Origin of the sequence: Latilactobacillus sp. (assembly GCF_033176295.1) — a bacterium.
Classification (GTDB): Bacteria; Bacillota; Bacilli; order Lactobacillales; family Lactobacillaceae; genus Latilactobacillus; species Latilactobacillus sakei.
Genome location: NZ_JAMQEX010000010.1, coordinates 1 through 57,671 on the forward strand (window position 1 = coordinate 1; position 57,671 = coordinate 57,671).

At 40.7% G+C, this 57,671-nt stretch carries 54 protein-coding genes and 1 riboswitch (1 of these 55 running past the window's edge); of the genes, 17 read left to right on the forward strand and 37 right to left on the reverse strand.

Going from position 1 to position 57,671, the window contains the following annotated elements; genetic code table 11:
• Nucleotides 1–493 precede the first annotated feature (493 nt).
• The 12 genes from lysS to pth all read right to left on the reverse strand — a co-directional run bounded on the left by lysS (nucleotide 494) and on the right by pth (nucleotide 15,662).
• Nucleotides 494–1,984 carry a lysine--tRNA ligase gene (gene lysS, locus NDN60_RS06065; RefSeq protein ID WP_089535182.1) on the reverse strand — a complete coding sequence of 497 codons (1,491 nt, stop codon included), beginning with the start codon at nucleotides 1,982–1,984 and terminating at the stop codon, nucleotides 494–496.
• A gap of 102 nt (nucleotides 1,985–2,086) precedes the next feature.
• The gene (gene dusB / locus NDN60_RS06070; protein WP_056947582.1) at nucleotides 2,087–3,073 is read right to left on the reverse strand and encodes a tRNA dihydrouridine synthase DusB; all 987 of its coding nucleotides are present in this window, start codon (nucleotides 3,071–3,073) and stop codon (nucleotides 2,087–2,089) included.
• Nucleotides 3,074–3,156: 83 nt separating this feature from the next.
• Nucleotides 3,157–4,035 carry an Hsp33 family molecular chaperone HslO gene (gene hslO, locus NDN60_RS06075; RefSeq protein WP_099947744.1) on the reverse strand — a complete coding sequence of 293 codons (879 nt, stop codon included), beginning with the start codon at nucleotides 4,033–4,035 and terminating at the stop codon, nucleotides 3,157–3,159.
• Between the two features lie 72 nt (nucleotides 4,036–4,107).
• Complete coding sequence (gene ftsH / locus NDN60_RS06080; RefSeq protein ID WP_056947578.1) at nucleotides 4,108–6,204, reverse strand: ATP-dependent zinc metalloprotease FtsH; 2,097 nt, start codon at nucleotides 6,202–6,204, stop codon at nucleotides 4,108–4,110.
• 88 nt (nucleotides 6,205–6,292) lie between these two features.
• The gene (hpt, locus tag NDN60_RS06085; protein ID WP_016265611.1) at nucleotides 6,293–6,838 is read right to left on the reverse strand and encodes a hypoxanthine phosphoribosyltransferase; all 546 of its coding nucleotides are present in this window, start codon (nucleotides 6,836–6,838) and stop codon (nucleotides 6,293–6,295) included.
• Between the two features lie 39 nt (nucleotides 6,839–6,877).
• Complete coding sequence (tilS, locus tag NDN60_RS06090; RefSeq protein ID WP_056947576.1) at nucleotides 6,878–8,257, reverse strand: tRNA lysidine(34) synthetase TilS; 1,380 nt, start codon at nucleotides 8,255–8,257, stop codon at nucleotides 6,878–6,880.
• An 83-nt stretch (nucleotides 8,258–8,340) separates the two neighbouring features.
• On the reverse strand, nucleotides 8,341–8,784 hold the full coding sequence (locus NDN60_RS06095) for a S1 domain-containing RNA-binding protein (protein ID WP_011375293.1): 444 nt from the start codon (nucleotides 8,782–8,784) through the stop codon (nucleotides 8,341–8,343).
• A 120-nt stretch (nucleotides 8,785–8,904) separates the two neighbouring features.
• Entirely contained in the window at nucleotides 8,905–9,303 is a 399-nt protein-coding gene (locus NDN60_RS06100; RefSeq protein ID WP_016265613.1) for an FtsB family cell division protein, read from the reverse strand.
• 145 nt (nucleotides 9,304–9,448) lie between these two features.
• The gene (locus tag NDN60_RS06105; protein WP_011375295.1) at nucleotides 9,449–9,715 is read right to left on the reverse strand and encodes an RNA-binding S4 domain-containing protein; all 267 of its coding nucleotides are present in this window, start codon (nucleotides 9,713–9,715) and stop codon (nucleotides 9,449–9,451) included.
• A gap of 9 nt (nucleotides 9,716–9,724) precedes the next feature.
• Nucleotides 9,725–11,308: a putative polysaccharide biosynthesis protein gene (locus tag NDN60_RS06110; RefSeq protein WP_016265614.1), complete on the reverse strand. Its 1,584-nt coding sequence runs from the start codon at nucleotides 11,306–11,308 to the stop codon at nucleotides 9,725–9,727.
• Nucleotides 11,309–11,344: 36 nt separating this feature from the next.
• A complete protein-coding gene (mfd, locus tag NDN60_RS06115; RefSeq protein ID WP_112212661.1) occupies nucleotides 11,345–14,866 on the reverse strand; it encodes a transcription-repair coupling factor in 3,522 nt (1,173 codons plus the stop codon).
• A gap of 238 nt (nucleotides 14,867–15,104) precedes the next feature.
• Entirely contained in the window at nucleotides 15,105–15,662 is a 558-nt protein-coding gene (pth, locus tag NDN60_RS06120) for an aminoacyl-tRNA hydrolase (protein ID WP_011375298.1), read from the reverse strand.
• A gap of 230 nt (nucleotides 15,663–15,892) precedes the next feature.
• Between pth and NDN60_RS06125 the strand changes: the two genes are divergently transcribed.
• Nucleotides 15,893–16,870 (forward strand): L-lactate dehydrogenase, encoded by a 978-nt coding sequence (locus NDN60_RS06125; RefSeq protein WP_011375299.1) that lies wholly within the window; start codon nucleotides 15,893–15,895, stop codon nucleotides 16,868–16,870.
• Between the two features lie 74 nt (nucleotides 16,871–16,944).
• Here the strand turns inward: NDN60_RS06125 and NDN60_RS06130 are convergent, their stop codons facing one another.
• Nucleotides 16,945–17,364 (reverse strand): MarR family transcriptional regulator, encoded by a 420-nt coding sequence (locus tag NDN60_RS06130; protein WP_011375300.1) that lies wholly within the window; start codon nucleotides 17,362–17,364, stop codon nucleotides 16,945–16,947.
• Nucleotides 17,365–18,023: 659 nt separating this feature from the next.
• Between NDN60_RS06130 and NDN60_RS06135 the strand changes: the two genes are divergently transcribed.
• The gene (locus tag NDN60_RS06135) at nucleotides 18,024–19,403 is read left to right on the forward strand and encodes a L,D-transpeptidase family protein (RefSeq protein WP_056947570.1); all 1,380 of its coding nucleotides are present in this window, start codon (nucleotides 18,024–18,026) and stop codon (nucleotides 19,401–19,403) included.
• 181 nt (nucleotides 19,404–19,584) lie between these two features.
• A complete protein-coding gene (gene cbpA, locus NDN60_RS06140) occupies nucleotides 19,585–20,265 on the forward strand; it encodes a cyclic di-AMP binding protein CbpA (RefSeq protein WP_056947568.1) in 681 nt (226 codons plus the stop codon).
• A 200-nt stretch (nucleotides 20,266–20,465) separates the two neighbouring features.
• Here cbpA and NDN60_RS06145 read toward each other — a convergent pair whose 3' ends face one another.
• The 10 genes from NDN60_RS06145 to NDN60_RS06190 form a co-directional block, all read right to left on the reverse strand.
• Complete coding sequence (locus NDN60_RS06145) at nucleotides 20,466–20,987, reverse strand: QueT transporter family protein (RefSeq protein ID WP_056947566.1); 522 nt, start codon at nucleotides 20,985–20,987, stop codon at nucleotides 20,466–20,468.
• Between the two features lie 6 nt (nucleotides 20,988–20,993).
• A riboswitch (PreQ1 riboswitch) is annotated at nucleotides 20,994–21,039 on the reverse strand.
• 95 nt (nucleotides 21,040–21,134) lie between these two features.
• On the reverse strand, nucleotides 21,135–21,491 hold the full coding sequence (locus NDN60_RS06150; RefSeq protein ID WP_011375304.1) for a type II toxin-antitoxin system PemK/MazF family toxin: 357 nt from the start codon (nucleotides 21,489–21,491) through the stop codon (nucleotides 21,135–21,137).
• 23 nt (nucleotides 21,492–21,514) lie between these two features.
• Nucleotides 21,515–21,781 (reverse strand): hypothetical protein, encoded by a 267-nt coding sequence (locus NDN60_RS06155; protein ID WP_011375305.1) that lies wholly within the window; start codon nucleotides 21,779–21,781, stop codon nucleotides 21,515–21,517.
• Between the two features lie 81 nt (nucleotides 21,782–21,862).
• A complete protein-coding gene (gene alr, locus NDN60_RS06160; protein ID WP_056947564.1) occupies nucleotides 21,863–23,005 on the reverse strand; it encodes an alanine racemase in 1,143 nt (380 codons plus the stop codon).
• 3 nt (nucleotides 23,006–23,008) lie between these two features.
• The gene (gene acpS, locus NDN60_RS06165; protein ID WP_056947562.1) at nucleotides 23,009–23,362 is read right to left on the reverse strand and encodes a holo-ACP synthase; all 354 of its coding nucleotides are present in this window, start codon (nucleotides 23,360–23,362) and stop codon (nucleotides 23,009–23,011) included.
• Between the two features lie 133 nt (nucleotides 23,363–23,495).
• Nucleotides 23,496–25,076: a DEAD/DEAH box helicase gene (locus NDN60_RS06170; protein ID WP_099769166.1), complete on the reverse strand. Its 1,581-nt coding sequence runs from the start codon at nucleotides 25,074–25,076 to the stop codon at nucleotides 23,496–23,498.
• Nucleotides 25,077–25,349: 273 nt separating this feature from the next.
• A complete protein-coding gene (locus NDN60_RS06175) occupies nucleotides 25,350–26,726 on the reverse strand; it encodes a UDP-N-acetylmuramoyl-tripeptide--D-alanyl-D-alanine ligase (RefSeq protein ID WP_056947558.1) in 1,377 nt (458 codons plus the stop codon).
• A 163-nt stretch (nucleotides 26,727–26,889) separates the two neighbouring features.
• Complete coding sequence (locus NDN60_RS06180) at nucleotides 26,890–28,131, reverse strand: DUF3114 domain-containing protein (RefSeq protein WP_082268142.1); 1,242 nt, start codon at nucleotides 28,129–28,131, stop codon at nucleotides 26,890–26,892.
• Between the two features lie 116 nt (nucleotides 28,132–28,247).
• Complete coding sequence (htpX, locus tag NDN60_RS06185; RefSeq protein ID WP_099947745.1) at nucleotides 28,248–29,147, reverse strand: zinc metalloprotease HtpX; 900 nt, start codon at nucleotides 29,145–29,147, stop codon at nucleotides 28,248–28,250.
• A 13-nt stretch (nucleotides 29,148–29,160) separates the two neighbouring features.
• Nucleotides 29,161–29,727, reverse strand: coding sequence for a LemA family protein (locus NDN60_RS06190; protein ID WP_016265623.1), 567 nt, complete (start codon nucleotides 29,725–29,727; stop codon nucleotides 29,161–29,163).
• 151 nt (nucleotides 29,728–29,878) lie between these two features.
• Here NDN60_RS06190 and NDN60_RS06195 point away from each other — a divergent pair, with 151 nt between their 5' ends.
• Nucleotides 29,879–30,619 (forward strand): SMI1/KNR4 family protein, encoded by a 741-nt coding sequence (locus NDN60_RS06195; RefSeq protein ID WP_011375313.1) that lies wholly within the window; start codon nucleotides 29,879–29,881, stop codon nucleotides 30,617–30,619.
• A gap of 26 nt (nucleotides 30,620–30,645) precedes the next feature.
• A complete protein-coding gene (locus tag NDN60_RS06200) occupies nucleotides 30,646–31,899 on the forward strand; it encodes a multidrug efflux MFS transporter (RefSeq protein WP_011375314.1) in 1,254 nt (417 codons plus the stop codon).
• Nucleotides 31,900–32,214: 315 nt separating this feature from the next.
• On the opposite strand, the gene NDN60_RS06205 is transcribed toward NDN60_RS06200, so the two are convergent.
• Nucleotides 32,215–32,892, reverse strand: a complete 678-nt coding sequence (locus NDN60_RS06205) for a hypothetical protein (RefSeq protein WP_011375316.1) — start codon at nucleotides 32,890–32,892, stop codon at nucleotides 32,215–32,217.
• Nucleotides 32,893–32,904: 12 nt separating this feature from the next.
• Nucleotides 32,905–33,534, reverse strand: a complete 630-nt coding sequence (locus tag NDN60_RS06210) for a TMEM175 family protein (protein WP_056947551.1) — start codon at nucleotides 33,532–33,534, stop codon at nucleotides 32,905–32,907.
• A 98-nt stretch (nucleotides 33,535–33,632) separates the two neighbouring features.
• On the opposite strand from NDN60_RS06210, the gene NDN60_RS06215 reads away from it, so the two are divergent.
• Nucleotides 33,633–34,034, forward strand: coding sequence for a hypothetical protein (locus NDN60_RS06215; RefSeq protein WP_011375318.1), 402 nt, complete (start codon nucleotides 33,633–33,635; stop codon nucleotides 34,032–34,034).
• The gene (locus tag NDN60_RS06220) at nucleotides 34,015–34,851 is read left to right on the forward strand and encodes a chloride channel protein (RefSeq protein WP_231953171.1); all 837 of its coding nucleotides are present in this window, start codon (nucleotides 34,015–34,017) and stop codon (nucleotides 34,849–34,851) included. The genes NDN60_RS06215 and NDN60_RS06220 overlap by 20 nt, the downstream gene beginning before the upstream one ends.
• A gap of 84 nt (nucleotides 34,852–34,935) precedes the next feature.
• Here NDN60_RS06220 and NDN60_RS06225 read toward each other — a convergent pair whose 3' ends face one another.
• The 3 genes from NDN60_RS06225 to NDN60_RS06235 form a co-directional block, all read right to left on the reverse strand.
• Complete coding sequence (locus NDN60_RS06225) at nucleotides 34,936–35,199, reverse strand: type B 50S ribosomal protein L31 (protein ID WP_004270647.1); 264 nt, start codon at nucleotides 35,197–35,199, stop codon at nucleotides 34,936–34,938.
• 154 nt (nucleotides 35,200–35,353) lie between these two features.
• Nucleotides 35,354–36,613, reverse strand: a complete 1,260-nt coding sequence (locus NDN60_RS06230; RefSeq protein ID WP_099947746.1) for a UDP-N-acetylglucosamine 1-carboxyvinyltransferase — start codon at nucleotides 36,611–36,613, stop codon at nucleotides 35,354–35,356.
• Between the two features lie 345 nt (nucleotides 36,614–36,958).
• Complete coding sequence (locus NDN60_RS06235) at nucleotides 36,959–38,551, reverse strand: CTP synthase (protein ID WP_011375321.1); 1,593 nt, start codon at nucleotides 38,549–38,551, stop codon at nucleotides 36,959–36,961.
• A 266-nt stretch (nucleotides 38,552–38,817) separates the two neighbouring features.
• Here NDN60_RS06235 and NDN60_RS06240 point away from each other — a divergent pair, with 266 nt between their 5' ends.
• Nucleotides 38,818–39,753: an ROK family protein gene (locus tag NDN60_RS06240; RefSeq protein WP_056947549.1), complete on the forward strand. Its 936-nt coding sequence runs from the start codon at nucleotides 38,818–38,820 to the stop codon at nucleotides 39,751–39,753.
• Nucleotides 39,754–39,827: 74 nt separating this feature from the next.
• Here NDN60_RS06240 and rpoE read toward each other — a convergent pair whose 3' ends face one another.
• Nucleotides 39,828–40,436 (reverse strand): DNA-directed RNA polymerase subunit delta, encoded by a 609-nt coding sequence (gene rpoE, locus NDN60_RS06245; RefSeq protein WP_099947747.1) that lies wholly within the window; start codon nucleotides 40,434–40,436, stop codon nucleotides 39,828–39,830.
• A gap of 43 nt (nucleotides 40,437–40,479) precedes the next feature.
• Nucleotides 40,480–40,920 carry a DUF1934 domain-containing protein gene (locus tag NDN60_RS06250; RefSeq protein ID WP_099947748.1) on the reverse strand — a complete coding sequence of 147 codons (441 nt, stop codon included), beginning with the start codon at nucleotides 40,918–40,920 and terminating at the stop codon, nucleotides 40,480–40,482.
• A gap of 153 nt (nucleotides 40,921–41,073) precedes the next feature.
• On the opposite strand from NDN60_RS06250, the gene NDN60_RS06255 reads away from it, so the two are divergent.
• The 4 genes from NDN60_RS06255 (at nucleotide 41,074) to NDN60_RS06270 (ending at nucleotide 45,201) form a co-directional block, all read left to right on the forward strand.
• Complete coding sequence (locus NDN60_RS06255) at nucleotides 41,074–41,916, forward strand: lipoyl protein ligase domain-containing protein (RefSeq protein WP_099947749.1); 843 nt, start codon at nucleotides 41,074–41,076, stop codon at nucleotides 41,914–41,916.
• 14 nt (nucleotides 41,917–41,930) lie between these two features.
• Nucleotides 41,931–43,289 carry an HD domain-containing protein gene (locus tag NDN60_RS06260; RefSeq protein ID WP_025015954.1) on the forward strand — a complete coding sequence of 453 codons (1,359 nt, stop codon included), beginning with the start codon at nucleotides 41,931–41,933 and terminating at the stop codon, nucleotides 43,287–43,289.
• A gap of 15 nt (nucleotides 43,290–43,304) precedes the next feature.
• Nucleotides 43,305–44,126 carry a sugar-phosphatase gene (yidA, locus tag NDN60_RS06265; RefSeq protein ID WP_250790775.1) on the forward strand — a complete coding sequence of 274 codons (822 nt, stop codon included), beginning with the start codon at nucleotides 43,305–43,307 and terminating at the stop codon, nucleotides 44,124–44,126.
• Between the two features lie 88 nt (nucleotides 44,127–44,214).
• Nucleotides 44,215–45,201: a YdcF family protein gene (locus tag NDN60_RS06270; protein WP_231953172.1), complete on the forward strand. Its 987-nt coding sequence runs from the start codon at nucleotides 44,215–44,217 to the stop codon at nucleotides 45,199–45,201.
• Between the two features lie 28 nt (nucleotides 45,202–45,229).
• Here NDN60_RS06270 and NDN60_RS06275 read toward each other — a convergent pair whose 3' ends face one another.
• Nucleotides 45,230–45,961 carry a TerC family protein gene (locus NDN60_RS06275; protein ID WP_011375329.1) on the reverse strand — a complete coding sequence of 244 codons (732 nt, stop codon included), beginning with the start codon at nucleotides 45,959–45,961 and terminating at the stop codon, nucleotides 45,230–45,232.
• 175 nt (nucleotides 45,962–46,136) lie between these two features.
• On the opposite strand from NDN60_RS06275, the gene mscL reads away from it, so the two are divergent.
• Nucleotides 46,137–46,535, forward strand: coding sequence for a large conductance mechanosensitive channel protein MscL (mscL, locus tag NDN60_RS06280; RefSeq protein WP_011375330.1), 399 nt, complete (start codon nucleotides 46,137–46,139; stop codon nucleotides 46,533–46,535).
• 138 nt (nucleotides 46,536–46,673) lie between these two features.
• On the opposite strand, the gene NDN60_RS06285 is transcribed toward mscL, so the two are convergent.
• From NDN60_RS06285 to NDN60_RS06300, 4 genes are all read right to left on the reverse strand, one after another.
• On the reverse strand, nucleotides 46,674–47,504 hold the full coding sequence (locus NDN60_RS06285) for a MurR/RpiR family transcriptional regulator (RefSeq protein ID WP_056947545.1): 831 nt from the start codon (nucleotides 47,502–47,504) through the stop codon (nucleotides 46,674–46,676).
• A gap of 195 nt (nucleotides 47,505–47,699) precedes the next feature.
• A complete protein-coding gene (locus tag NDN60_RS06290) occupies nucleotides 47,700–48,617 on the reverse strand; it encodes a dihydrodipicolinate synthase family protein (protein WP_011375332.1) in 918 nt (305 codons plus the stop codon).
• 19 nt (nucleotides 48,618–48,636) lie between these two features.
• The gene (locus NDN60_RS06295) at nucleotides 48,637–49,332 is read right to left on the reverse strand and encodes an N-acetylmannosamine-6-phosphate 2-epimerase (protein ID WP_099947751.1); all 696 of its coding nucleotides are present in this window, start codon (nucleotides 49,330–49,332) and stop codon (nucleotides 48,637–48,639) included.
• Between the two features lie 192 nt (nucleotides 49,333–49,524).
• Entirely contained in the window at nucleotides 49,525–51,027 is a 1,503-nt protein-coding gene (locus NDN60_RS06300) for a sodium:solute symporter (RefSeq protein WP_011375334.1), read from the reverse strand.
• Between the two features lie 184 nt (nucleotides 51,028–51,211).
• On the opposite strand from NDN60_RS06300, the gene NDN60_RS06305 reads away from it, so the two are divergent.
• The 3 genes from NDN60_RS06305 (at nucleotide 51,212) to NDN60_RS06315 (ending at nucleotide 54,114) form a co-directional block, all read left to right on the forward strand.
• On the forward strand, nucleotides 51,212–52,084 hold the full coding sequence (locus NDN60_RS06305) for an ROK family protein (RefSeq protein ID WP_076639096.1): 873 nt from the start codon (nucleotides 51,212–51,214) through the stop codon (nucleotides 52,082–52,084).
• Between the two features lie 130 nt (nucleotides 52,085–52,214).
• On the forward strand, nucleotides 52,215–52,946 hold the full coding sequence (locus NDN60_RS06310) for a TIM barrel protein (RefSeq protein WP_011375336.1): 732 nt from the start codon (nucleotides 52,215–52,217) through the stop codon (nucleotides 52,944–52,946).
• A gap of 1 nt (nucleotide 52,947) precedes the next feature.
• Complete coding sequence (locus NDN60_RS06315) at nucleotides 52,948–54,114, forward strand: cation:proton antiporter (RefSeq protein WP_076632148.1); 1,167 nt, start codon at nucleotides 52,948–52,950, stop codon at nucleotides 54,112–54,114.
• Nucleotides 54,115–54,158: 44 nt separating this feature from the next.
• Here NDN60_RS06315 and NDN60_RS06320 read toward each other — a convergent pair whose 3' ends face one another.
• Together NDN60_RS06320 and glmU are read right to left on the reverse strand one after the other, a co-directional pair.
• Nucleotides 54,159–55,130, reverse strand: a complete 972-nt coding sequence (locus NDN60_RS06320; RefSeq protein WP_011375338.1) for a ribose-phosphate diphosphokinase — start codon at nucleotides 55,128–55,130, stop codon at nucleotides 54,159–54,161.
• An 801-nt stretch (nucleotides 55,131–55,931) separates the two neighbouring features.
• A complete protein-coding gene (glmU, locus tag NDN60_RS06325) occupies nucleotides 55,932–57,320 on the reverse strand; it encodes a bifunctional UDP-N-acetylglucosamine diphosphorylase/glucosamine-1-phosphate N-acetyltransferase GlmU (protein WP_011375340.1) in 1,389 nt (462 codons plus the stop codon).
• A 132-nt stretch (nucleotides 57,321–57,452) separates the two neighbouring features.
• Between glmU and NDN60_RS06330 the strand changes: the two genes are divergently transcribed.
• Nucleotides 57,453–57,671, forward strand: partial view of a L,D-transpeptidase gene (locus NDN60_RS06330; RefSeq protein ID WP_011375341.1) — the beginning only. The gene runs 402 nt beyond the window's last position; only the first 219 of its 621 coding nucleotides appear in the window; the start codon lies at nucleotides 57,453–57,455; its stop codon lies beyond the right edge, outside the window.

Sequence of the window (57,671 nt, forward strand, 5' to 3'; positions counted from 1 at the left end):
CCTGAGCCAGGATCAAACTCTCGATTAAAAGTTTGTAGCTCTTGTTTTGTTACTTAATTTATTTGCTAGCGAAATTGACTTCGCAAATATGTTGTGCCCTAAAAGGGCGACCCTACACATTTGGTTTATCAAAACTTTGTTCAGTTTTCAAAGATCTACTGTGTTGAAACAGCTTAATTAATATATCATTTATAACAACTGATTGTCAAGAACTTTATTAATATTTTTTGAATAAATATTCAAAAGCAATCTTTAACGTTTCTCGTAATCGTTGTGGCTTTTATCTCGCTGACAACATAGACTACTATATCAGCTATCTAATCATTCGTCAACTTTATTTATTCATCTTTATTTCAGAACTTTCAACACCTAAATAATCCAATTTATCCGGTATTTTATGCAAAACATGAACAATTATCCAAAAGTAGTCTTTATATGGCGGTTATCCCGAAAATTGCACAAAAAAAACGCCTTTTCAGGCGTTTAAAAAGTTTTAAATTTCTTCATTTTCTTGCTTATCTGGACGCATTGTTGGGAATAAGAGGACATCACGGATCGAAGCAGCGTCAGTTAACAACATAACAAGACGATCAATCCCGATACCAAGTCCACCTGTAGGCGGCATTCCGTATTCTAATGCTTCGACATAATCTTCGTCGATACCTTCAGCTTCATCATTACCATTTTCACGTTCCTTAGCTTGTGCTTCAAAACGTTCACGTTGATCGATTGGATCATTCAATTCAGTAAAGGCATTTGCATATTCGTTACCATGCATGAAGAGTTCCCAACGGTCTGTAAAACGATCGTCTTCGGCATTCTTCTTAGCCAATGGTGAAATTTCCACTGGATGGCCGTAAATGAATGTTGGTTGTACTAACGTCTCTTCAACGAATTCTTCAAAGAAGGCGTTAATGATGTGACCCACTTGCCAGTATTCTTCATACTTAACGTGGTGTTGGTCTGCTAATTCACGAGCAGCTTCAACTGTCATTGGTTGCCAGAAATCGACACCCGTTTCAGCCTTAATAGCATCTACCATGTGAACACGGGCAAAATCACCATCTAAATCAATTGCTTGACCTTGATATGAAATTTGACCAGTTCCCAAGACTTTGTGAGCTGCAAAACGGATGATACCTTCTGTTTCATCCATGACATCTTTGTAATCAAAGTATGCAGCGTATGTTTCTAACATCGTGAATTCAGGGTTATGTTTGGTATCAATCCCTTCATTCCGGAATACACGGCCAATTTCATAGACACGTTCCATCCCACCAACGATTAGTCGCTTCAAATGCAATTCAAGCGCAATCCGTAAGTAGAGGTTAATGTCTAATGCATTGTGATGTGTAATAAATGGCCGTGCTGAGGCCCCACCAGCTTGACCATGCAAGACAGGTGTTTCAACTTCAGTAAAGTCATGTGTATCTAAATATTCACGAACGGCAGAAATAATCTTGCTCCGTTTTGTGAAACGATCCATACTTTCAGGATTAGCAATCAAATCTAAATAACGTTGACGATAAATTTGTTCGACATTCGTTAAACCGTGATACTTATCAGGTAATGGGCGTAATGCCTTTGACAAGAATGTTAGATGAGTTGCTTTAACCGTTAACTCACCCATATCAGTTTTCATGATTTGACCTGTAATACCTAAATGATCCCCTAAATCGGCTTTCTTGAAAATTTTGTAGTTATCTTCACCGACTTCGTCTTTACGAACATAAATTTGAATCTTACCTGAACGATCGCGGATATCGGCAAAACCAACTTTACCTTTACCCCGTTTAGACATCATTCGTCCTGCAATTGTCACTTCTTGGTTTTTAACATCCAAGTCGTCTTTTTCAATTGCTTCAAATTCTTCGTGTAACGCTGCTGCTAAATGCGTCCGTTCAAAACGGCTCCCAAAAGGATCAATGCCTTCATCCTTTAAAAATTGCATTTTTTCGCGACGGACCTTAAGTTGGTCATTCATTTCTTTTTGATTATCTTTTTGTGCCAACTGACAATTCCTCCATTACTTTCAATTATCTACTCTTGTTGATTTTAACATGAAACTAGGCAATTAAGTATCCCCTTATGCCATTCTTGCTTCAGTTTCTTCAACAAAACGGTCTAAAATGTCGCCAACCGCTTGTTCTGTTTCAACTTCATTAACTGCAGCCTTCGTCTTAGCAGCGCGAGGGATCCCCTTGAGATAGTAAGCAGCTTGTTGTCTGAATTCACGACAAGCAACGTTTTCGCCCTTTAGTTCTACTAAACGATGCAACTGGAGCTTAGCTGTTGCGATTTTTTCTCTTGGTGTTGGTTCTGCAATCAATTCACCGCTGCGCAAATAGGTTTCAACTTGACGTAAAATCCAAGGGTTCCCTAAAGCAGCGCGGCCAATCATGACAGCGTCAGCACCAACTTCATCCAACATGCGTTTGGCATCTTGTGGTGTGCGGACATCCCCGTTACCCATAAATGGAATCTTCAATTCAGCTTTGACCTGCTTTAAGATATCCCAGTCTGCTTTACCGGTATACATTTGTTTACGAGTCCGACCGTGCATGGCAAGTGCTGATGCACCAGCGCGTTCTGCAGCAAGGGCGTTTTGAACAGCAAAGATGTGGTCTTCATCCCAACCAGTCCGCATTTTAACCGTGACCGGTTTTTTAACAGCGTCCGTCACATATGAAACCATTTCGTAAACCTTATTTGGATCTAATAACCAACGCGCACCAGCGTCTGTCTTCACGACTTTATTCACAGGACAGCCCATGTTGATGTCGATAATATCAGCTTGTGTGTGTTGATCCACAAATTTAGCAGCTTCCACTAATGTATCTTTTGAGCCACCAAAAATTTGGATGCTCACTGGATGTTCGTTTGGATCAACAAACATCATGCCCATTGTCTTTTGATTATTGTGCATAATCCCGCGGTCACTAATCATTTCACAGACGACTAAGCCTGCGCCAAATTCCTTTGCAGTCACTCGAAATGCTGCGTTTGTAATACCAGCCATTGGTGCGACGACTACTTGATTTGGAATCGTCACGTCTCCTATTTGCCATGTCATAATGCCAACCCATTCCCTTCGTGTCTTTCGACAATATCCAAGCTATCATAGCAAAAAATTATCTTTCAGGCAAAAATTCCGTCCTATTGTTCTGCTAAGATGGCTTTCAAATCTGCTTCACTAAATTGATATTGTTTGCCACAGAACCGACATGTTGCTTCGGCACCGTGATCTTCTTCAATTAATTGTTTTAAATCTTGAGGTGCAATTGAGCTGAGCGCTTTAGCAAACCGTTCCTTAGAACAATCACATTCGTATTTAACAGGTAATTCTTCCAAAGTCTTCATTGGTAATTCGCCAACAATTTCAGTGATGATTTCTTCTGGTGTCATCCCCTGTTGCAATAGTTCTGACACAAGTGGCATTTCTTGAAGACGCGCTTCTAGAATATTAATCAAGCGATCATCTGCTCCGGGTAAGATTTGAATCATAAAACCACCGGCAACGCCGATTGTGCTATCTTCGTTCACAAATACTGACACGCCAACCGCTGATGGTGTTTGTTCTGATTTTGCTAAGTAGTACGTAAAGTCTTCACCTAATTCACCAGAAACCAATGGTACTTGCCCAGTAAAGGGTTCCTTAAGGCCAAGATCCTTAGTGACACTTAACGTCCCAGTTGTGCCGACACCGGCTTTAACATCAATCTTATTTTTCTCATTTGAGGGTAAGTTAACGTGTGGATTCGTAACGTAGCCCTTAACAGTCCCTTGTGCGTTACCGTCTACTACGATTTTTCCGACAGGACCATCACCTTCGACTTTAACAGTCATCTTAGTATCGCCTTTTAAACCAGCGGCACTTAATAGTAATGTCCCAACAATTGTCCGGCCAAAAGCGGCTGATGATGTGGGCCATGTATCGTGTTTTTCTTGTGCTTCTGTGATAACTTGTGTGGCGTTTACGGCATAGGCCCGTAATTGACCATCTTCTGATACTTGTTTGACTAAATAATCCTTCATTATGCTACCTCTTTTATTTATTGATACAAAAAGGTCGACCACTAATCGTGTCGACCTTTTCGTTATAACCGATTATGCATTATCGTTTGAGTCATCATTAGTTGGTTTTGAATCAGCAGTATCATCCGCAACTTCTGTTGTTTCTGAATCAGCTTGTTCAGCCTCTAATTCTGAGTCAGTTTTTTCAGCTTCTTTAGCTTCAAGTGCTTTTTTAGCTTCTTCAAAAGTAGCCGCTTTTTCACTTGGGAATTCTTCAGCATTCTTTTCAGGCATCTTACCATCATTGAATAAGCTTAAGATTTCTTTTTCGTTTAATGTTTCGTACTTCAATAACATTTCAGCAATCAACTTGTGTTGTTCACGATGTGCTTGAATAATTTCAGTTGCTTGTTGATGTGCTTCGTCGATTAAGCGACGAACTTCGCTATCAATTGCAGCAGCCGTTGCTTCAGAAAAGGCTGGGCCTTGACCGTAAGCAGCACCGACGAATGGTTGGCCTTCTTTTTCAAGCGCAACTGTTCCTAGTTTTTCAGTCATCCCGTAATGGGTAACCATGCCACGTGCAATATCTGTTGCTTGTTCGAAATCGTTTGAAGCACCGGTTGATTGAGAGTTGAAGATGATTTCTTCAGCTGTCCGACCACCCATTAAACCAGTCATTTGTTCCGTTAATTCTTTCTTACTCATCAAGAATTGATCCGTCTTAGGTAACATGATGGCATATCCGCCAGCACGACCACGAGGCACAATCGTGACCTTCCGAACGACACGTGAATCACTTAATACTAAGCCGATAATTGCATGACCAGCTTCATGATAAGCCACTGTTTCACGTTCTTTAGGATTGATGACACGATCCCGTTTAGCAGGACCGGCAATTACCCGATCTTCGGCTTCATCAACATCAGAAGCATCGATATCTTTCTTACTACGACGAGCTGCCACAAGGGCCGCTTCGTTTAATAAGTTTTCAAGATCAGCACCGACAAAACCTGGTGTTTGTTGGGCGATTTCTTTTAAATCGACGTCGTCTGCTAATGGTTTGTTCTTCGCATGGACTTTTAAGATGGCTTCACGACCCTTAACGTCTGGACGCCCCACAAGGATTTTCCGGTCAAAACGACCTGGACGTAAGAGGGCTGGATCTAAGACATCTGAACGGTTAGTAGCAGCGATGACGATGACGCCTTCGTTACCTGAGAAACCATCCATTTCAACTAACATTTGATTTAATGTTTGTTCACGTTCATCATTGCCGCCACCCATACCGGCACCACGTTGACGTCCAACAGCATCAATTTCATCAATAAAGATGATTGATGGTGCTGATTTCTTAGCTTGTTCGAATAAATCACGAACACGGCTAGCACCAACACCGACAAACATTTCAACGAAATCAGAACCGGAGATTGAGAAGAACGGTACGCCCGCTTCACCAGCAACTGCTTTCGCTAATAATGTTTTACCAGTACCTGGAGGTCCTTCGAGTAATACCCCGGCTGGAATCCGTGCGCCTAATGCCGCAAACTTACGAGGATCTTTCAAGAATTCGACAACTTCGACCAATTCTTGTTTTTCCTCTTCAGCGCCAGCAACGTCAGAGAAGCGTACTTTATTCGCACCCTTATCCGCTTTTTGCGCTTTGGACTTGCCAAAGTTCATCATTCGGCCACCTTGGCCACCGCCTTGACCTGCTTGACCCATCATCATGTAGAATAAACCGAACATAATAATTAGTGGCAAGATTAGGCTTAAGATGCTAACCCACCAACCAGATTGTGGTTCTTGCATTGTTTCAATCTTTGTTTTGTTTTGGTTAGCTAAATTCGTAATGGCACTAACTTGTGAATCACTTTGTAATAAAGTGGTTGTAAAGTGTGTCACTTTCTTATTTTTTGATTGTGAACCAAAAAATGTTGACTTAGGCTGTTCGTCTTTTTGTGCTTTACGATATTCCCCTGAAATTTTATAAATACCATTTGTCGGTTGGATTGAGAACGACTTAACTTTATCCGTCTTCAATTCACTTAAAAAAGTACTTGATTGAACTTCCTTAGACTCTGATCCGCTATTGCCATTCATGAAGAATGAAAATACACCGACTAAAGCCACTAGGATAATAATGTAAAACAGACTATTACTGAACAGTCTATTCTTCTTGTTGTTCATACGTGACCTCCTGAAGCTTCTCATCATTTGTGACACTGTGTCCTTTTGACACTGTTAAACTATAACATATCTGACTTTCATTGACCATTTATTTACCCGAATATATTTCCGGTTTCAAAACGCCAATTGTTCCCATATTACGGTAACGTTCGGCATAATCTAAACCGTATCCAACAACGAATTCATTTGGCACTTCCATGCCAACATAATCCGAATGAACTGGGACAACTCTACGACTTGGTTTGTCCATTAAAGTGCAAACTTTAATCGAATTAGCTTGGCGCGTCTTGAGGATTGACATCAAGTAATTCAACGTCCGACCAGTATCGACAATATCTTCAACGATAATAATATCGCGACCTTGTACGCTGGTATCAAGATCCTTGATGATTTTCACTTCGCCAGATGAAATCGTGCCTTCACCGTAACTTGAAACGTCCATAAAATCGATTTCGACATGCAAATCAATTTCCCGAATTAAATCAGTCATGAAAACAATGGCACCTTTTAAAATCCCAATCATCAACGGATTTTTGCCTTCATAATCCGCCGTAATTTGCTTGCCCAATTTTTCATTGACGCGTTGTATGTCTTCTCTTGTGTATAAAATACGTTCGATATCTTGTTCTAACATTGAGCTAGCCTCCATTTTTTAGTAAAACCTGAATGTTCTTTATTCACTTATATAACACAGTACGTACCGTATTTTACCAGTTTGTTCGTGATTAAACAATGCTGAAATTCGAAATTCTGGGTGGCCAACCAGGGTTTCTTGTGCCCAGATACCCCAGCTATTCTGCCGTTTTTCATGAGGTACCTTCAAATCGATAAAAAGACGTTTAAGTGTTTTATGGTGGGTTTTATCAATCATAATTGTATCAGTTAACTGGCATGGTTTGGCAACAATTGGCCATTGCTCATCTGCTAACCAAATTAATTGTTGGCCCGATAGTTTACGGGGCAAATGATTAATCTCAAAAATACCAATTTGTTCGTTATTTGGCAAGACACACCACTTATTCAGCATTAGCGTTCGACTTTTTTCGTCTTTCGCGGCTATCTCACCAATAGTTGTTTCACCAATTTGGAAGCGATCATAGATTTTGGTAAACAAAATCCTCTGACCAAGGGCCAACTGACCTTGTGGTTTAACCGTTGATTGAATCAATTGCTTGAGTTGTTGCAGTTGGGTTTCCTTTAGCGGACTAATTTGGGGGAAATGCTGTTTGATGATGAGTTGCCAGATGGCTGTTTGTTGCGCTGTAGGTAGTGTTTTAATCGCCTTGAGCTGTCCACTAATAACTTTGTCTGTAACCTTCAAATCTAGTAATGGTAATAATGTCGTCGTCAATTGCACTTGTTGCCCCAATAAGGCTGTCAATTGCTGACTGAAGCGATTCGCATTTTGCAAGATTTGTCCATTTTCTTGTTTTAAAAAAGGGACCAAAGTATGGCGCACCCGATTCCGCAAGACAGTCGTCTCATAGTTTGTCTGATCTTCAAAGGACGTAATGTTATTGGCTAACGCAAAGTCGCGTAAATCCTGCTTAGCAAATGGCAATAAGGGTCTAATCAACGTGCCGTCAGCAAATGGCCGTTGACTTTGAATCCCGCGCATTTCGTGCAGTTCACCACTGCGAATAAACTTCATCATCAGTGTTTCCAACTGATCATCCCCATGGTGCGCCGTCACGAGATAATCAACCTTTTCAGCGGTCATTAAGTGTTCAAAAAATTGATATCTAAACTCTCGAGCTGCCGCCTCAATACCCGTTTGCGGGTGTTGTTGTAGCGGCCAATGCGCCACTTGCAGTGATAAGTCATTTTCCAGACAGAATTGTCGTAGATACGCTTCTTCTGCTACACTTTCCGTCCGTAACTCATGGTTGACGTGGGCGACAATCAATTGAGGTTTAAGCGCTGTCGGTAGGCGTTGCAAAAGCGTCAATAAAACCATCGAGTCAACTCCCGTTGATGTCGCAACAATCACTTTTGCGCCAGTTGGCCAAAACTGGTGGCGCCGTATTTCGTTTTGAAAAGCTTGTTCAAGCATCTTAACCCTCCTTCAAATGAATAGAGGTTGGGCCAAAAGTCTATTCACTAAACTTTCAACCCAACCTCTATCATGATTTTTGATTAACTACGACGACCGCCACGGCCCCCACGTTTACCTTCTGTATTGCGTTTAATAGTAGACAAACGATCTTCACTATCTTTTAAGAAGCCTGATAGTAAATCGTCAAAGCCTTCCTTCTTAGGCGCACTTGTATGTTCAGGTTTACGATACCCACCGCGATTGTTATTTGGACGACTAGATTGTGGCCGAGTATGCTCTTGCACCTTAGGTTGATCAACCGCTTTTCGAATTGATAATCCGATTTTTCCGTTTTGATCTGACATCACCTTCACAGTCACTTCGTCCCCAACTGTTAAGACATCGTGAATGTCCTTGATATAACTATCAGAAACTTCACTGATGTGGACTAATCCGGTCTTGCCTTCTCCTAAATCAACGAAAGCGCCAAAATTCGTAATACCTGTTACCTTACCAGGAACTTTTGAACCAACTTCAACTGCCATATAAAACTACGTCCTCCTAAATGGTCGTTTGAACTCGTCAAACTTTTAATCACAAACTTGTGATATTTAATAAAATAAGTATAGCACGCTTTACCCTTGAAACAAGGCTGTAAAACGAAATTATTTTTGTTGTTCGTTTAAATTTGGTGCCTTATCTTGAGGCAAACTATAGATTGTTTCGCCCTTCTTTGAATAATAATATTTGTAGCGAATATACTTGGCTAAGTAGTCATCATTATGTAACTGAGAGACCTGTACTTTTAAATCCGCTTCTTTGGCTTTGGCCTTTTTTAAGGATTGTTTTTTAACAACTGTTTGCTTCTCAATTAATGCCAGAGAATGGTGGGTTTGCAGGATTTGAACACCACAGACACTAAAAAGAATTAACGCGATGACACCCAACGCTAATAAGCGACGCTTATGAACCGTCCGTGTCCGTTTCGATTTTTGTTCAACCTTTTGTTTAGCCGCCTGCTGTTTCGTATAGGCATTTTCAATTTGCGTTATCTTACGACTCACGTTAGCCCCTCCAATCACTGGTTGTAATCCCTTTATTATAGCAAGTTAATAAAAACAACGTCAACCAATATCACGAAAATAGGCGATATTAGTGATTATCCTTAACAAATTGGACTAAACCACTAATATCGCCTATTAAAAGACCTTATTCAAAATTTTCTGCAACCTTAGTTTCAAGGATTTCATACATTTCTGCCGCATCGCTCTTCTTGGTTGTTTCGATAATTTGCGTAATCTTGACAATCATGGTTTTGTTACCAAACCCAATTTCCAATTTATCGCCAACAACGACGTTACTTGAAGACTTTGCTTGACGATCATTAATTAAAATCCGACCTTTATCTGCAATTTCTTTTGCAACTGAACGTCTTTTAATAATCCGTGATACTTTTAAAAACTTATCTAATCTCATTAGTGTCGCCTACCTTTTTAATTTTTGTGCTAGTTTCAGCAACTGTTTACCACCCGGAATCGTTAACCATTCTCGAATTGAGAATAATTGCCACGCTAAAGCAAGGCTGATAAAGACGGGTACCCCGACTGCAATCCCAACGCCAGCACCTAAAACGGCTTGGCCCCTTGAGACCAGACTAGGTTGAATGACGGTTACCACAAAGCGGACCGCTACAGCCATGATGCCACAGATCAAAACCAATTTACCTGTAAAATGCTGGCCGTCCAAGGCATCTCGCACCAATTCTGGTGATTGCCGTAAGATTAAGGCTAACACAACCCCTAAACTAATAACAGTCCCAACACTCGCGCCCACAATTTGGAAGTGTTGTACCAACCATTGATTAATGACCACTTTGACCAAAAGGCCGATTAATAGCGCAATCGTCGTCTTATGGAACTGATCCAAACTCTGTAAAACACTATTGCAGGCATTGATTAGCGCAATAATGACAATACTTAGCATGTACCACACTAAGGCTTTATTCCCATCTGCATCCCCAAACAACAAGTAGTTCACTTGTGGCATGAGAATCATCAAACCAGTCGTTGCCGCCGCCGAGAGGCCTAAACTGATATGAATCAATGATTCAGCGACTTGTTGGAATTGATGGTCTTGCTGTTGTTGCCGTGCCCGCGAAAGACTTGGAATCAATGTCGATGAAAAAGCCATTGAGATAACTAAGCCTAATTGCACGAGCGGTTGGCCCCGGTCAAATATCCCTTTAAGGTTTTTAGCAAAATCCTCGGTTAAGCCACTGGCCACTAAGCCTTTTTTAACCGTGAATGAATCAACCAACTGTAATAACACTATTAATGAAGCAAACAGACAAATTGAGCCCCCTTCTATTAATAAGCGTTTAGCCAATGAACGGTACGCACCTAGGTTAATGCCCTTCGGTTTTGTCCCTCTGAGCACGAAGGCTTTTTCCGCCGGTTTCAATAAGGCAACTGTTGCTACCAAGCCTCCGAAAAAGGCGCCGGACATCGCCCAGGTTCCCATTTCATAAACGGACCAGTGTAGCTTCAGTGACAACCAGGCTGCTAGGATAATGACAACCACCCGGACAAGTTGTTCGGCCACTTGTGACGTAGCCGTTGGAATCATATTGAAGATGCCTTGGAAATAACCCCGCGTAACCGCCAAAAACGGCATCAATAAGAACATGTATGACACCATTCTGATTAACGGTGCTAATTCAGCATCCGCCATTGCCACCGCAATTGCCGGTGCTTGATATTGCAGGTATAAAAAGATCAGTGCGCCGAATAACCCTAATAGCGCAAAAGATCGCCGTAAAATCTGTGTTTGTTCAGCCGGGGCCGTTTCCTCAGCCACAATTTTAGAGATATAAACTGGGAAACCACTTAACGCAAACGTCATCCCAATCCCATAGATAGGGTAAACTTGCTGATAAACGTAAAACCCGGTGTTGCCAACCATATTTTGAAATGGGATCCGATAGACCGCACTCAATATTTTGGCAACAAAGGAGGCAATTGATAAGACAACTGCGCCCTTCATTAAATGTTGCATCTGTTTATTTTGCATCGAATCCCTCCGATAATCGCTACCAGTAACTAGCGGTTATTTTACCAACTGCTTCTTTTCGATTTCAACGAGTGTTTCCACAAAAATCGCCAACTCACGTAACCAATCGCCAGTCTTCATCTTAGGTTGGATAATTAACGTCACACTTAATTTTTCTTGTTCAAAACCGACCGTTGCCTTCAAGCGAGTTGCTGACAAGGCTTCAAAAATCTGTTCACCAGAAACTAAGCGACTCCCTTTTGGTGATAAGACGACTTGAATCTTGTCTTTGACTTGTTTAATCGTTTCGATTAACGCATCATCGGCATTCATTTTTAATTGGCCAATCGTTAAGAGATGCGCGACTTGAACGGGATAATCCCCGAAGCGATCGATTAAATCGCTCTGAATTTCCGTAAAGGCCGCTTCCGTATCCATTTGGCGAATTCGTTTGTAAATTTCAATTTTTTGCCGTTGATCATTAATATAATCATCCGGCAAGTAAGCTTCGAGCTTCAAATCAATCTCAGCGTTAGTCTTAGCCGCCACTTTCTTACCTTGTTTCTTGGCGACTGCTTCGCTGAGCATTTGTGAGTATAAATCAAACCCGACTGAATCGATAAAGCCGTGTTGTTGTTTACCTAATAAGTTACCTGCGCCTCGAATCGATAAATCACGCATCGCAATTTTGAAGCCGGAACCTAATTCAGTAAAGTCTTTAATGGCCTGCAGACGCTTCTCGCTGACTTCGGTCAATACCTTATCCGGTTTATACATAAAGTACCCGTAAGCGACCCGGCTACTCCGGCCAATCCGCCCCCGTAATTGATACAGTTGGGATAAGCCGTAGTGATCAGCATCTTCGACAATCATCGTATTCACATTGGGCATATCAACCCCGGTTTCAATAATCGTGGTTGTGACCAACACATCATACTTACCTTGAACAAAGTCGTAAATGACCCCTTCTAGTTGGGCCTCCGTCATTTGCCCATGCGCATAGCCGACGGTTGCCTCTGGCACAAGCGCTTGAATCTCATCGACGGTTTGTTCAATATCACTGACCCTATTGTGCAGGTAAAAGACTTGGCCATTGCGTTCCAATTCCCGTTCAATCGCTTCTCGCATCGCACCAGCATTTTGTTCCATCACATAGGTTTGGATGGGGTACCGGTTAGTTGGTGGGGTTTCAATAACAGAAAGATCCCGCACACCCAACATCGACATGTGTAACGTCCGTGGAATTGGCGTTGCCGTTAAGGTTAACACATCGACTTGCGCCTTTAATTGTTTGAGTCGTTCCTTATGTTTAACACCAAATCGTTGTTCTTCATCGACAATTAATAAGCCAAGGTCCTTGAAGACGACATCTTTTGATAATAGACGATGCGTCCCAATGACGATATCCACTTGCCCTTTTTCCAAGCCTTTAAGCGTAGCCGTCACTTCTTTACGCGTTTTAAATCGTGATAACAGTCCGAGTTCAACTGGAAAATCCGCAAATCGCGCTAGCATGTTTTCATAATGTTGTTGCGCCAAAATCGTGGTGGGCACCAAGAAAGCGACCTGCTTCCCGGCTGCGACTGCTTTAAACGCAGCGCGCAAGGCAACTTCGGTTTTCCCAAAACCAACATCCCCGACCAACAAACGGTCCATTGGGCGTACTTTTTCCATATCGTGCTTAATTTCGGCCGTACTCCGTAATTGATCATCCGTTTCTGGATACGCAAACTGATTTTCGAAGTCGGCTTGTAGTTGATCATCTTTAGGAAAGGCATAACCCTTTTCGGCTTCCCGTTGCGCGTACAATTCGATTAAATCATCCGCAATATCTTCAATCTTAGCGGAAACCTTGCTCTTAGTCTTTTGCCATTCCGCCCCACCTAATTTATTAATCTTAGGTGTTTTGGATTCAGCCGAGACGTATTTTTGAACCATGTCCAACTGTGTCACTGGAATAAACAGTTTCCCATTATCCCGGTACAAGATGGTGATGTAATCCTGATGGACGCCGTCGACTTCCAAGGTCTCCATCCCGACGTATTCACCAATCCCGTGATTGACGTGAACGACATAATCGCCTGGTTTTAATTCGCTATAACTCTTTAAGCGTTCCGCATTGGCTAACGTTTGCCGGCGCACCTTCTTTTTTGGTGCGGTATTAAATAATTCTTTTTCAGTCAGAACGACTAATTTTAAATCTGGTAGTTCAAAGCCATTTTGCAATGAGCCTTGAACAATTTGAATCTGCCCAGCCACCAACTTAGTTTTAGTCGTGACCGTCGCTTCAATCTCAAAATCGTGGAAGGTTTGGTCAATTTTCTTCACTCGTTTGGCATCTGATACTAAGACGACCACTGTTTGTTGTTGCTTTTGCCACCTGCTCATTTCCGTTTTTAACAATGGCATTTGGCTAAAGAACTGTTGTACATTGCGGGTTGGCATATTGCCGAGCGTATCTAGTTTTAGCTTGCCCATCCCTTTTTGGAATAAGGATAAGTATAAATGCGGATGTTGGTCTTGCTTCATTAAATGATGAACATCGACTAATAGCTTTTGTGCCGGTAGTAAGCGGCGACTGCCCAACATATCAGTCTGCCAATTAGCAGCTTCTTCCGCTAAGACGCGTTGTGTTTCTTGAATGCGGGGATAATCATCAAAAACCACTAACCCGCTGTTTTTAAAGTAATCAATTAGACTCGTATGATCGGGGTAAAGGTAATCGACGAAGAGTGCTAAGTTTTCCAAGCGCTCGCCTGCCAATAATCGACTAATCGGCGTTTCGAAGTTCACGGCTAACGCCTTTTGATCATCTTTTGCCGTTATCTTGGCTGCTGTTTGTTGATAATCGGCTTGCAATGCTTCTCCGGCCATTTCGAGTTGTGCCGCATTGGCTAATAGATCAGTCGCCGGCATGATAGCGACACTCTCGAGGTTTTCAATACTTCGTTGGGTATCCGCCTCAAACGAACGAATCGCATCGACTTCGGTATCAAACAGTTCAATCCGAACTGGATTTTCCGTATCAAGGGGGAAAATATCAATGATATCGCCCCGCATTGCAAACTCACCAGGTTTACCGACTAATTTATCGCGATGATAGCCCATTTCGGCTAACTGTGCGCCTAAAATTTTCGGATCGACTTCGCCGCCCATTTCAATCTGGGTCTGACTATCACGCCATTGCCGTACAGTTGGCAATAACCGTCGCATTCCTGCAACTGACGTCACGACAATCCCTTTTTTACCCGTCGCCAAAAAGCTCAACGTTCGTACACGTTCAGCTCTTGATTCCGGTGAACTAACTGCAATTTCGGCCGCCATCACTTCTTCAACAGGAAAGGTATAAATCTGGTCCCCATTTAACTGATTGGCTAAATCTTCAGCAACCTGATTGGCTTGAAACATATTACTTTCAATGATTAATAACGGCTGACGCTGTTGTTTATAAATCGTTGCCAAAAAAAGCGTCTTGGCTGAGCCCGAAAGGCCCGTAAGCAGTTGTCTGACGCCTGGCTTTTGATTTTCTAATACGGATTGCACTTGCTGGGTGTTACCCAACATTGAAATTAAATCCATTCAAAAGGTCCCTTACTTTCTTGAATTTTGTGACTGGTAGAAATGGGCGATACGGCCTTTAAACGTGCTATTAGTGCTAGTGCTCAAAATCTAAACAAGCACTAAAAGCACTCTAATTTTTAAACGTGCCATTAGTGCTAGACTTCTGCGCCTAGCTACGCATCGTAAACAATCGGTTGCACCGATTATTCACGATACTAGGCTAGTGCTCAAAATCTAAACAAGCACTAAAAGCACTCTAATTAAATTTATTCATTGTCTTCATAAAGTCGTCATTTTGACACCAGTCGTCGATTGCTTCGCAGGCTTGATCAATCGCTTGATTAATCACTGGTGCGCCATCTTTATCAAATGGTGTTAGAACCCAATTGACCACCGTACTTTTTTGAGGATGTTGAATCCCGATTTTAAGCCGCTTGAAGGTTTGGCTCTTCGTGTGCGCAATAATACTTTTAATCCCGTTATGGCCACCTGCTGAACCCTTTTGGCGGAGGCGTAATTTGCCCATCGTTAAATCCATATCATCTTGGATGACTAATAATTCATCAATCCCAACTTGGTAGTAACTCATCAATGGGCCAACTGAGCGACCAGAGTCATTCATGAATGTCAGTGGTTTAACTAATAAGACTGTTTCACCTTCGTATTTGAAGCTGCCATATTCTGCTTCAAAATCATGTTTATTGAGTGTTACGTTGTATTTTTCACATAATTGGTCAATTACCATAAAGCCAATATTGTGTTTTGTTTTTGCATATTTACTCCCAGGATTCCCCAAACCAACAATCATCTTCATTTGTCTTACCTCTTCTTCAAAATCGCCGTTATAACGCAAAAATACTGAGAAGTTGCTCTCCCCAGTCGACGTTTGTTATTGCTGTTTATTATACCATACCCGTTTTTCTTTCTATATTAGGAAATAAATAGTTTTCTGAAAATTTAAACAAAATTAGCGAACTTTCATGCAAATTATGCTATACTGGTTTTCGAAATGAAGAATTGTTTTACAGAAAGGACGTCATTATATTGGCAAACATTGAAAAAGATCACCAAAAAGTTATCCTCGTCGGCGACGGCGCTGTTGGTTCTAGCTACGCTTATGCTTTAACATTACAAGGTATTGCACAAGAAGTTGGTATCGTAGATATCTTTAAAGAAAAAACACAAGGTGATGCAATCGATTTATCTGATGCATTAGCTTTCACTTCTCCTAAGAAAATCTATGCTGCTGAATACTCAGATGCAAAAGATGCTGACGTTGTTGTTATCACTGCTGGTGCACCACAAAAGCCAGGTGAAACACGTTTAGACTTAGTAAGCAAAAACCTTAAAATCTTGAAGACAATCGTTGATCCTATTGTTGAATCAGGCTTTAACGGTATCTTCTTAGTTGCTGCTAACCCAGTTGATATCTTAACTTACGCTACATGGAAATTATCAGGTTTCCCTAAGGAACGCGTTATCGGTTCAGGTACATCACTTGACTCAGCTCGTTTCCGTAAAGATATCGCTGAAATGGTTAACGTTGACGCACGTTCGGTCCATGCTTACATCATGGGTGAACATGGTGATACAGAATTCCCTGTATGGTCACATGCTAACATCGGTGGCATCAAGATTTCTGAATGGGTTAAAGCTCATCCAGAAGTTAAAGAAGAAGAACTCGTTAAGATCTTCGAAAGTGTTCGCGACGCTGCTTACACAATCATTAACTTAAAAGGTGCTACATTCTACGGTATCGGTACTGCATTAGCTCGTATTACTAAGGCTATCTTAGATGACGAAAATGCTGTCTTACCATTATCAGTATTCATGGATGGCCAATACGGCTTGAACGATATCTTTATCGGTTCACCTGCTGTTATCAACCGTTCAGGTATTACTAACATCCTTGAAATTCCATTGACAGACCACGAAATGGAAAGCATGCACAAATCTGCAAAACAATTAAAAGATATCGTTACAAAAGCTTTTGAAGAATTAGATATCGAAACTCGCCAATAATCTCGATTATTGCTGATCAAAAAGGGATCAGGACAAATTAATTTTTGCCCTGACCCCTTTTTTAATGTCTCTTTTTAATTAGCGTGTTCCAACGTATGATTGACCATCGCCATCAAATTAATATCATGATCCTTAAGCTGTGCGTCCCAAGTGAGTAATTCCGCCTTAATTGATTCATAGGTTTCAATGCCCTCGGGAGTCGCATTAACGCGCATTAATCGTTGGTCATCTTGTTCGCCACGAATCTTATAAACCAATCGCTTAGACTGCAAGAGATTTAATTTTCTAGAAACTGCTGGTAAGGATGTTTTAAAGAAAACAGCGAGTTCACTTGGTGATTTTCTTTCTTCTTCAATAATTTGTTCAATCACCAAAAATTGTTCAAAACTAACATCGTATTTGCGACTAATTGCATTTAACTTTGTTGCGATTTGTTGTAGCTTTGAGTACCATTCTCCTAATAATTGCATTCTTGTATCTGCTTTACCGACCACTATCTTACCTCCTACGTAAAATAGCTGTTTTAATATGTTTGATATACGTATACGGCGTATACCATTATAATTTTAATTATTTGGTCAACCCCGGTAATTAGTTACCGAAATACCTATGTATAAAATATAAATTATGATTAAAACACTTGAAATTTATTTCTATATTTCATTCACAGCTACTTCCATTCAAAAATCCTTAAATATTAAACCTATCAAAATCATCAAACCACTTATCTAGAGCCCTTCTAATATTGTTAACATCACTTATCATATCGCAATCCCATATCGTTGACAATAGTTAATTGTTAAAATATTAACACAAGATATTAATACTATTAATATCTTTATTTAGTTTTTATCTTACCATTCGAAATTTCTTCACAAACTTTGTTGGCGCTTATCAAGTCATTAGTTTCATCTGAAATAACGACCAAGACCATTTTTTCTTGTAACAACCATTCATTTGATTTTAATAAGTGCGCCTGCCAACATTAGATTGTTAAGCCCTTTATTCGTTGTTCCTTAAAGTTATCTAATAATCAAGCTTTCGCATTTCTTTTTAGCTCACTTTCTAGTATGCTTACTATTAGTTAACGTCCTTTGTAATTAAAAACTATTTAGGGTATGATTAATCTATCAGAAAGATTGGAGTTGATGTTGTGAAGGTTTCAAAGAAAGCTTATACCGCTTTGGGCGTCGCAGCCGTTATTTTAATCGGCGGTTATTCTGCCATGAGTCTCCACTACAACAAAGTATTTTTACCCAATACAGTTGTTGCCGGCACTAACATTAGTGGTAAATCGCCTGCCGAAGCTAATGAAGCATTACTCAAGCAAGTTAACCACCAGAAATTCACGTTAAAAGAAGATCAAACGACCCGCTTATCGTTTACAGCAAAGGATGCTGGTTTTAGCCATAATTTCCAACCGCTTTTGAAGAAGATTCAGTCTTCTCAAAACGGCTGGTCTTGGCTTGGTCATCAATTAAGTAATCCTAAAAAATTGCAGTCTGAAAATTCCCTTATTTTAAACCAACAAACTTTTAAACAATTCGCAAATCAGACAGTTGCTAAATTAAATACTGGTCGAACAGCTTCTAAGAATGCAACGATTAAGTTAGTTAATGGAAACTTTGAGATCGTTAAAGAAGTCAATGGTAATCAAATCGACCAAGCACAATTTGGAAAAACAATTAACAAAGCAATCAATCAAGGTAAAACCTCCATTGATTTAAAACAAGACTATACCGTTCCAACTATTAAATCGACCGATTCAGCGCTTCAAAAAACGGCTAAGAAAATGACGACCATCAGTGATGAAAAAATTCATTATTCCGTTAATGGTAATGAATTCACAGTCCCTAAGGCCACCATTCAAGGTTGGTTAGTTAATAACAACGGTGCGGTATCACTTGATAAAACTGCCGTTTCTAATTACGTTTATCAACTCAAGACAAAATACGATACTTATGATAAACCATTAACCTTTAAATCAACGAAACAAGGAACAGTTACTGTGCCTGCCGGTATTTACGGTTGGAGCATCTCACCTGCAGATGAAATTAGCGCCCTCATGAAAGAAGTCCCTGAAGGTAAAGACTTCTCTAGAACTGCTGTTATTCGTGGTTCTGGGATGACGCAAAAAGATCGCAGCGTTGGTTCAACTTATATCGAGATCGATAAAAAAGCCCAACATATGTGGCTCTACCAAAATGGCAAGGTAACAATCCAAACAGACGTCGTCACAGCACGACCACCTCAAACAACCCCAAGTGGTGTTTGGAGTATTTGGAAGAAAGAACGAAACGCCACGCTCAAAGGCACTAACTTTGACGGTGTCAGTGAGTATGCAAGTCCTGTTAATTATTGGATGCCAATTGATGAAACAGGTGTCGGTATCCATGATTCACCATGGCAACCTAAATATGGTGGCACTTGGTATAAAGAACATGGCTCACATGGCTGTATCAATACCCCACCAACAATTATGGCCCAACTTTACAATACCGTTAGTGAAGGGATTCCAGTGGTCGTCATCTAAAACAACTTAAAAAAGGTCCTAAAAAGCAATTCATGCGGTTGTCTTTTTAGGGCCTTTTTAAATCTCATTAATATTTAATTGTTTTTTCGCCAAGTCGAAAAACTAGTTATTTTAATTACGTCAATGGTATGCTATGATTACATCAGTATATGAGAGAATTTTAATCTAAGGAGAAATGCTTATGTTAATCAAATCCCTAGTGTTACCCAAAGAACGTCTGACCACGATTGAAGAATCCGTGACACTTGAAGAAGCCCTAACGATTTTGGAAGATTCCGGTTACCGTTGTGTGCCTGTTTTAGATGCCAGCGGTAAAATTTTCCGTGGTAATATTTATAAAATGCACATCTACCGACATAAATCTCAAGGGGGCGACATGCAATTGCCCGTCACAAGCCTCTTGAAGAATATGACGAAATACATTCCAGTTGATGCGCCATTTTTCAAGGTCTTCTTCAATATCAAAGATTTACCTTACATCGCCGTATTAGATGAAGACAGTAACTTCTTTGGTATTTTAACGCATAGCACTCTACTTAATATGCTTTCAGAAGCTTGGAACTTAGAACTTAGTAGTTATGTGCTCACGGTCCTTTCTGCCGGTGAACAAGGGGATTTAGTTGCCATGTCGAAGATTATCGCCAAATACACGTCGATTGCCAGCTGCATGACCTTAGATGCCAAACAAGACGAATTCGTTCGACGCACACTCTTCACACTTCCTAGTGACTTAGACATCGAAATTCTCAAGAAGATCACTAACAAACTTGAGAAAAAAGGCTTTAAAGTGCCCGAAATTGATGACTTACAATCTGGTAAAGTTCTCCGTAATGATTCTGACGAAATTGAAAATGTTATTTAAACTAAAAAAAGTGCGTTTGAAACGCTTTGACTTTGAGCATTAGCACAGCTCGGTGAATAACTGCTGCAAGCAGTTGTTTGACGAGTGACGCTAAGCGCAGAAGTCAGTTTCAAAAAGCACGTTTACACCATCAATGTTCGGATAGTAAAAACGGCGCTAAAGACAAAATTACTTTTGTCCTAGCGCCGTTTTTTTTGCTATTAAATTTGTCGTTCAAAATGCAAGACTTGATCGACCGCGTACATAATTGGTGCGGTAATCGTCATGATAACAGCTTCAGAAATCGCCAATGTGGCATACGTTGGCCAGAATGGGATTTGCGTTTTAGCCGTTGAGCCAGTTAAAACAATCATCCAAGCAATCATGAACATCGATACCGTGAATAAAACGATATTAACTAACATTTTTTGCCACGTTTTTTTCAAATGAGGCATCACAAGCGTTAAAACAAGTAATGCTAACAGAGTTTGGCCACCGCCAAATAACGTATCCAAAATCTTATTTTCAGAGCTAAAGAAGAAATTGAAGACAAGCACGCCCCCAAAAACGCCCCATAAATATTTTTTATTGAAGACAACCAGATGGTTTAACCCTTCTGATACTCGGAACTGAATGGGACTAGAAGCAAGGCCCAGTACACCTGGAAATAGTGATAACACCACGTATAGCGCAGCAACTAAGCCATTTAAGATCACACTACGCAAGCGATTTTGATTAGTCATTTAATAATCCTCCTAGTTTTTTTAGCGTGGGATGGTTACGAACCACGTTTTTTCAATGCGATTACTATCATAGCACATCTGAACACTCGATATCAAAAAGAAAAAGTCTCAGACACCTTGTCTGAGACTCTCGCACTAACTTATGTATTAAGGATTCAAAACAGGTTGGAGCCCAACGCTAATTGTTAACGCGCGATCAACTTGACGCATCTTCTCAGCAACTAAATGCGTGACCTTGTCTTTGAGGCGTTGTTTATCAATCGTCCGGACTTGTTCCAACAAGATAACAGAATCACGCTCAACACCATTGGCCTTAGCTGTGATACCAACATGTGTTGGCAACTTAGGCTTTTGAATCTTCGCCGTAATAGCCGCCACGATTACCGTTGGACTATGATGATTGCCCACGTCATTTTGAATAATTAACACGGGACGCATGCCACCCTGTTCTGATCCTACTACTGGTGATAAGTCTGCATAATAAATATCACCGCGTTGTATCAATTCTCCCACTTCTATCCCTCCAATTAGGATAAATCAACTGTGCGAATGCGGGCGTAAGCCTCACTTTCACAAGCGTTGAATTCAGCGGCGATTTGACTATTAAGATTGGCCATTTCGACATAGCCGTTAATGACGTTATCAACCTTCGCTTGCCGGGTTGCCATAAATTCATGGATGGCATCTTGAATCAAATCATTCTCATCAAGGCCGTAAACCTCGCAATAGGTTTTAATCTCTTGTACTAATTTAACGTCTAAGTTAACGGATAATTGTTCGTGGTTAGCTTCCATCTTCATCAGCCTCCGAAATCAACACTTTTTAACCTGTATTTATCCTAACACAGAAATGAAGATAAGCAAAATTGTTAATCGTTAGTGTTCATTTAATCCGGTATACACACGGGGAATTCGATCTGATAAATCACAGATAATTTCATAGTGAATTGTATCAGCATAATCAGCCACTTCTTGTAGTGTGATTTCATCGTCGCCACTCTTACCAACAAAGACCACTTTCGTCCCTACTGGATAACGTTTGGGCAAGCGAATCATCATTTGATCCATACAAATGCGGCCTACAATTTCACAACGTTGCCCATCTACCAAGACTGTTGAACCTTGCATTCTTCTCAACCAGCCATCAGCATAGCCCATTGGAATCGTACCAATCCATTCACCTTTGGATGCTTCATAAGTCGCACCATAGCCAATTTTGGTGCCAGCTGCAACTTGTTTGACAAAGACCAATTCTGATTCAATCCCAAGTGCTGGTTTAAGCGGATAAGGTAAATCAGGAATCGCATTACCAGAAGGATTAAGACCATATAAACTAATGCCCATTCGAATAATATTACCATTACATGCCGCATGCCATAAACTCGTTGCTGAGTTAGAAACATGAACAAATCTAGGCCGTTCCGGTAAAGCCGTCATTAGCTGATTAAACCGTGCGCTTTGTTCCTTAAAATAAGTATCATCAGGATCATCGGCTGTTGCAAAATGCGTGAATACCCCTTCGAAATCGAAATAATCAGAATATGCTTTGATAAAGGTATAGGCTGCTAAGAGCTCAGCTTCATCGCGCATGCCAATTCGACCCATACCACTGTCTATACTCAAATGGATGGGTACTGGATGGAGATAAGGTACCTGTTGGGCAATTGCAGCTGCTTCTTGTAACCATTCGAGCGAACCGACCGTCAATGAAATTTGATTGGCAGCAGCTAATTCAATTTCACTAGGTTGTGTAATCCCAAGGACCAAGATTGGTTCCGTGAAATTAGCCCGACGTAACGCTAAAGCCTCGTCTAATAGCGCCACACAAAAACCAGCGGCACCAGCGGCTTGAGCGGCCTCCGCGACTGGTATGAGGCCATGACCGTAAGCATTGGCTTTCAATACCGGAAAGATCACGGTATCTGTCCCTTCAAGATGTTTTAATTCGTTTTGAATATTTTCATAAATTGCATTTTGATCAACTAAAATGCGCGTTGGTCGTAAGTAGCCGACTGTCATGTCTTAACCTCTTTCCAAAATAACTTCTGCGATCACAAGTGTTGCTGTATGTGAAAGCGAGACGTGAACCACACCATCAAATAAATCTTGGTTGATGTACGGTTTGCCCTGGGGATCATTCAGCGTTTCCACTGCTTGCAGTTTCACCTGGCCAATCCCTGTCCCATAAGCTTTACTAAAGGCTTCCTTGACTGCAAAACGGCCGGCCAAAAATTCTAGTGCCCGACGACCAGTATAATGACTAAAAAGTTCAAATTCAGTTGCCGTTAATACTTTTTCAGCAAAACGACTATTTTTCTCTTGTGCTTTTTCAAATCGGTCGATTTCAGCCAAATCAATTCCTAATCCAACTATCACAGTATTCGCCCCTAGTAGCCTATTTTCTATTAAGTTTACCACAAAGCCGATGCGGAAAAAACTTACAGCTCTGTCACATCATGATATGAAAATAGCGCCCCACCAAAATTGGTAGGACGCTATTAAACGTTAATTATTTATCATTTGTCCGAATTGTGAAGTTCCGTTTTGAACGGCCATCAGTCTTCTTACGGCTGTCGCCGCGATTGTCGTTACTACGACGTTTGCTGCTATCACCGTTACTGCTGCTACGACGGCCATCTTTGCTGCTGTCGTTGCCACGACGTTTGCCATCGCCACTACTACGACGGTTACCACCACGATAACCACCGCCGTTACCGCCACGACGATTGCCGCTATTACCACCACGACTGCCGCCGCGGTTGCCACCCTTTTTACGTGAAGGCAATGGACGTTCTGGTGTGATCTTAACTGGAACGGCTTCTTTACTGATTGTCTTCAAAAGAACTGAAGCTAATTCAACATCTGAGAATTGTTTTAATAATTCTTCAGCTTCTTCGTTGTATTTAGCTAATTGGCCTTTTTCAATCATTGAGTTGATATCAGCAACAGCTGCTGCTAATTGACCCTTGAAGGCTTCTTTTTCTGAAGGTGGTTGTAAAGGTAACATCCGTTTCTTCGTTAATTCTTCGATAATCCGTAAGTATTCCATTTCGTTTGGTGTCACGAAAGTAACTGAAACACCTGATTTACCGGCACGGCCAGTACGGCCAATACGATGAACATAACTGTCTGGATCTTGAGGAATATCGTAGTTATAAACATGCGTTACACCAGAGATATCAAGTCCACGAGCAGCAACATCTGTTGCAACTAAGACATCCAAACGGCCAGCCTTAAATGATTTCAAGACGCTCATCCGTTTTTGTTGTGATAAATCACCATGAATACCTTCAGCATTGTAGCCACGAGCCTTCAAACCACGTGTTAATTCATCAACACGACGTTTTGTACGGCCGAAAATCAATGTTAATTCTGGTGATTGAACATCGAACAAACGGGTCATAATGTCGAATTTTTCAAAGTCTTTAGCACGAACATAATATTGATCGATTAAGTCAGCAGTTAATTCTTTTGACTTCACTTTGATCATTTCTGGATTTGTCATGAAGCTCTTACCGATCTTCATGATTGGTGCAGGTAATGTTGCTGAGAATAATAATGTTTGACGTTTTTCAGGTACTTGTTTGATGATACTTTCGATATCATCCACAAAACCCATGTCTAACATTTCATCAGCTTCATCTAAAACTAATGTTTTAACGTGATCTAATTTAACAGTCCGACGATTGATATGATCCAATAGACGACCTGGTGTCCCAACAAGAATTTGTGGGTGATCTTTTAATGAACGAATTTGACGGCGAATATCAGCACCACCATAAACAACTTGAACCTTAGCTTTACGGTCGCGACCTAAACGGTAAAGTTCTTCTTGTGTTTGGATGGCCAATTCACGTGTTGGTGAAATGATTAATGCTTGGATATCCGGGTTATCTAAATCTAAGTTTTGTAAGATTGGTAAACCGAAAGCAGCTGTTTTACCAGTCCCTGTTTGAGCTTGGCCGATAACGTCCTTGCCAGCTAATGCCAAAGGAATTGTTTCCCCTTGGATTGGTGTTGCTTCTTCAAAGCCTGCGCGGCTAATTGCTTTCATGATTGGTTCTGATAGACCTAATTCTGAGAATTTCAAATAGTGTTCCTCCTTGTTTTGTAAAAAACATGCCATTACAAAACAGGTCCACTTCATCAGTTACACCATTTTCAAAAATCTGTCTTGTAATATAATTGTTTTCAAGAGCCTTTTTCATTAAAAAAGCTCCTTAATAGCTTATCACGCTCACCATTAATTAGCAAACGGAATTAACCCGATTATGGGTGATATTCATTGTTTTATGACATTAATTAGTCGTGCGAACCCGACTCTACCGCTGTAAATGAATCAGCTAAAATTCTTTTTGCCTTGTTAATCGTTCTCAGTCGTCAAAGCAGCCACTACTTTTTCTAAATGCAAGCCATGACTAGCCTTTAAGACGACTAAATCGGATGGTTGGATGGTTTCTGCTAAAGCGGTAATTAATTCAGGTTGCTGTGTTTTTTCAAAGTAGTGTAGTTGTTCTGCTGGATAAATTGTTGCGAGCTTATCGAATAGTGGTTTAATTTCCGTCCCAAATAGATAAACTTCTTGGATTTGAGCAGGATCTAAGACCGTTGCCAAACTCTCATGAAGTTTCTTGCTAGCTGTTCCGAGTTCCAACATGTCCCCTAAGACGGCGATTCGGCGCCCATCAGTTTCAAAATGGCTAAAATTGCGTAACACTTCGATAGCCGCTGTTGGATTTGAGTTATATACATCACTTAACATTCTTTGCCCTGCGGTCCCGACCAACCATTCTGTTCGGTTACGCGTTACTTCAAAATTAGCTAACGCCTTGCTCATCACTTCTGGTTTAATGTGATAATGTTGGCCAATTAAAATAGCGGCTAAGGCGTTATTGACGTTGTACGCACCCATCATTGGAATTTCAAAAGCGACGTCTGGCCAAGCATTCAACTTAAATTGCGTCTTCGTTTCACCAGCACGGACTTGAATTGGATAAAGTGTGTTGGTTGTCGCACTCCCAAAAGTTTCACGTTCCAAATCGCCAACGCGTTCATTTAAGAGTGGTTCGTCGCCATCATAAACCAATAAGCCGTCTTCTTTTAAAAAGTCGGTGATTTCCATCTTGGCATCGGCAATTTTATCCCGTGTTTTGAAAAATTCAATGTGTGCTTCACCAATCATGGTAATGGCGGCCACATCTGGCATTGCGATTTCGCTTAAAGCGTGCAATTGTCCAGGGCGGTCCATTCCCATTTCAATGACGAGAATTTCAGTATTGGCTTCCATTGACAAAATCGTCTGAGGAACACCAATTTCATTATTAAAGTTTGCTTGTGTTTTATGAATATTATATTGACTGCCCAATACAGCGGCTGTCATATCCTTAGTGGTTGTTTTACCGTTACTCCCAGTAATCGCCACAACTTTAGGATTAATCTTTAGTAAGTACCGTTTAGCCAATTGTTGATACGCTGCTAGCGGATCTTTCACAAGTAATACTGGAAAATCAGTTGGTTGATCATCACGTGCACTGGCCCATAATGTCGCTACCGCACCGTTTTCTCGTGCTTGATTGATAAAATTATGACCATCCCGATTACCGGCTAGTGGGACAAATAACGCCCCTGGCCGTAATTCACGCGCATCAAAAGCAACACTTGTCACTTCTACTGTCGCCCATTGTTCAGTCTCATTTTTCGCACCAGTCATCCGTGCAATTTCGCTCAATTGCATTTTCATATCTTAAATAGCTCCTATTGGTTAGTGATCAAAAGCCCACGCTTTCAATCTTATTTTTATGATTCTTATAAAAAGCCCACCCGACTATTTCGCGTGGTTAACTACGCAACATTGTACCATAAATTTTCAAAAGACCAACAGCAGATTCTAGCCGACCAATCCGTTAATAAGGTCGTGAATAGGCATCACTTTTTTCTGCTGATTGCCGATATTGTTGTTTATTAGGACTCTGCCAGCCGGCAAAGGCCCGGTCGCGTAATTGATGATCCAATTGGCGTGGCGGTCGACTATCCAGTTGGGCATGTTGTAAATTATTGCGGTTAGCATAGTTGAAAGATTCGCCATTTAATAACGCATTTTTTTCGGCGATATTCAATACATACTGTGCCGGATCACTTTCAATTTGATGAGGTGTCCGATACCGTAACACATCCCACTGCGTCACAAACTGCCCAGTTCGATCAATGATAAATTCGCTATGAAAATCAGGCGTCAACCGTTTACGATTCAAGTTAGCATCCGCATTAAAAGTGACACCGCGCATATATTTATTATGCAAGCGGGCCGGTTCCCTTTTCAACCAATACGCCCGCTGCTTCTTTTGCCGTTGCGCGACGAATTTTTGGAGTGCCATTTCATCAGAATCACCGGCAGTCTTAAAATGGGTTCGAATATACTGAATATTTTGCCGATCCAGATACATTCTAAATTGATGCAGCCGCTGATCCGTCAAATCCTGGTCTTTAAAAGCAAGTTGAACACTCTGCGCAAACGTCTTTAAAAATGGCGCGTCCGGTGGCATTTCTGAATAGATTTCAAAATCTTCTGCCCCTAATTGTAAAAAATGGTGCGCATCTAGCTGTGCACCCAACTGCATCAAAACTAAATTAGCTCGTTGCCAATTAACCAACCGATTCGTTGTCCGACCACCATAGGCTTGATATAACTGCTGATAAAGTGGTGAGCCCACGCGATGTAGCGCACGATTGGCAGCCGTTAGATTAAACAACGGTTCTTGCTGCCTGATAATGGCCGCATAAGCCCGCAAGCTGTTATCATCCCAGTTTTCCAACTCTAACTGGGCAAAATGAGCGACCAGTCCGTTTTTGGTGGGAAGATGGTACCGTAATTGGGTTTTCTCTAGCCAAAGCGCACTTAAGGCCGCACCATTACTAGGCTCAATCAAATTCTGAATTAACAACTGTTCCAGCTTTGTTTGGGTTGCAGTTGGCAATTGAAATAGCCGCTTGTCCTGTAACGCCAACAGCAATTGACCACGTACTTGTGGCAATAATTGTTGTTGTATCATTTGCCGCATGACTGCCGTTGTTTGGCGATCTTGCAATTGCGTGATCAGTACCGTCTGTAAATTCATTAATCGTCGTAATTTTTGATTAACCATCATCCCCACCACCTTACATTCATTATACCCGTTAATCAGTCAGACGCCGAAAGTTTCACACAAAAAAGACTGGTCAGCAAACAATTGCGATCAGTCTCTTTTAAGCTAATTAATAACTACTACATATTACGTAAACGTTCGACCCGTTGTTCAATTGGTGGGTGACTATCAAATAAATGCGCATCAAAGCTACCGCGACCCTTAAACGGATCTGAGATATACAACGCCGCGCTAGACGGATCCGCAGCTTGCATCGGTTCACTATTAGAAATCTTCAATAAGGCATTGATTAACCCTTCTGGATTCCGAGTCAACTCAACGCCGGAAGCATCCGCTAAGTATTCACGATTTCGCGACAAGGCCATCTGTGCAATGCTAGCCGCTAATGGTCCCAGAATCATTAAAAGAATTGAAAAGACTAAGGCAATCACATTGCCTGCGCCACCTTCGCGGTCATCATCGCGATCACGACCGCCGCCCCACCACATCATATTACTCCCGATATTAACAAGTAACGAGATGACCGCAGCTAACGCCAAAGCAATCGTCGATAAGCGAATATCGTAGTTCTTGATGTGTGAAACCTCGTGGGCAATCACACCTTCTAATTCTTCACGATTTAACCGGGCCATAATACCGGACGTTACAGCAACCGCGGCATTTTTAGGATCATTACCTGTCGCAAAAGCATTGGGACTATCATCGTCGACGATAAAAACCCGTGGCATTGGAATCTGACCGACCATTGCCATGTCTTCAACAATATGCCATAAATCTGGATACTGACTGACATCTTTAATTTCGTGCGCGTGATTCATCTGCATGACCACATTAGTGGAATTACTAATCATCATTACCATATAAACGGCCGCTAAGACCGCCGCAATGATCACACCCGTCAAGGTGTTTTGCATGAAGAGATAGCCTAATGCCGCACCAATTGCGAGTACAAGCATCAAGAATCCAATCATCACATAGACGGTCCGTCGTTTATTCTGTGCAATTTGTTCATATAACATTTCAGATCACACTCTAATCGAAAGAAACTTTTGGCACTTCTTTTTCAACTTCTGGCGTTGCTAAGTAAGCCGTCTTTTGGAAGTTATGTGCCCCAGCGATGATGTTGCCTGGGAAAGTTTCAATTTTATTGTTAAAACGAGTTGCACTTGAATTGAACAATTGACGTGCGTAAGCAATCTTGTTTTCAGTATTCGTTAATTCTTCCATCAACTTCATGTATTCCGCATTTGCTTTCAAATCTGGATAACTTTCTGTTAATGACAAGATGCTCTTCAATGATTCTGATAATTGATTAGAAACAGCCATCGTTGCTTGACGATCATCACTTGGCATTTCTAATAATTGATTACGCATTTCTACAACTTTGGTAAATGTTTCTTGTTCGTATTTAGCGTAACCTTTCACCGTTGATAATAAGTTGGGAATTAAATCATTCCGGCGCTTGAGTTGCACATCGATTTGGCTCCATGATTCATCCGCCCAGTTGCGGCTTTTGACCATGCCATTATACGTGCTGATGTAAAACGCAACGGTCCCAACGATTAATACTAATATAATAATCACAACTAACCATAGCATAAACTAATCCTCTTTTCTTTTGATATTGTCTTCATAGTAGCAGACTCTTATTCACAAATAAAGCAGAATTATTATTCTTAACAAAATTCAAAACTATCGCCGATTAGTGGTAAACTAGAGAGATATCCCTATTAGCAAAGGAAGGTCTCACATGTTTTCTGCACACCCAACAATTGCGGATAGCGGGCTGATTGATCCGCGATTTATCAAACCTAACGCAGCTTTACCAGCGGATTATTTAGCACTATGCCAAGAGACTAACGGTGGGTTTTTAAGCCGCTTTAGCCTTCCCACTAGCGAACCGACTAGTGATGGTTTAGACCACGTTGAGTGTCATTATCTCGCTGGTATTGCAACGGGTTCACAAGCAGTCATAGAAGTGGCGCAATGGCCTGATTATTTGATACCATTTAGTCAACACGGTACGCAATATTTTGCGTTCGATTATCAACAATCACCTGATAATCCCAGCATTCGCTACATTGATACCGAAGTTGACCAGTGGTTGACTGTTGCGTCCTCTTTTTCCCAGTTTCTCGCACAATTAGGTACCAAACCGATTGTTGTTCCTGAAACCGATGACTTGACGCTGACGCCGTTGCAACGTAATCACTACCTATTAATTGCACCTGCTGAACAATTAATGGCGCTACTAGCGCTTTATGAGGCTGATAGCCCTAAAGACTGGTATTTAGACTGGCTACTCTTTTTCGCGCAATCTGGTACCTTAGAACAGCAAAAATGCGCATTAGATGCCTACCATACACAACGTTTATATTTTAAACGCCAATTGCCTCAAGCTAAGAGTCAACAGTTGGCACAAATTTTTGCACAACAACCTGCACTACTAGCGACTTACCAAGCTTATCAAAAGCAATGGTCGCCGCTTTAACTCATTAGAATCGAGATGATTGTTTCATGTTGACTCATATCCGTCAACGTTTATTCAGACCCAGAGAACAATGGGAGCAAAACCTTGTTGTTTTATGGTTTGGGAATTTTATGGCCGGGGTTGCCTTTAGCCTCATTATGCCCTTTATGTCACTTTATATAGATACGTTAGGTGATTTTTCCGCCGCACAACTGAGTATGTGGAGTGGGTTAACCTACTCGATCACCTTCTTAGTAACGGCTATTATCTCGCCTTGGTGGGGCAAAATTGCCGATCGTCGCGGTCGTAAATTAATGTTACTCCGTGCTTCGCTTGGGATGGCTATTGTCCTAGGGGCAATGGGCTTAGTCCAAAACGTCTACGAGCTGATTGCACTGCGATTACTCCAAGGGGTATTTTCTGGCTATATCAGTAACTCAAACGCCCTCATCGCAACTTCCGCTCCTCAAGAAAAGAGTGGTCAAGCCTTAGGAACCCTGACAACTGGGACCGTTTCTGGGACTTTGTTAGGCCCACTACTTGGTGGCGTTGTTGCTGAAATGACTGGTTACCGAACGACCTTCTTCATTACCGGAACCATTTTATTCGTCGTCTTCTTACTCTGTTTAGCTTTCGTTCATGAAAACCTCACACCAATCGAAAAAGGCGACCAAGTTCCTGCTAAACAACTGCTTCAAAACCTTAAATATCCCCATTTAATTATCGGGATGTTCGTCACAACGATGATTATTCAAGCTTCCAACAACTCGATTAGTCCATTGTTAAGTTTGTACGTTCGCCAATTAATGGACCATGGTAAAAATGTCGCGTTAGTCAGCGGGATTGTCGCCGCGATTCCGGGGATTGCGACCCTGATTGCCGCACCGCGCTTTGGCGCCCTCGGTGATCGAATCGGGTCCGATAAAATCCTGATTGGTGGTTTGATTTTCGCGGTCTTCGTCTACATCCCCCAAGCGTTCGTTCAAAACGTTTGGCAATTAGGCGCCTTGCGTCTGCTTGTCGGGATTGCCGATGCAGCTTTATTACCACAAGTTCAAACCATTCTAGCCAAATACTCGCCGCATAATTCCGCCGGCCGTATTTTCAGTTATAACCAATCCTTCCAAGCAATGGGCAACGTTGCCGGACCACTAATTGGTTCAAGCGTTTCTGGCTTTTTCGGTTATGGTGGAGTCTTCATTTCCACCACCGTCTTAGTCGTGATTAACCTCTTTTGGGTCAATCAAAATACCCGTGTTCTTCGTAAAAATCGAGCGGACGCGGCTAAAAAAACATCTTAATAAAAAGAGTGTGCCATCAGTCGAAGATATTCTGAGGATTAACAGAGAGTGGCGAATGATTGCTGACAGCAATCGTTTGACATTCGGCGTTAACCGCAAGAATATGACTGATAGAACACGTTTAGCCGATAAAAATTTGACTAATAAAAAGGGCGCTAAGACAAAATCACTTTTGTCTTAGCGCCCTTTTACTTTTAGAAACGCGTTTACTCAACCTGACTCCTGTGCCTTGCTACGTCGCACAAACAATCGACTGACGTCGCTTATTTGCACAACTAGGCAACTGCTCGGAGTCAAAACGGTTGATTAATCGCTCTATTTTTTGGTAAACGTTAATTTATTTAGCCATTCCCGGTTATGTTTAATACAGAAATAACCGATGATTGCGATTAAAATTGAGCCGACCACATCTGCTAACAAATCGCCCATCGTATCAACTAAGGCCGCTTGTCCACGTAGTAAGTGGCCATTTGCCATAAAACGTTGCATGTTTAGACCTAATAAGCGATCACCTGTGAACTCGTAGAATTCCCAGAAAACACCAATTGTACTGCCGAATGTTGCAGCAAAGATACTCATCAATAATGGTGAAATAGTTTGGCGTAAATGACTCGAAATCAAGGCTGAAAAAATCGTATAACCTAAGCCTGCCAACAAACCAGCACTTAAAATATGCAGGAATTTATCCCAATAATAGATTTGACTGTAAAAATGTAACCCGGTCCCTAATAAAATCGAACAATAGATAAAAACTAAATAAACGGCATATAATATTTCTGGGAATCGATAACGCATAAACCGTTCCAAGATAATTGGTAAGGTCGCAATGACTAGCCCCCCAACAACTTGAACCATCGTAAAGGCTAAACCCGCATTTTGATCGGGATGATTTAACATTTCTTCTAAAGCAATTCCGATATATAGCAAATGACTCGCAATCGTGAAGACGTAGACCCAATCGACCCAGCGCCAATTTTGTGTTCGTTTTGCCACTTTTATCACTCCTTATTCAATTAAATGATGTTTTTCAATATTCCGACTCAAACGCAAATACGCGATAAAGTGGAAGATGTTCCCCAGGAGGATTAATAATGCCCCGACAACGACATTAAACTGAATCCCCACCAATGCAATTACGTAAATCAGCACACTCCGTAGTGGATCATTGCGAATGGCTCGGTAGAATTGTTCGTGTTGTTCTTGGTGGATCATCAAATCTTGATGCACCGCCATGAAACGATACAATACCCAAAATAGACCCGAGATCACCAACGCCACTAGTGCATAACTTGTGAATGCAAAGCGAATATCCGCTAAATTTCGTTGCGCAACTGCTTCGGATAACAGACTCGTCGGGTAATTAATCAGCGTGATGGCAAACAATAGAATCAAATTTAAGATATTGAGTTGCCAATTCGTCCGTTTAATTTTAGCAAAATAGTCATGATGAAATAACCATAACGTTCCTACATAAAAAAATGATAACATATACGCTGCTAAAATGGGCCATTGCGCGATTACAGCTTGCCCCAAATGCCCAATCTTGTAGTTGGGCAACTTAAAATCTAACACTAGCAGTGTCAGCAAAATCGCAAAAACCCCGTCACTAAATGCTTGTAGCCGATCAATTTTCATTATTATTCTCCTCCATGATTAATCACAATTCCACTATGGTCAAATACACGTGGTTAGTGCATAATAGTGCATAAATAATCCCATTTTTAGGAGGGCCTATGCCATCATCGACCACTAAAACCACGCAATTTAAACTTATCTTTGTACTATACAGCTTACTGTTAGGCTTATTAATTGGTGGCTTAGCCGCCGCCTTCTTAGCGCTTATCAACCTCAGCACACACCTTATTTGGCAAGTTGGTTATTCATATTTCAACCATCCTGCCTATCCCTTAGTCATCGGATTATTCGGTGGCATCCTCGTTGGTTTAATGCAGCGTTCTTGGGGGCCTTATCCGAAAACAATGCACGAAACACTTAGCGAATTCAAACAAACCGGCGCCGTTGCCTATCAGCATCAAGTTGGTAAAAATATCATTGCGGCCTTAGTCGTCCGCCAGTTTAGGGCCCGAAGCAGCATTATCAGCTATCGTCGGCGGCTTGATCACATGGTTGGGTGATCGTCTTAAATTAACAGCCCACCAACAAACACTATTTTTAAATATGGGAATTGGCGCAATGCTGGCTACTATTTTCCACGCCCCATTCGCTGGTGTGGGTGAGGCTATTGAAAAAACGCCGCTTCGCGAACACTTTAAATCCCATTTCAACCAAATGCTATTATATATTCTAACGACGGCCACGGGGTTACTTGGTTTTACTTTAGTCAATCAATTATTCCCCAAAGAAAGCCCGTTTGCCTTACACACGCCAACCATTCATTGGACATTGGCAGTCTGGCCATTACTTATTTTAGCATTAATTGTCGGATTCGTTTTTGGCAATCTATTTTTAAAAATCGAACAATGGTGTCAGTGGCTTGCCGACACCATTCACCGACCAGTTTTACTCGCCGTTATCGCTGGTATTTGCCTAGGCGCTTGCGGTCTATTGTCCCCCTATTTACTGTTTTCCGGAGAACACTATTTACTAACCTTTACCAAATCCGGCTTGGATCAATCGTTTGGCTACTTACTCTTAATCGGACTTGGCAAAACAGTTTTAACCAACCTCATCTTTGCTTTCGGGTGGCGCGGTGGTAAAATTTTTCCAGCCATCTTCGCCAGTGCAGCAATTGGCTTAAGTTTGGCGGTCCTCTTCCCCTACACCCCCGGATTGCTTGTTGCAACCGTAGTAGCCGTCAGTTGTACAATCATCGTAGCGCAACCGTACGTCACGGCGACATTATTACTCTTCTTATTACCGCTTCAATTTTTCCCAATCATTCTAATAGCTTGTATCGGTACGCATAAAATTCAGCAATTACACATTAAATAACCGCAAAAGGCCCGATTGAACGTCCAATCGGGCCTTTTTTTGTGCAAAAAAAAACCAGGGAAAAATTCCCCGGTTCCAAAATAATTATTTGGCAGCGTTCTTGTCTGCAAAACCATATTTTTTGTTGAAACGATCGACACGACCATCTGCTTGAGTAAATTTTTGTTTACCAGTGTAGAATGGATGTGAATCTGATGAAATTTCAACACGAATTAATGGATATGTGTTACCGTCTTCCCATTCAACAGTTTCAGCTGAGTTAGCAGTTGAACCTGAGATGAACTTGAAGCCAGTTGATGAATCCATAAATACAACCTTGTGATAATCTGGATGAATACCTTGTTTCATGTCTTTTCCGCTCCTTTTTACTAAAGTTAGTGTGCCACCGAAATGGCACTCAACTTAAGTTTCGCCCTGAGATATTTACTATGTCAGAGATATTTGTTTACATAACCATTAAATATTAGCACGAATGCCAACAAAAAACAATAGACGTTCGCGGTTATTCTTCAACCATTTTGACGACAGCCCCGAGGCCCGTTAGTTTATCAATAACGTGATCATATCCTCTTAAAATATTACTTGCGTTCGTAATGGTTGTCACACCGTTGGCCATCAAGCCCGCGATCATCAGACATGCGCCACCACGAATTTCATCGGCTGATACTTCTGCACCTTGCAATTTATCCGCATGGTGCAATAAGATAACATCATTTTCGATTGAGATATCCGCACCCATCCGAATTAATTCTGGGACATGACGCGTCCGTTTAGGATAAAGCGTATCAACAACTAGGCCTTCACCTTGTGCTTTCAATAAAAGTGGTGTTAAGGGTTGTTGTAAGTCAGTCGCAAAACCAGGATATGGCATTGTCTTGACTTGTACCATCTTCAAATCAGGTGATGGATAAACAAAAATACTGTCTTCTTTAACATCCATCTTAACGCCCATTTCTTCTAACTTAGCAAGATAAGCATCCATATGTTCGCTAATGATATTTTTAACGTTCACCCCGTCACCGATGGCAGCTGCCATACTGAGGTAAGTCCCTGCTTCGATTCGATCAGGAATAATCGTATGTGTGTTGTGACCGTATAAGTGGGCCACCCCTTCAATCCGAATAATATCAGTACCGGCTCCACGAACCTTTGCACCCATATTATTTAAGAAAGTCGCGATATCGACAATTTCAGGTTCACGCGCAGCATTTTCAATGACTGTTTGACCTTCAGCACGAACAGCAGCCAATAATAGGTTAATGGTTGCCCCAACTGATGCCATGTCTAGATAAATTTTAGCGCCGTGTAACCCTTCTGGTGCGTTAATTTCAATCGCCCCATGATTATTGGTAACCACCGCACCAAGAGCTTCGAAACCCTTGATGTGTTGATCGATTGGCCGTGGTCCGATATCATCGCCACCAGGCAAGCCCACGATTGCTTTACCAAAACGTCCTAACAAAGCCCCCATGAAATAATATGAAGCCCGTAAACTTTGAATTTTACCACTTGGTAAAGGTGTTGATACAATATTTGTCGGATCAATTTCAACCGTATCGCCCGTGAAGGTTGAAGTAACCGACATATCTTCTAAAATTGATAGTAAGCTGTTGACGTCCTTGATGTGCGGCACACTATCCAGAACAACTTTGGATTCTGCCAAAATCGCTGCTGGGATAATTGCTACCGTACTGTTTTTAGCGCCGCCAATTGTCACTTCCCCTGATAGAAGATTACCGCCTTGAATTAATATTTTTTTCATTTTTTAGATTTCTCCGTTCGATTCATAACAAAAGAGCAAACTTCCGTTGACTAATTAACTAAGTTATTGCAACTTAAAGTACGCTTTTGGCTTTCCAAGTTTATTATTTAATTGATTATCGATTTGTTAACATACCTAAAAACATGTTATATCGTTTCTAAATAAGTCATACACGTATAATAATAATTAATTAATTGCTAAATTACAAGCCATTCTCAGAATATCATTCGTTTTATAACAAATTATAGTTTATAGCAATAACTTTTTAATTAATTCAGACATTGAATCCCTTGTGAATCAGTGGACAAAAAAACTCGGCCCACAAATGAGCCGAGTTTTTATTAATTACATTGTTGCGCCGATGAATGCTTTGAATAAACCTTCTGGTTTGTTTGGACGTGATAAGAATTCTGGGTGATATTGTGCAGCCACGAAGAATTTGTTTTCTGGAATTTCGATGACTTCAACTAAACGGTTGTCAGGTGAAGTACCAGCAAATACTAAGCCCTTGTCTGTTAACAAGTCACGGTATTCGTTATTGAATTCATAACGGTGACGGTGACGTTGTTGGATAACACTTTGGTTATCATAAGCTTCGGCAGTCTTAGTACCTGGTTTTAACTTACATGGGTACAAACCAAGACGTTGTGTCCCACCCATATTTTCAAGATCTTTTTGATCTGACATGATGTCGATTAATTTGTGTTCTGCATCTGGGTGCACTTCACCAGTTGTGGCATCTGTGATACCAGCAACGTTGCGGGCAAATTCGATACTTGCCATTTGCATCCCTAAACAGATACCAAGATATGGCACATCATTTTCACGGGCATATTGGATTGAAAGAATCATTCCTTCCAAACCACGATCGCCGAAACCACCAGGCACGATGATGCCATCGAAACCAGCTAATGTTTCAGCAACATTTTCTTTAGTGATATCTTCTGATTGAATTGGTGTCACTTTAACGTCTGTGTTATAAACATAACCAGCATGACGTAATGCTTCATTCACTGAGATATAAGCATCTTGTAATTCGATATATTTACCAACCAAGGCAATCTTCTTTGTACCTTCAAGATTCTTGATTGTGTGTAACATGTCGATCCATTCTGTCATGTCAGCTTCTGGGGCTGTCATCTTGAAGTGGTTCAAGACAAAATCATCTAAACCTTGGTTCTTCAATAACAATGGAATATCGTAGATTGATTCTGCATCGCGTGATTCAACAACTGCTTCAGGTTCAACATCACAGAATTGCGCAATCTTGTTACGCATGTCATCTGGAATTGCTTTTTCAGTCCGACAAACCAAGACATTTGGTTGGATACCAATGCCACGTAATTCTTTAACACTGTGTTGTGTTGGTTTAGTCTTCATTTCACCAGCAGCCTTTAAGTAAGGCACCAATGTTGTGTGAATGTAGATACAGTTTTCAGCACCGACATCCGCCTTCATTTGACGAAGTGCTTCTAAGAATGGTAGTGATTCAATATCACCAACAGTCCCACCGATTTCAGTAATGACGATATCTGAATCAGTAGTTGTCGCAGCACGCATGATTTTTTCTTTAATCATGTTTGTGATATGTGGAATGACTTGAACAGTTGCGCCAAGGTATTCACCTTTACGTTCTTTACGTAAAACTTCTGAATAAATTTTACCTGTCGTCACGTTAGAATATTTATTTAAATTGTTGTCGATGAAACGTTCGTAATGGCCAAGATCTAAATCAGTTTCAGTACCATCATCTGTTACGAAAACTTCACCATGTTGGTAAGGGCTCATTGTACCAGGATCCACGTTGATGTATGGATCAAATTTTTGAATCGTTACTTTTAAGCCACGATTCTTTAATAAACGACCGAGTGAAGCCGCAACGATTCCTTTACCTAATGAGGAAACAACGCCACCTGTTACAAAAACATATTTGGTCATATAAATATTCTCCTTTTCTTCTTAGCCAATGCTAATCCTTCAGTTCTCTGGGAAACAACAAAAAACAAAAACAAGCTCCCTATTCAAAATGAACAGGGAGCTTGTTAACCGATTCTGGCTTCACAAATAATTGTAAAGCGCCCATAGAATATAATACAAGAAATCTATTTTAGCGTCAAGCAAAAATCACCTAACTTATTAACTGCTTTTAGACGCTTTTTTGTAGTACTATAGGGTGGTTGTTAAAATCAAGGAGGTTTGCGACTATGGTTCAATCCACAGAAACAATCTTAGTATTAGATATCGGTGGTTCGGCCGTTAAATACGGCTTTTGGACGGCCCAAAAACTCGAAGATCGAGAACAGTTTCCAACACCCCTCACCCGGAACAAGTTCTATCAAACAGTAGCTGATATTTGTGATGCACACGAACCGATTGCCGGCATTGCGGTGAGCTGTCCTGGTGAACCGGACGAAGATACAGGGATTGTTCACGGCATGAGCTATGTGCCCTTTCTTCATCTCGGTGAGTTCCAACACGATTTTGCAACCCAATTAAACCGCCCCGTCTCCTTACAAAACGATGCCGAAAGTGCCGCTTTGGCGGAAATGACCCTCGGTGTGGGCCAAAATCATCAAAACGCGTTATTCACAATTATCGGTTCCGGTATCGGTTTGGCCATCGTTCAAGACGGTCTCATCTTAAAAAATCTTGCCGAGAAGTTCGATAATCCTGAAAAGCGGTTCGCTGATACACTCAAAACACTCAACAATTCCAAAGTCTCACCCGTTCAAATTGGTAAGACTGTCTCACTGAAGAATTTCAAACTGCCTAACACGATCGATGGCAAAACTGTTTTTGAATTGGCCAAACAAGGCGATCCCATCGCTAGTCAAGAAGTTGATCAGATGTATGCGTCACTCGCTGAAATCCTGATTTTCTTAAATGCCGCCTATCAACCAGAAATTATCGGAATTGGTGGCGGAATCAGTAATAACCCTGACTTATTGCCAGAACTCAAAGCCCATATTGCTACGTTACTTGCTTCTCCTGATAGTAAAATTAGTTTTTATAAACGCTTCTATCCCAATCCTGACCAAGCCTTCACTAAACCCAATTTACGAACCTGCTATTTTAAAAATGATGCCAATCTAATTGGCGCTGCTTTACATTACGAACACCGCTTTAAGCGCCCTTACTAATCTAAAAAAAGAGGTACTAAGACAAGTCGTTTTGTCTTAGTACCTCTTTTTTACGTTGACTATTAAGTAAATGACTAAAGTTCATCATCCTCATCGTCGTCTTCGTCTTCATCATCTTCGCTAAATTCTGATAATTGACCTTCGATACCATCTTCCAGTGCATCATCTTCGTCATCATCATCGTCGCCGATGCTTTGTAAGTCTGCTTTATATGCAGTTAGATCATCACTAGAATCATCATCGGTTACGACAAGTTCTGCGTCATCTTCAACGTCTAAATCTTCGTCTTCGGGATCATCATCACTATAGTCAATAACATCGTCGTCATCAGCCACATCGGCTAAGAAAGCATTAACCTTCTTACGACGTTTCTTCTTAGTTGGTTGGTCTTCTTCATCTTCTGGATGGTTAACTTCTTCATCGACAGATTCATATGGGTACCAAGAACGCAAGCCCCAAACGTTTTCGCCTAAAGAAATAAAGCTACCATCTTCGTTTAAATCTGTATAAAATTGTGATAAGCGTGCACGCACTTCTTCATCACTTTTGCCTAAATAATTTTGGACTTCATTCGTTAAGTCAGCAAATGCAATTGTGTCGCCCTTACCTTCTAAAATTGCGTGAGCGACTTCTATCATTGATAGTTCTTCTTTATTTTGGCCTTTAAAAACGTCTAATTTCAACCAGTACACGTCCTTTCAACAGTCTATCCTTAATCATACTAGTTTAAGCGTTAAAAATCAATCGTAATTTGTAATCACCAACAACCTGCTGACTGATTTCTAATTGATAATGGACAACAACTTTACCGCTAAGTGGTTCATCTGATAATGTCATCAATAAATGATTGGTTGTCGTCAAAACCGGTAAATTGCCGTATTGCGTTTGGTAAAGTGAGCCTTGCGCATCATGCATTTTAAAATAGAGGCGTAATTGTGTCGCATCTTTTTCAGTCCCGCGCGTTAATTGGACTTGCCCATCTTCTGCTAACTTGAAACGCACGGCTGTTTCTTGGCCTTGCGCGTGTTCTAAGTAGCGCAGGTAAGTCGTCGTACCCATTTGAATTAATTCGCCTTCTTCATCGAAAATATGGCTTTCGGTTTGACCATCTTGTGTAATTTCTGTTTCAAGATGGATTTTAATCGGCGTACTCTTTTTGCTAGCCATGATAAACTCCCTCTAAATTCTAAATTAGTTATATTATAAGCCAAACAAATTGGCCATGCCACCTTTGATTAAGCAATCCTGCCTTAGTTACAGACAGCTATCTTAATTTAAGCTATAATTAATAGGTATATTAATGAATTGTGAGGTGTTATTTTGCAAGATTTAGCGACTCTTTATCCCCAACAAACATGGGCCATTGTTAACCAACATTTTACGGCCGACCAAGGTCAACTCGCTTTTGCCCATACAAATACCCTGTTGGCCCTCACCAAAGAACGCCAACAACCAATTATTCATTTTTGGACACTCGAAAAAACCGTGATTTTAGGCATGATGGATACTAAATTGCCCGCTTTAACCGCCGCCACTGATCAATTGACCGCCGCAGGCTATCACTATTTCGTCCGAAATGCTGGCGGCCTCGGCATTGTTGCTGATCCCGGTATTCTCAATCTGGGTTTTTACCTGCCAGAAGTCGCCGATCAACTCTCCATTAATGCGGCTTATGAATTAATGGAGACTCTTTTCAGCGAGACCTTCAATACGGGCAACATCACTATCGAGCATTTTGAAGTTCAGCATTCTTACTGTCCGGGCGAATACGACCTCAGTATCAACGGACAAAAGTTCGCCGGCATTGCCCAACGACGTTCCAAAAATGGCATTGCGATTTTACTATACGCTAGCATTGAAGGCGATCAACACGCACGCGGGACTCTAATGCAGCATTTCTACCACGCTGGCAAAGCCTTGGAACAAACCCGCTGGACCTTTCCAGATGTGCATCCCGAAACAATGGCTAATCTCGCTGATTTACTGCATCAACCACTCACAGTGGCCAGTGTCAGCCAACAACTAATCGCTAGCTTACAAACAAACGCAGGATTAACCCTGCAATCAGATTTACAACCCCTGATGCAAGCATCTGACTATCAAACACAACTCACCAAGAACCGACAATTATTACGCCGGTATCAACCTGGATATCAGCCTTAGAAGGAGATTTTTTTGTGACCTATGCCCTGCAGAAACTAACCCGCGAAAAAGTATTTCGCGATCCTGTTCATAATTATATCCGTGTCGACTATCAAGTAATTCTCGATTTAATCGATACGCCAGAATTTCAACGACTCCGCCGAATTAAGCAGTTGGGCACGACCTCCTATGTCTTCCAAGGGGCAGAACATTCACGATTTACCCATTCTTTAGGCGTTTATGAGATCACGCGTCAAATCTGTGACCAATTCCAAATCAATTACCCCACCAAACAGCCAGGCGATGGTCTTTGGGATGACAGCCAACGACTTGTCGCACTCTGCGCGGCCTTGTTACACGATATCGGCCATGGTGCTTATTCACATACTTTTGAACATATTTTTAATACGGATCATGAATCGATTACGCGCCAAATTATTATGACGCCTGAAACCAAGGTCAATCAAATTCTCAGCCAAGTGGCACCTGATTTCCCGGCAAAAGTGGCGAGCGTCATTGACCACACTTATCCTAATCCCCAGGTGGTCCAGATGATTTCAAGTCAAATTGATGCCGATCGCATGGATTATCTATTGCGGGATGCCTATAATACCGGTACCAAATATGGTGAATTCGATTTAACCCGTGTTTTGCGAGTCATGCGCCCCTACGCTAATGGGATTGCCTTTTTAGCCAACGGCATGCATGCCGTTGAGGATTATATCGTCAGCCGTTTCCAAATGTATCAACAAGTTTATTTCCATCCCGTCTCACGCGGCATGGAAGTCGTCTTACAAAAATTGCTCCAACGCGCTAAATTTCTCTACGAACAACCGGATCATCATCAAAGCTTGGCCCCTCAATTATTGATTCCCTTTTTCGAACAGGATTTCACCTTGCGGGATTATCTTAAACTCGATGATGGCGTCTTAAATACCTATTTTATTTACTGGTTAGACTGCCCCGATACCGTTTTGAAGGATTTAGCGGGCCGTTTTCTCAGCCGTCGTCCTTTAAAATCGGTGAAATTTAATCCATCAACGGCAGATTGCTTACCAGAGATGCGGGCCCTCACCGAACAAGCCGGTTACAACGCGACTTACTACACCGCCGTTAACAATAGCTTTGACCTCCCCTATGATGCCTATGACCCGTCGGCTAAATCGCCCAAAACCCAGATTGAGATTATTCAATCTGATGGGCAACTGAATGAGCTTTCTTCAATCAGTAACTTGGTCGCAGCCATTTCAGGTAAGTTCTCGGGAGACGAACGGTTCTATTTCCCTAAAGAAATGCGCAATACCGCTAATCTCGAAGTTTTCGCACCAATTTATCAACAATTTAACAGCTACATTAATAATGGTGCGATTCAAGCGCACCCCCACAACCAATAAGGAGTGTTTCTCATTATGTCAATTAAACTCGTCGCAGTCGATATGGATGGTACTTTGTTAAACGAAAATAACGTCCTCAGCCCCAAAACCATTGAAGTGGTCAAAGCCGCTAAAGCCCAAGGCATCAAAGTGGTCCTTTGTACCGGTCGCCCACTCACTGGTGTCACACCTTTCTTACATGAATTAGGCCTCACAGATAGTTCTGATTATGTGATTACCTTTAATGGCGCCTTAGTTCAAAATACCGCTACTGGTGAAATCTTAGTGCGTCACACCCTGACACACGCACAATACTTAGAACTCGAGACACTTTCACGGACAATTGGCGTTCACCTTCATGCCGAAGATGATCAATTCATCTACACGGCCAACCGCGACATCAGTCCTTATACCATTGGTGAAAGTGCCTTGGTTAATATGCCAATTAAATTCCGCCACGTTGATGAAATTGCCCCTGACAAGGCCTTTTCAAAAGTGATGCTGATTGACGATCCTGAAGTTCTAGCTGAAGGTAAAGCCAAGATTCCAACGGAGTTCTTCGATCGTTATCAATTTGTCCAAAGTGAACCTTATTTCCTAGAAGTCCTCAACACCAAAGCTGGTAAAGGCAATGGCTTACGTGACTTAGCCAATGCGTTGGCCATCGACCAATCAGAAGTGATGGCGGTCGGTGATCAAGGCAATGACCTGTCAATGTTAGCTTACGCTGGTTTACCAGTTGCCATGGATAACGCTATTCCTGAACTTAAAAAAATTGCCAAAGTCATTACGAAGAGTAATCACCTCGGTCAAGACGGCGTTGCTTATGCCATCGAAAAATATGCACTCAATAAATAAAATCCTTTAGGAGTCACTTAGGAACACCTTTATCGATTATTTTTACCTTTTGCCGCTGATTTTCTTAGCGTTGTTCGTTGTACTACAGTTGACTGAAAAGCGTCGTTTTATCAACGGGATTGTCTTTAATGGCTTTCTTGCCACGGCGGTTGGTGAATTAGCCATTCTCGTTTTTCAATCGGATAGTCGTAACGTTTATTACATCGCCCTTGCGGCAGCCATTGTCGCCGTTTTAATTATCATGTTTTTCTACCTGTTTGGCTTCTTACTCTTTTTATGGAACGCCTATATTGTTTGGAAAAAGGAAAGCCACACACTTTCGAACATGCTGACCCTATTTATCGGGTTAGGATTAATTGCCCTCTTCTTCGTGCCTATGTTGGCCAACTTACTCCATGTACCCGAAGATTTACGGATTTTCATCGGAACAATTAGCACCGTTTTTCTACTTTACATTCCATTATTTTTCTATCTTTATCTTTCTTCACTAATTATCTATCTATTCAACCGACCACGGTATAATCAAGACTACATCATCGTTTTAGGTAGTGGCTTAATTGACGGACAGTACGTGCCACCACTGTTAGCCAGTCGGATTGAACGGGCAATGACCTTCTACCACCGTCAAGTCAAAAAAGGCCGTCCGGCACCGAAGCTCGTCTTCTCCGGCGGACAAGGTGGGGATGAAAAGTTACCTGAATCAGTCGCCATGCAACGCTACGCAATCGACCATGGCATCCCTGTTGAACAGACGTTAACGGAAGAAAAATCCGTCAACACACTTCAAAACATGCAGTTTTCAAAGCAAATTATCGAAGCCGATACGGATAAAGATAAACCCCGAATTATCTTCTCAACGAATAACTACCACACTTTCCGTGCTGGACTATTCGCTAAACAAGCCCATCTCAAAGCTGATGGTATTGGCGCTAAGACGTCGAAATACTTCTTACCCAACGCAACCATCCGTGAATTCATCGCGATTCTCTCGATGAAACGCCATCAGTTATTATTTGTAACAATCTGCAGTTTACTATTTGCGATTCTAGCAGTCTTATTGAACCATCTTAATTAAAAAAAGGACCGACAATTGTCGGTCCTTTTTATGCTCGTTGTTTACGAATATAGTGAATCCCTAACGTAATCAAGATTGTTCCGAAGACAATGCCCGCGAACACAAGATTGGGAATTTCAATATCAATCGCTGGAATTGATAAGAACAACTTCACCGCGATGAAGAGAATCAAGATATACGCCATCGGGTTTAATTCTGGAATCTTTTCCATCAAACGCGCAATAATCTGGGCAATCCCCCGCATACAGATAATCCCGATCATCCCACCAATCAAGACAATCACAGGGTTACTTGAAATCGCTAATGAGGCTAAGACGGAATCAATTGAGAAGACGATATCCATTAACTCGATCGAAATGACTGTGCGCCAGAAACGATGTGGGCTACTAATTTTAGAACCCGGTTTTTTAACTTGCTTAGGTTGTTTTTGTTTCCTGAAATAAGCATAGACTAAGTAAACTAAATAGAGCGAACCTGCGACTTTGATCTCCCATAAGTGGATCAAGAAAGTCCCAACACCAATAATGATAAAGCGGAATAGATAAGCGCCCCACAAACCATAAACTAGTGATTTTTCCTGTTCAATTTTTGTTGGTAAACTTTGGGTTTGTGCAGCTAACACAACCGCGTTATCGACTGATAGCAAGCATTCCATAATCACCAATGTTAAAATCAATAACCAATCTTCAGAAGAACGAATAACTGTTTGCCAGTTATTTAATTCAAAGAAAGGCTGGTACAATTGTACAATCCAATTCATACGATAGGCCTCAATTACTTTAATTTTTAACTCGTTCCTATCTTAACGATTTTTCATGAAAATAACAAATATTATCTCACTTTATTGTCAGCGACCATCCATTATTATTTATTCTCTGGGCAAAATACGGTATAATTTTTCTTGAAAACAATTAATAGTATGGAGGGATCGCTTTATGATTAAAGAATTTAAAGAATTTATTATGCGCGGCAACGTGCTAGACATGGCAGTCGGGGTTATTTTGGGGGCTGCACTTAAGAGTATCGTAGATTCATTAACTAAAAACTTAATCAATCCAATTATCTCATTATTCGTCGGTCAAGTAGATCTTTCAGGGATTGCTGTCACAATTCCGGGAACTAAGGCTGTTTTCCAAATTGGGAACTTCCTCAACGACGTGATTAACTTCTTGATCATCGCTATTATCGTCTTCCTAATTGTCAAAGGATTCAACAAACTTCGCGACATGGGCAAGAAGACAGAAGAAGAGGTTGCTGAAGAAGCAGCACCTACTCAAGAAGAACTATACTTGAAGGAAATCCGCGACTTGTTAGCAAACAAGGATCATCAATAAGCTATCATTCACACCATGAAATAAGGAGCTGGGACAAAAGTAATTTTGTCTTCAGCTCCTTTTTCGATATCCGAATATTGATGATATAAACGTGTTCTATAAGTCATATCCCGACTTATGGCACACGCCCTTTTTTAATTACTTTTTAAGTTTGTGGTGCATAATCGTATCCACTGTTTGCTTCATTCGCCAATTGTATTGCTCATCTTCTAAAAGTAACATCGCCAAAATATCGATAACATAGGTCAGCGCAAATTGTGAGTTCACAAACCGCGCACTGGCAAAGCCAATGCTATCTTCAACAAACAACGTCAAGTCACTCGCAGCTGCCAATGGACTATCAGTCCCACTGGTAATTGCAGCCGTTTTAGCACCATTTTCCCGCGCATTTTGGACCGCTTGATTGACCTCTTCCGTATTACCAGAATTTGATAGACCAATCACTAAATCCGTTTTGTTAATAATCCGAGAGGTCATCAACATCATATGACTCTCCGTGACGACAGTCGCTTGAATGCCCATTCGGGTTAATCGCTGCCCAAACTCCGCGCCCGTATAGCCTGAACTACCCAAACCATAGATAAAAAGCTGCTGGCTGGTTTTGATCCAACTAACCAACTGATCAAGGTCCGCTTGTTTAATCCGTGCCTGTGTCTTAGTGATGACATCTTGATAGAATTGATAAATTTCAACGGACGTTTGTGATTCATGATCAACCTGTCCTTGAATCCCCGTCATCGTTGGTTGGGGGCCCTCACTAAATTGTAATTTAAAATCAACGAAGTTTTGACAGCCAATCTTACGAACAAACCGCGAAATGGTTGAATTACTAACTTGCAGTTCAGCGGCTAGTTCATCAATCCCAATCCGCTGAATGCTCGCCCCTTTTTGAATCACCGCTAGGGCCACCTTTTGTTCTTGTGGCGATAAAAAAGAATATTGTTGTTTGATATGCTCGATAATTGCCATTGTAACTCCTTTAAAAACCGAGATTGTGACTTTCCTACTATTATATTGGATATGAAGCACTTTAGAAAGCACATAAAAAGACGCCCTTCTTGCAGGCCGTCTTTTTCGATAGATTAATAGGATCTCTCCGTTATACTAATTAAAAATTATAATATCAACCGATTACAATTTGTATCCAAATACCAGATAAAAAATCTAGCAATATTTTTCAATTGCAGTCGTAATCATCGTTGCTGATTCTTTAGCAATTTCTAAATCAGCTTCATTTAACGGTGCTAACGGTTCTCTAACAGATCCTAAGTCTAATTGTTCATTAATTCGTAGAATTTCCTTAATCATTGCATACATATTGCCATGACCCGAACACATCTTATATATAATTTCATCAATAGCGTATTGAAGATCTTTAGCTTCTTCTAACTTCAGTTCACTAATCAATGTATTTAATTTTAAGAATAATGCCGGCATTGCCCCATACGTACCACCAATTCCTGCTGCAGCCCCCATTAAACGACCACCTAAGAATTGCTCATCTGGTCCGTTGAAAACGATATGATCTTTACCACCGGCAGCACAGAACATTTGAATGTCCTGAACGGGCATTGATGAATTCTTAACACCGATGACGTTAGGATTCCGGCGCATTTCTGCGTATAATTCTGTTGTCAAACTAACACCAGCTAGTTGAGGAATGTTGTAGATAATAAAATCAGTATTCGGTGCACCTGCACTGATTGTGTTCCAATAGTTGGCAATTGAATATTCTGGCAATTTAAAATAGATTGGCGGAATTGCGGCAATGGCATCAACCTGCAGACTTTCTGCATGCTTAGCAAGTTCAACACTATCTTTTGTATTGTTGCAAGCAACGTGTGCAATAACTGTTAATTTGCCTTTGGCTACCGCCATCACATTTTCAAGGACAATTTTACGATCTTCAACGCTTTGATAGATACATTCTCCTGAAGAGCCATTAACATAAACACCTTTGACACCCTTTTTAATGTAATATTCTGTTAAAGCACGTACTCTTTCTGGACTAATTTCTCCTGCTTCATCATAACATGCATAAAATGCTGGAATAATACCTTTATACTTCGTTAAATCCTTCATTATAAATCCCTCTTTCTTTTTATAGTTCATTAACGGCATCAATATAAGTTTTAGCAATCAATTGTGGCCGTGTGATACTTGATCCCACAACGACACTATGACAACCTAATTTTAGAGCAGTGACTGCTTTTTCAGGTGAATCGATTTTTCCCTCTGCAATTACGGGCGCCTTGGACATAGCTAAAACCTGTTTTAAATATTCAAAATCATTATCGGCAATATTGCAGCCTTCCGTAGCCGGTGTATAACCATACATTGTCGTACCAATAATGTCGAAACCTAATCGGTTGGCTTCTTTCACATCATCAAGACTGGCCGTATCGGCCATTAATAATGTATCAGGATACTCAGTCCGCATTGTTTCGACAATCGTTGCTAATTGTTCACCGTGAGGTCGTGGACGCCCCGTAACATCGCAAGCAACAACTGCTGCACCAGTGTCAGCAATGCCACGCATTTCTTTGATTGTAGGCGTGATATAAATGGGTGCATCAGAATAATCTACTTTATCCAACCCAATTACCGGTAGCTCAACCGTATCCATAATTGCCTGAACATCTACTACGGAATTAGCCCTGATTGCACTAGCGCCTGCTTCATAAGCCGCTCGTGCCATTCGTGCCATGATAAATGAGCTGTGTAATGGTTCATCCGCTAATGCCTGACATGATATGATTAATCGATCTTTAACCTTATCCAAAAAATTATTTTTCAAATTCATCAACCTTCTATTCTTTCCCTAAATAACAACCTATAAAACTTTAAAACTAATTCCATCTAAATTGTATTAACCGCTTACACATAAGATACGGCAGTTATTAATTTTCATCAACAATTAGATATGAAAAAAATTTCCAATTTACTAAAATAATAAAACGACGTAGTTACATTACGCCGCTTCATTATTTTATCCCTTATAAGTTTCAGAGATTGTCTGAACTGTTAACCCAGTGATATCTTTATTGCTCTTCTTGAAGACCAAGCTAACTAAATAACTAATTACAAACGCTGAGATAAATGAAACGCAACTAACAACAAACGGTGAAATGGAAGCCATCTGTGCAAAATAAGTTAGAACAGCACTAGCAATTAAGCCAATCAAGGCACCTGTTGCATTAGCTCTTTTTGTAAAAATGCCAACTGCAAAGATTCCTGCCAATGGGACACCGAAAATACCAGTAATCGTCATGAATAAATCGAGCGTTTTTGATTGATCTGAAAGCATCAAATAAATAGCGACTGCTAAACTAATTAATCCCGAAATAATAATAATAACTCTGGCCCATGTCACATCCGAATATTGCTTGAATTTATCATTAAAGAAACGAACTTTGAAATCAGCAATCGCACATGATGAGATTGCGTTTAAACTGGAAGCAACTGTCGACTGCGCTGCTGCAAAAATAGCGGCAATCACTAATCCAGCGATACCTGCTGGTAGTGTTTTAATAATAAAATAAGGCACCAATGCTGTTGTATTAAAACCCTTAGGTAACGATTCTGCACGACTATAAAAACTATATAAGACAGTACCCATACCATAGAAAATTGGTACTGTAATAATTGCCAATAGTCCATTCGTCCATAGGGATTTAACGGTTTCTTTCATCGTACTTGTCGTTTGATACCGTTGAATAACATCTTGACTACCTGTGTATTGATAAAGTGTATTAAAAAACTGACCTGCAAAAATTAGTGGTATAAATCGTGAGAGAACACTTGCGTTGAAATCAAGTCCGGAAATTATTTTATGATCAGCCATGGCATCATTGAAAACAGTCCCCCATCCCCCCTTAATGTAATGTGCGCCCAACATGCTAACCAATAATGCGCCACCTAACAACAGAATGCCTTGAATAACATCGCTCCAGATAACCCCTTCGATACCACCAAGGAATGTATAAATAATACATAACCCACCAACAATAACCGCAATTAAAACAGGATTAATATCAGTAACCGATGTGACAGCCAGGATCGGTAAGTAAATAACAATCGCAACTCGACCAATATGATAGAGCATAAATAGAATGCTCCCAACAATTCGCATCAATGGATTAAAACGATGTTCGAGATATTCATAAGCCGTTGTTACAGATAATTTTCTAAAAAAAGGCACGTAGAATTTGATCAAAATAGGAATTAAAATAATAATCGCTAAACTCCCAACCGAATAGGACCAATCCTGTAAGAATGCTTGTTCTGGTGTTGACATAAACGTAATTGCGCTTAACGTCGTTGCATAAATACTAAAGCCAGCGGCCCATGCTGGAATCTTTCCTTCTGCTTTAAAAAAGGCATCCGTACTCTTGCTAGCTTTCTTCGTAAAATAAACACCAACGAGTAACATTGCTAGTAAGTAAACACATAAAACAATCCAGTTAAATGTTCCGAAACCAATTTTTTGCATTTTCTTCACCTCTAAAATTTATTGTGCGGTCAATACATTTTAGGATGATTGGATTTGCACTAATTTTTAATTAATGCTAAACTCCAACTGAAAATTAAAAATTATGAATGGTTCAACTATAAACACCAACTTACAAAGTTGTCAAGACTTTTTTGATAACGCTTACACGAAAGGATTGTTTTTTATGTTAACTCAAGCTTCCTATCTGACCTTTGATATTGGTGGCACCACCATCAAATATGGCTTAATTGATGAAAATTTATCTCTCACCCATTTAGGCCAATTAGAAACCCAGCAAAATCAAAATGGCATGATAATGCAACAACTTATCCAGACTACTCGGAAAGTGATGACCACTTATAAAATCATTGGCATCGGTGTAAGTACTGCCGGTATTGTCAATCGTGAATTAGGTACTATTATCTATGCCGGACCAACTATCCCAAACTACATCGGTACTGAAATAAAAGCCATTCTCAGTCACGAATTTACGCTCCCAGTCTATGTTGAAAATGATGTTAACGCTGCTTTATTAGGCGAAAAACTAGTAGGTGCTGCTCAAGATGCTAATAATATTTATTGTGTCGCACTGGGTACAGGGATTGGTGGCGCTCATTTATTAAACAACCACTTACAAGATGGCGGTACGGCTCAAGCCAACTCAATTGGCTATCTCTTGTATGATTCTGCCACGCAAACCAACTATGAACAACGCGCCTCAACCTTAACACTACAAGCTCAACTTTCAGCACAATTATATCTTAGTGTCCCTGAAGCATTTGATGCTGCTAAACGTGGCGAATCTTTGCCATTAGAGATTATTAAAAATTGGAGCCGTTCAGTTGCACAAGGTCTCGCTCAAATCATTTTGATTGTTGATCCAGAACTCTTGATTATTGGCGGTGGTGTCTCAAAACAGGAAAAATTTCTACTTGATCTATTAAATCAAAGTATCCCTGCCTATCTTCCGCCTAATTTCTATCGGACAAAACTAGTGACTGCTCATAATTTTAATGATGCCGCCTTGTTTGGAGCTGTTTATCGTTTTTTTAATTAAAGCGCTTGCAACAAATTAAATACGTGTTATACTTTAATCAATTTCATCTTAATATTTAACCGCTAAATTTAAGACGATTCCCTACATAGGGAGTAGTCTGTCAATTTAGCTTTTTTTATGGGGTGAAAACATGACAAAAATTTTAATCAATACCATCGTTTTTCAAAAGGAAATTCACAGTGGCCAATCACAATATGCACTCTTAAATCAATTAACCGCAAAAATCGCTGGTTTCGAAGTTCGAGGAGAATTATTTAAGCCAGAAACGAAACACGATGAACTAGTCCAACTTCAACAACTTGCTGAGCAGCGTCATTGGGAATTTCGCTATTCAATCCCAGAATGTCTTTTTATTAAATCTGAGATTAATCCCAATTTAGAATCACACTTTAAATTAGCACAACAGTTTGGAATTACTGCATTAAAAATTAGTTTAGGTGAATTGGAACACATAACGGCTCAACAAGTTAGCTTATTAAACCAACTGATTACAACCTATCAAGTTCAACTCAATATCGAAAATGAACCCAATCAAAATGGTATTTTAAAGCATATGGCAATGATTTGCCTAGAACTTACCAACTATAACTCACTTACTGGCTATACCTTTGATTCAGGCAATTGGTATTGGATTAATGAAGCACCATTAACCGCTTGGCATCAGCTTGCACCTTACACAACTGTTTTACATCTCAAAAATATTCAAGCACAAGAAACGGTTTTACTCGATAACGGTTTAACACCATGGCGGCAACTTTGTGAATCCTTATCACCAAACATACCAATTATTCTTGAATATCCAATGTCTAATTCCGAATTAGAATCAGAACTAACATTGGTTGCTAGTGCATTGGAGGCCTAATATGGCTTATCTACTACCACTTGCATTCATCATTTTATTGACTAAGTTGTTCTCTCACCTATTTGCCCGGCTTAATCTACCAACTGTTATTGGAGAACTAGCAGTCGGTGTCCTATTTGGTCCAGCTTGCTTTAACTTGATTCAATCTAACGATTTTATTACAAGTTTCGCGCAACTTGGCGTTATCTTTTTAATGTTTATGGCCGGAATCGAAGGTGATCTCAGTCAGTTATTAAAATATTGGAAACCTTCCCTAATTGTCGCAACGTTAGGTGTCATTTTACCAACATTAGGTGCCTTTTTCATCTGTGTAACACTCTTTCATTTTACAGTCAGCACCGCTATTTTTATCGGCTTAATTCTAAGTGCAACTTCCGTTAGCATATCAATCCAGGTCCTCAAAGAAATGGATTATCTCAATACTGAAGAAGGAATGATCATTCTTGGCGCAGCTGTTGCGGACGATATTATCTGTGTCATTCTATTAGGGATTTTTTCTAGTATCATGCAACCAGCATCTGGTCAGTCGCTCAATCTGGTTAACCTAATTTTACCTAAACTATTATTTTTTATTCTAGCCTTCGTTTTAGGTAAATGGTTCGTCCCACTAATTTTAAATCTAGCCAAATGCTTAACAGCTTCTGAAAACATTACTAGTATCGCCATTACACTCTGTTTACTGTTTGCTAGCTTAGCAACTTATTTAGGTATGAGCGATGTCTTGGGTGCCTATTTTGTAGGACTAGCTATTTCACAGACTGACTATAAAAATGTTCTAACAGAAAAGATTGAAACAATTGGCTACTCTGTTTTTATCCCCGTATTTTTCGTCAGCATCGGACTTAATATTCGTCTGGCCCATCTTCAAGATAATCTTAGTTTTATCGTATTAACAATCATTATCGCGATTATTGGTAAACAATTAGGTGGATGGCTTGGGACTCGTATTTGTGGTCTTTCCTCAAGTGCTGGTCATATTGTTGGTGCAGGGATGGTTTCCCGTGGCGAAATGGCATTGGTTGTCGCACAGGCCGCAATTAACGCCCATTTAATCGACGACAGTCATTACACAGCGATGATTATTGTCACCGTTGTTACAACTCTAATTGCACCACTATTACTTAAAATCTTTATAATGCATCAAGCACAAAAAATGTCTACTAATTAAAAAAAGCATCGACAATTTTAAAATTGTCGATGCTTTTTATTTGATTAACGTTTAAATCTATTTTCGAACAATGGACTAACTGGTTTGTTTTCATGGATTCGTTTGATCGCATCCCCGATTAGTGGGCCGACTGAAACTTGAACCATCTTATCAATTAGTTTTTCTTTTGGAAGGTCGATTGAATCTGTAACAATCATTTGCTTGATAACTGAATCTTCAATCCGTTGGATAGCAGGACCTGATAAAACAGGGTGTGTACAACAAGCAAAGACTTCAGTAGCACCGGCATCTTTTAAAGCTTGTGCTGCTAATGTAATTGTCCCAGCAGTATCAATCATATCATCGATAATGATTGCGCGTTTACCATTAACGTTACCAATAATGTTCATGACTTCTGAAACATTAGGTCTTGGACGACGTTTGTCGATAATTGCGATTGGTGTCTTCAAGAAGTCAGCCAATTTACGAGCACGTGTCACCCCACCATGATCAGGTGAAACAACAACGGCGTTTTCTGCCAAATCGTTGCTTAAGAAGTAATCAGCTAATAATGGTGCACCCATTAAGTGATCAACTGGAATATCGAAGAAGCCTTGAATCTGTACGGCATGTAAGTCTAATGCTAAAATACGGTCAGCGCCAGCCATCGTTAACATGTTTGCTACTAATTTAGCAGTAATTGGTTCACGTGAGCGGGCCTTGCGATCTTGACGTGCGTAACCATAGTAAGGTAACACAACGTTGATTGTTTTAGCAGATGCACGACGTAATGCATCAATCATAATCAAGATTTCCATCAAGTTATCATTAACTGGTGCAGATGTTGATTGAATTAAGAAAATTTCGTCACCACGAATACTTTCTTCAATATTGATCTGAATTTCACCATCACTAAAACGTTTAACAGAAGATTTTCCTAAAGGAACCCCAACTTCAGCTGCGATTTTCTCAGCTAAGGGCTTATTAGAGTTCAAAGCAAAGATTTTCAACTTAGGGTCGAAATATTGTTCAGACATGTCAGCCTCCAAAAATTTAAGTAAGTACTTATTTAAATTCTAGGCATTTTCGCAATGAAAATCAAGATTAAAACCTAAAAAAGATTTTAATTTACGCTAAGTAAGCGCTGTTCATTAGAAATGCAAGAGAGAATTAAATGTTAATAGCTATAACCATCGAACCTCCCGTTTAGTATACCGTTAAATTCGAAAAAATGCTTGGTTATTTTTGGTTGTGAATCCAATTGTCATTTAATGCGTGACAAGGTACACTAATTGAAAAAGGAGATTACTATGACGCGACTTAAATATACTATTTTTAATAATCTCTATTTCTTCATTCTGGTAATTATGATTACTACCGATCGCTTATTCCATCTCAGCATGCCCTATTTCATTTTGGGCCTCATTTTATTCGTTGCAGTCTTGATTTATCAGTACCGTTTTTTCTACCCCAGCCATCCAAATTATAACCCTAAAAATTATCGCGTTACAAAAATAGGTTGCGCAATCACCGCTGTGGGATGTCTAATCATACTCCTGCTAATCTTCTTTTTAAGTGGCTCAATTTGGTTATGGCCCGCTTTTCTAATCACCTGCTTAATGCGCGATTATTTCTCAATTTTAAAATAACGACAAACATAAAAAAATCGTCCGTAATCTCAGAAATAAGATTACGAACGATTTTTATTTCAAGACATGCTTTACAACACTAATCGTCACAAACACGCTCTAATCCGAAACGTGCTTCTTGTCGCAGTAATTTCCGCTCAATCTAAAAATAGTATTAATGTTTAATTACTAACCGCGACAGCCAACACTCTATTGCCATTCTTCGTCTTTTGCGACTGGTAATTTAGCCCAGTAGTTTTCTTTATTTGTTTGACGTGCACGGGCGATGGCCATTGCTTTTTCTGGGACATCGTCTGTGATTGTTGAACCAGCTGCGATGAATGTGTGATCAGCAATTTCAACTGGGGCCACGATGTTTGAGTTGCTGCCGATGAAGACGTGGCTACCAACATTTGCATGATGTTTAGCCACACCGTCGTAGTTAACAAAAACAACACCACAACCAACATTAATGTCAGTGCCAAGGGTTGCATCGCCAACATAACTTAAGTGACCAATCTTCGTGCGGTCGCCAATTTTAGCGTTTTTCACTTCACAGAAGTTCCCAACATGCACATCCACACCGATTTCAGCGTTAGGACGCAAGTGGCTGTTAGGGCCAATGTTTGAGCCGGTATGCATGATTGCTGATTCAATGGTTGAACTTGTGATTTGAATATTATCTTCGATTGTTGAATCAATAATTGTTGAACCAGCACCGACGAAACAATCTGAACCAATCGTTGTGTTGCCTTTTAAGACAACATTGGGTTCAATAATTGTATCGTTACCAATTTTAACACCGACTTCGATATAAGTACTTTCTGGATCAATCAATGTAACACCATTTCGCATATGCGCTGTGTTAATCCGTTGACGCATCACTTTGGTAGCCTGTGATAAGGCAACGCGGTCATTAACCCCCATTGATTCTTCGAAGTTTGGCATCTTGTAAGCTGCTACAATTTCGCCCTTCTTCTTCAAGATTTCAACCACGTCTGTGAGGTAGTATTCACCTTGGGCATTTTCATTTGTGACTTCATGAAGTGCTTGGAAAAGTGTCTTGTTGTCGAAACAGTAAACACCTGTGTTAATTTCATTAACAGCAGCTTCTTTATCATTTGTATCTTTTTGTTCAACGATTTTTTCAACGATGCCAATATCGTTACGAATAATCCGGCCGTAGCCAGTTGGATCTGGTGCTGTGGCCGTTAAAATAGTTGCTTTAGCGCCCTTATCATGATGGTAAGCAAATAGCTTTTCAAAAGTGCCAGCTGTTAATAATGGTGTATCACCACTGACCACAATTGTAATACCATCTTGGTCTTTCAATAAATCTTCAGCTTGTAAAACAGCGTGGCCTGTTCCTAGTTGTTCTGCTTGTAAGGCATATTGTGAACGATCACCTAAATAATCCTTCACCTTTTCTGCGCCATGTCCCACAATTGTGACAACTGTTGCAGGTTCTGTTTTTTCGACTTCGGTTAACACGTGGTCCACCATTGGCCGACCGCAAACTTCGTGCAATACCTTGTATAATTTTGACTTCATGCGAGTACCTTTACCCGCTGCTAAAATAATTGCATTTTTATTGACCATCTTAAACTCCTAATATTCGTGATTACTGGTCTATTTTAGCTTAATCAAGCGATTACCGCAAGCTATCCCTATTTGAAATTGCTCTATGATTCCCGTATAATGATGTTAATTCAGACCGATTGGAGCATTAAAATGAAAAAAAGCCCTTCACGTCTTTGGTTAACTCTCGATGGCCTGTTAATCTTATTATTAGTGGTGCTTGGTATTAATTGGTCTACCTCACATCACCAACCGGCTAAACCAACTGCGAGTGTTACTCATTCACAAACAGCACACGTGAAACAAACACCTAAAAAACAAACATCTAAAAAGCCACTCGATTGGCACGCCCCTTCTGAAAAGAAACCCTAT

Excerpts from the sequence above, each read along its gene's own strand:
- lysS (WP_089535182.1), bottom strand. The coding sequence starts at position 1,984 with ATGAATGACCAACTTAAGGTCCGTCGCGAAAAAATGCAATTTTTAAAG.
- dusB (WP_056947582.1), bottom strand. The coding sequence starts at position 3,073 with ATGACATGGCAAATAGGAGACGTGACGATTCCAAATCAAGTAGTCGTC.
- hslO (WP_099947744.1), bottom strand. The coding sequence starts at position 4,035 with ATGAAGGATTATTTAGTCAAACAAGTATCAGAAGATGGTCAATTACGG.
- ftsH (WP_056947578.1), bottom strand. The coding sequence starts at position 6,204 with ATGAACAACAAGAAGAATAGACTGTTCAGTAATAGTCTGTTTTACATT.
- hpt (WP_016265611.1), bottom strand. The coding sequence starts at position 6,838 with ATGTTAGAACAAGATATCGAACGTATTTTATACACAAGAGAAGACATA.
- tilS (WP_056947576.1), bottom strand. The coding sequence starts at position 8,257 with ATGCTTGAACAAGCTTTTCAAAACGAAATACGGCGCCACCAGTTTTGG.
- NDN60_RS06095 (WP_011375293.1), bottom strand. The coding sequence starts at position 8,784 with ATGGCAGTTGAAGTTGGTTCAAAAGTTCCTGGTAAGGTAACAGGTATT.
- NDN60_RS06105 (WP_011375295.1), bottom strand. The coding sequence starts at position 9,715 with ATGAGATTAGATAAGTTTTTAAAAGTATCACGGATTATTAAAAGACGT.
- NDN60_RS06110 (WP_016265614.1), bottom strand. The coding sequence starts at position 11,308 with ATGCAAAATAAACAGATGCAACATTTAATGAAGGGCGCAGTTGTCTTA.
- mfd (WP_112212661.1), bottom strand. The coding sequence starts at position 14,866 with ATGGATTTAATTTCAATGTTGGGTAACACCCAGCAAGTGCAATCCGTA.
- pth (WP_011375298.1), bottom strand. The coding sequence starts at position 15,662 with ATGAAGATGATTGTTGGTTTGGGGAATCCTGGGAGTAAATATGCAAAA.
- cbpA (WP_056947568.1), top strand. The coding sequence starts at position 19,585 with ATGTTAATCAAATCCCTAGTGTTACCCAAAGAACGTCTGACCACGATT.
- NDN60_RS06145 (WP_056947566.1), bottom strand. The coding sequence starts at position 20,987 with ATGACTAATCAAAATCGCTTGCGTAGTGTGATCTTAAATGGCTTAGTT.
- NDN60_RS06155 (WP_011375305.1), bottom strand. The coding sequence starts at position 21,781 with ATGGAAGCTAACCACGAACAATTATCCGTTAACTTAGACGTTAAATTA.
- alr (WP_056947564.1), bottom strand. The coding sequence starts at position 23,005 with ATGACAGTCGGCTACTTACGACCAACGCGCATTTTAGTTGATCAAAAT.
- NDN60_RS06175 (WP_056947558.1), bottom strand. The coding sequence starts at position 26,726 with ATGAAAATGCAATTGAGCGAAATTGCACGGATGACTGGTGCGAAAAAT.
- NDN60_RS06180 (WP_082268142.1), bottom strand. The coding sequence starts at position 28,131 with ATGATGGTTAATCAAAAATTACGACGATTAATGAATTTACAGACGGTA.
- htpX (WP_099947745.1), bottom strand. The coding sequence starts at position 29,147 with ATGTTATATGAACAAATTGCACAGAATAAACGACGGACCGTCTATGTG.
- NDN60_RS06190 (WP_016265623.1), bottom strand. The coding sequence starts at position 29,727 with ATGCTATGGTTAGTTGTGATTATTATATTAGTATTAATCGTTGGGACC.
- NDN60_RS06195 (WP_011375313.1), top strand. The coding sequence starts at position 29,879 with ATGTTTTCTGCACACCCAACAATTGCGGATAGCGGGCTGATTGATCCG.
- NDN60_RS06200 (WP_011375314.1), top strand. The coding sequence starts at position 30,646 with ATGTTGACTCATATCCGTCAACGTTTATTCAGACCCAGAGAACAATGG.
- NDN60_RS06210 (WP_056947551.1), bottom strand. The coding sequence starts at position 33,534 with ATGAAAATTGATCGGCTACAAGCATTTAGTGACGGGGTTTTTGCGATT.
- NDN60_RS06215 (WP_011375318.1), top strand. The coding sequence starts at position 33,633 with ATGCCATCATCGACCACTAAAACCACGCAATTTAAACTTATCTTTGTA.
- NDN60_RS06225 (WP_004270647.1), bottom strand. The coding sequence starts at position 35,199 with ATGAAACAAGGTATTCATCCAGATTATCACAAGGTTGTATTTATGGAT.
- NDN60_RS06230 (WP_099947746.1), bottom strand. The coding sequence starts at position 36,613 with ATGAAAAAAATATTAATTCAAGGCGGTAATCTTCTATCAGGGGAAGTG.
- NDN60_RS06235 (WP_011375321.1), bottom strand. The coding sequence starts at position 38,551 with ATGACCAAATATGTTTTTGTAACAGGTGGCGTTGTTTCCTCATTAGGT.
- NDN60_RS06240 (WP_056947549.1), top strand. The coding sequence starts at position 38,818 with ATGGTTCAATCCACAGAAACAATCTTAGTATTAGATATCGGTGGTTCG.
- NDN60_RS06250 (WP_099947748.1), bottom strand. The coding sequence starts at position 40,920 with ATGGCTAGCAAAAAGAGTACGCCGATTAAAATCCATCTTGAAACAGAA.
- yidA (WP_250790775.1), top strand. The coding sequence starts at position 43,305 with ATGTCAATTAAACTCGTCGCAGTCGATATGGATGGTACTTTGTTAAAC.
- NDN60_RS06275 (WP_011375329.1), bottom strand. The coding sequence starts at position 45,961 with ATGAATTGGATTGTACAATTGTACCAGCCTTTCTTTGAATTAAATAAC.
- mscL (WP_011375330.1), top strand. The coding sequence starts at position 46,137 with ATGATTAAAGAATTTAAAGAATTTATTATGCGCGGCAACGTGCTAGAC.
- NDN60_RS06285 (WP_056947545.1), bottom strand. The coding sequence starts at position 47,504 with ATGGCAATTATCGAGCATATCAAACAACAATATTCTTTTTTATCGCCA.
- NDN60_RS06290 (WP_011375332.1), bottom strand. The coding sequence starts at position 48,617 with ATGAAGGATTTAACGAAGTATAAAGGTATTATTCCAGCATTTTATGCA.
- NDN60_RS06300 (WP_011375334.1), bottom strand. The coding sequence starts at position 51,027 with ATGCAAAAAATTGGTTTCGGAACATTTAACTGGATTGTTTTATGTGTT.
- NDN60_RS06305 (WP_076639096.1), top strand. The coding sequence starts at position 51,212 with ATGTTAACTCAAGCTTCCTATCTGACCTTTGATATTGGTGGCACCACC.
- NDN60_RS06310 (WP_011375336.1), top strand. The coding sequence starts at position 52,215 with ATGACAAAAATTTTAATCAATACCATCGTTTTTCAAAAGGAAATTCAC.
- NDN60_RS06315 (WP_076632148.1), top strand. The coding sequence starts at position 52,948 with ATGGCTTATCTACTACCACTTGCATTCATCATTTTATTGACTAAGTTG.
- NDN60_RS06320 (WP_011375338.1), bottom strand. The coding sequence starts at position 55,130 with ATGTCTGAACAATATTTCGACCCTAAGTTGAAAATCTTTGCTTTGAAC.
- glmU (WP_011375340.1), bottom strand. The coding sequence starts at position 57,320 with ATGGTCAATAAAAATGCAATTATTTTAGCAGCGGGTAAAGGTACTCGC.